48 protein-coding genes and 6 tRNA genes (1 of these 54 cut by a window edge) are annotated in these 57,671 nt (G+C 49.0%); 13 read left to right on the top strand and 41 right to left on the bottom strand.

Features of this window, described 5'->3' with window-relative positions; genetic code table 11:
- Nucleotides 1-1,193, bottom strand: partial view of a thioredoxin family protein gene (locus tag H8K26_RS13190; protein ID WP_190480103.1) — the 5' portion only. The gene continues 382 nt to the left of window position 1, outside the view; the window shows 1,193 of its 1,575 coding nt (coding positions 1-1,193); it begins with the start codon at nucleotides 1,191-1,193; its stop codon lies off the left edge, out of view.
- 226 nt (nucleotides 1,194-1,419) lie between these two features.
- Here H8K26_RS13190 and H8K26_RS13185 point away from each other — a divergent pair, with 226 nt between their 5' ends.
- Nucleotides 1,420-2,454, top strand: coding sequence for a sulfate ABC transporter substrate-binding protein (locus H8K26_RS13185; protein WP_190480101.1), 1,035 nt, complete (start codon nucleotides 1,420-1,422; stop codon nucleotides 2,452-2,454).
- A gap of 77 nt (nucleotides 2,455-2,531) precedes the next feature.
- Here H8K26_RS13185 and H8K26_RS13180 read toward each other — a convergent pair whose 3' ends face one another.
- The 18 genes from H8K26_RS13180 to H8K26_RS13095 form a co-directional block, all read right to left on the bottom strand.
- Entirely contained in the window at nucleotides 2,532-2,930 is a 399-nt protein-coding gene (locus tag H8K26_RS13180; RefSeq protein ID WP_190480098.1) for a bacteriohemerythrin, read from the bottom strand.
- A 13-nt stretch (nucleotides 2,931-2,943) separates the two neighbouring features.
- Entirely contained in the window at nucleotides 2,944-4,545 is a 1,602-nt protein-coding gene (locus H8K26_RS17970) for a methyl-accepting chemotaxis protein (protein ID WP_190480096.1), read from the bottom strand.
- 409 nt (nucleotides 4,546-4,954) lie between these two features.
- Nucleotides 4,955-5,030 (bottom strand) — tRNA-Glu (locus tag H8K26_RS13170).
- 58 nt (nucleotides 5,031-5,088) lie between these two features.
- Nucleotides 5,089-5,164, bottom strand: a tRNA-Glu gene (locus tag H8K26_RS13165).
- 68 nt (nucleotides 5,165-5,232) lie between these two features.
- A tRNA-Glu gene (locus tag H8K26_RS13160) sits at nucleotides 5,233-5,308 on the bottom strand.
- A gap of 48 nt (nucleotides 5,309-5,356) precedes the next feature.
- Nucleotides 5,357-5,432: transfer RNA gene (locus H8K26_RS13155), tRNA-Ala, on the bottom strand.
- A gap of 72 nt (nucleotides 5,433-5,504) precedes the next feature.
- Entirely contained in the window at nucleotides 5,505-6,905 is a 1,401-nt protein-coding gene (gene gltX, locus H8K26_RS13150; RefSeq protein ID WP_190480095.1) for a glutamate--tRNA ligase, read from the bottom strand.
- A 147-nt stretch (nucleotides 6,906-7,052) separates the two neighbouring features.
- Nucleotides 7,053-7,916, bottom strand: a complete 864-nt coding sequence (locus H8K26_RS13145; protein WP_223827015.1) for a formate dehydrogenase accessory sulfurtransferase FdhD — start codon at nucleotides 7,914-7,916, stop codon at nucleotides 7,053-7,055.
- 139 nt (nucleotides 7,917-8,055) lie between these two features.
- Complete coding sequence (locus H8K26_RS13140) at nucleotides 8,056-8,424, bottom strand: hypothetical protein (protein ID WP_190480093.1); 369 nt, start codon at nucleotides 8,422-8,424, stop codon at nucleotides 8,056-8,058.
- Between the two features lie 17 nt (nucleotides 8,425-8,441).
- Complete coding sequence (locus tag H8K26_RS13135; protein ID WP_190480091.1) at nucleotides 8,442-9,581, bottom strand: formate dehydrogenase subunit gamma; 1,140 nt, start codon at nucleotides 9,579-9,581, stop codon at nucleotides 8,442-8,444.
- Between the two features lie 14 nt (nucleotides 9,582-9,595).
- Nucleotides 9,596-9,829 (bottom strand): hypothetical protein, encoded by a 234-nt coding sequence (locus H8K26_RS13130; RefSeq protein WP_190480089.1) that lies wholly within the window; start codon nucleotides 9,827-9,829, stop codon nucleotides 9,596-9,598.
- 3 nt (nucleotides 9,830-9,832) lie between these two features.
- Nucleotides 9,833-10,468 (bottom strand): formate dehydrogenase FDH3 subunit beta, encoded by a 636-nt coding sequence (fdh3B, locus tag H8K26_RS13125; RefSeq protein ID WP_190480087.1) that lies wholly within the window; start codon nucleotides 10,466-10,468, stop codon nucleotides 9,833-9,835.
- 17 nt (nucleotides 10,469-10,485) lie between these two features.
- Complete coding sequence (locus H8K26_RS13120; RefSeq protein WP_190480085.1) at nucleotides 10,486-13,446, bottom strand: formate dehydrogenase subunit alpha; 2,961 nt, start codon at nucleotides 13,444-13,446, stop codon at nucleotides 10,486-10,488.
- A 15-nt stretch (nucleotides 13,447-13,461) separates the two neighbouring features.
- Complete coding sequence (locus tag H8K26_RS13115; protein ID WP_186898038.1) at nucleotides 13,462-13,653, bottom strand: hypothetical protein; 192 nt, start codon at nucleotides 13,651-13,653, stop codon at nucleotides 13,462-13,464.
- A 280-nt stretch (nucleotides 13,654-13,933) separates the two neighbouring features.
- Entirely contained in the window at nucleotides 13,934-14,542 is a 609-nt protein-coding gene (locus H8K26_RS13110; protein ID WP_190480083.1) for a TorD/DmsD family molecular chaperone, read from the bottom strand.
- Between the two features lie 24 nt (nucleotides 14,543-14,566).
- Nucleotides 14,567-16,639 (bottom strand): 4Fe-4S binding protein, encoded by a 2,073-nt coding sequence (locus tag H8K26_RS13105; RefSeq protein ID WP_190480081.1) that lies wholly within the window; start codon nucleotides 16,637-16,639, stop codon nucleotides 14,567-14,569.
- On the bottom strand, nucleotides 16,614-17,270 hold the full coding sequence (locus tag H8K26_RS13100) for a DUF3306 domain-containing protein (protein WP_190480079.1): 657 nt from the start codon (nucleotides 17,268-17,270) through the stop codon (nucleotides 16,614-16,616). Before H8K26_RS13100 ends, H8K26_RS13105 begins: the two co-directional genes overlap by 26 nt.
- 1 nt (nucleotide 17,271) lies before the next feature.
- On the bottom strand, nucleotides 17,272-17,799 hold the full coding sequence (locus H8K26_RS13095; RefSeq protein ID WP_190480077.1) for a DUF3305 domain-containing protein: 528 nt from the start codon (nucleotides 17,797-17,799) through the stop codon (nucleotides 17,272-17,274).
- Between the two features lie 59 nt (nucleotides 17,800-17,858).
- On the opposite strand from H8K26_RS13095, the gene H8K26_RS13090 reads away from it, so the two are divergent.
- From H8K26_RS13090 to H8K26_RS13080, 3 genes are all read left to right on the top strand, one after another.
- Nucleotides 17,859-18,743, top strand: coding sequence for an RluA family pseudouridine synthase (locus H8K26_RS13090; protein ID WP_190480074.1), 885 nt, complete (start codon nucleotides 17,859-17,861; stop codon nucleotides 18,741-18,743).
- 72 nt (nucleotides 18,744-18,815) lie between these two features.
- Nucleotides 18,816-18,892, top strand: a tRNA-Pro gene (locus H8K26_RS13085).
- Nucleotides 18,893-18,978: 86 nt separating this feature from the next.
- Nucleotides 18,979-19,055 (top strand) — tRNA-Pro (locus tag H8K26_RS13080).
- A gap of 126 nt (nucleotides 19,056-19,181) precedes the next feature.
- Here H8K26_RS13080 and ribD read toward each other — a convergent pair.
- On the bottom strand, nucleotides 19,182-20,294 hold the full coding sequence (gene ribD / locus H8K26_RS13075) for a bifunctional diaminohydroxyphosphoribosylaminopyrimidine deaminase/5-amino-6-(5-phosphoribosylamino)uracil reductase RibD (RefSeq protein WP_190480072.1): 1,113 nt from the start codon (nucleotides 20,292-20,294) through the stop codon (nucleotides 19,182-19,184).
- A gap of 18 nt (nucleotides 20,295-20,312) precedes the next feature.
- Nucleotides 20,313-21,401, bottom strand: coding sequence for an iron-sulfur cluster carrier protein ApbC (apbC, locus tag H8K26_RS13070; protein ID WP_190480070.1), 1,089 nt, complete (start codon nucleotides 21,399-21,401; stop codon nucleotides 20,313-20,315).
- 247 nt (nucleotides 21,402-21,648) lie between these two features.
- Between apbC and H8K26_RS13065 the strand changes: the two genes are divergently transcribed.
- Nucleotides 21,649-22,086 (top strand): thiol-disulfide oxidoreductase DCC family protein, encoded by a 438-nt coding sequence (locus H8K26_RS13065; RefSeq protein WP_190480067.1) that lies wholly within the window; start codon nucleotides 21,649-21,651, stop codon nucleotides 22,084-22,086.
- A gap of 53 nt (nucleotides 22,087-22,139) precedes the next feature.
- On the opposite strand, the gene H8K26_RS13060 is transcribed toward H8K26_RS13065, so the two are convergent.
- On the bottom strand, nucleotides 22,140-23,114 hold the full coding sequence (locus H8K26_RS13060) for a glycosyltransferase family 2 protein (protein ID WP_190480066.1): 975 nt from the start codon (nucleotides 23,112-23,114) through the stop codon (nucleotides 22,140-22,142).
- Between the two features lie 70 nt (nucleotides 23,115-23,184).
- Entirely contained in the window at nucleotides 23,185-24,426 is a 1,242-nt protein-coding gene (locus tag H8K26_RS13055; RefSeq protein ID WP_190480064.1) for a flippase, read from the bottom strand.
- A 257-nt stretch (nucleotides 24,427-24,683) separates the two neighbouring features.
- Between H8K26_RS13055 and H8K26_RS13050 the strand changes: the two genes are divergently transcribed.
- The 4 genes from H8K26_RS13050 to H8K26_RS13035 all read left to right on the top strand — a co-directional run bounded on the left by H8K26_RS13050 (nucleotide 24,684) and on the right by H8K26_RS13035 (nucleotide 30,424).
- Complete coding sequence (locus tag H8K26_RS13050; protein WP_190480062.1) at nucleotides 24,684-25,724, top strand: M29 family metallopeptidase; 1,041 nt, start codon at nucleotides 24,684-24,686, stop codon at nucleotides 25,722-25,724.
- Nucleotides 25,725-25,937: 213 nt separating this feature from the next.
- Entirely contained in the window at nucleotides 25,938-27,989 is a 2,052-nt protein-coding gene (gene metG / locus H8K26_RS13045) for a methionine--tRNA ligase (RefSeq protein WP_190480060.1), read from the top strand.
- Between the two features lie 13 nt (nucleotides 27,990-28,002).
- The gene (locus tag H8K26_RS13040; RefSeq protein WP_190480058.1) at nucleotides 28,003-28,482 is read left to right on the top strand and encodes a GNAT family N-acetyltransferase; all 480 of its coding nucleotides are present in this window, start codon (nucleotides 28,003-28,005) and stop codon (nucleotides 28,480-28,482) included.
- A 100-nt stretch (nucleotides 28,483-28,582) separates the two neighbouring features.
- Nucleotides 28,583-30,424, top strand: coding sequence for an aminopeptidase P family protein (locus H8K26_RS13035; protein ID WP_223827014.1), 1,842 nt, complete (start codon nucleotides 28,583-28,585; stop codon nucleotides 30,422-30,424).
- Between the two features lie 62 nt (nucleotides 30,425-30,486).
- On the opposite strand, the gene H8K26_RS13030 is transcribed toward H8K26_RS13035, so the two are convergent.
- Nucleotides 30,487-31,410: a LysR family transcriptional regulator gene (locus tag H8K26_RS13030; protein ID WP_190480056.1), complete on the bottom strand. Its 924-nt coding sequence runs from the start codon at nucleotides 31,408-31,410 to the stop codon at nucleotides 30,487-30,489.
- Nucleotides 31,411-31,509: 99 nt separating this feature from the next.
- Here H8K26_RS13030 and H8K26_RS13025 point away from each other — a divergent pair, with 99 nt between their 5' ends.
- Nucleotides 31,510-32,586 carry a YeiH family protein gene (locus H8K26_RS13025; protein ID WP_190480054.1) on the top strand — a complete coding sequence of 359 codons (1,077 nt, stop codon included), beginning with the start codon at nucleotides 31,510-31,512 and terminating at the stop codon, nucleotides 32,584-32,586.
- Between the two features lie 15 nt (nucleotides 32,587-32,601).
- Here the strand turns inward: H8K26_RS13025 and H8K26_RS13020 are convergent, their stop codons facing one another.
- From H8K26_RS13020 to pstS, 9 genes are all read right to left on the bottom strand, one after another.
- The gene (locus tag H8K26_RS13020) at nucleotides 32,602-36,129 is read right to left on the bottom strand and encodes a PAS domain-containing hybrid sensor histidine kinase/response regulator (RefSeq protein WP_190480052.1); all 3,528 of its coding nucleotides are present in this window, start codon (nucleotides 36,127-36,129) and stop codon (nucleotides 32,602-32,604) included.
- 160 nt (nucleotides 36,130-36,289) lie between these two features.
- Nucleotides 36,290-37,330 (bottom strand): two-component system response regulator, encoded by a 1,041-nt coding sequence (locus H8K26_RS13015; protein WP_317889276.1) that lies wholly within the window; start codon nucleotides 37,328-37,330, stop codon nucleotides 36,290-36,292.
- Between the two features lie 163 nt (nucleotides 37,331-37,493).
- Nucleotides 37,494-38,789, bottom strand: coding sequence for a phosphate regulon sensor histidine kinase PhoR (gene phoR, locus H8K26_RS13010; protein WP_190480050.1), 1,296 nt, complete (start codon nucleotides 38,787-38,789; stop codon nucleotides 37,494-37,496).
- A 202-nt stretch (nucleotides 38,790-38,991) separates the two neighbouring features.
- A complete protein-coding gene (gene phoB / locus H8K26_RS13005) occupies nucleotides 38,992-39,678 on the bottom strand; it encodes a phosphate regulon transcriptional regulator PhoB (protein WP_186885228.1) in 687 nt (228 codons plus the stop codon).
- Nucleotides 39,679-39,695: 17 nt separating this feature from the next.
- The gene (gene phoU / locus H8K26_RS13000) at nucleotides 39,696-40,406 is read right to left on the bottom strand and encodes a phosphate signaling complex protein PhoU (protein ID WP_186885227.1); all 711 of its coding nucleotides are present in this window, start codon (nucleotides 40,404-40,406) and stop codon (nucleotides 39,696-39,698) included.
- Between the two features lie 38 nt (nucleotides 40,407-40,444).
- Entirely contained in the window at nucleotides 40,445-41,224 is a 780-nt protein-coding gene (pstB, locus tag H8K26_RS12995; RefSeq protein WP_186885226.1) for a phosphate ABC transporter ATP-binding protein PstB, read from the bottom strand.
- Between the two features lie 13 nt (nucleotides 41,225-41,237).
- The gene (gene pstA / locus H8K26_RS12990) at nucleotides 41,238-42,110 is read right to left on the bottom strand and encodes a phosphate ABC transporter permease PstA (RefSeq protein WP_186885225.1); all 873 of its coding nucleotides are present in this window, start codon (nucleotides 42,108-42,110) and stop codon (nucleotides 41,238-41,240) included.
- A complete protein-coding gene (gene pstC, locus H8K26_RS12985; RefSeq protein WP_190480165.1) occupies nucleotides 42,110-43,129 on the bottom strand; it encodes a phosphate ABC transporter permease subunit PstC in 1,020 nt (339 codons plus the stop codon). The genes pstA and pstC overlap by 1 nt, the downstream gene beginning before the upstream one ends.
- Nucleotides 43,130-43,283: 154 nt before the next feature.
- Complete coding sequence (gene pstS, locus H8K26_RS12980) at nucleotides 43,284-44,327, bottom strand: phosphate ABC transporter substrate-binding protein PstS (protein ID WP_190480049.1); 1,044 nt, start codon at nucleotides 44,325-44,327, stop codon at nucleotides 43,284-43,286.
- Between the two features lie 217 nt (nucleotides 44,328-44,544).
- Between pstS and ppk1 the strand changes: the two genes are divergently transcribed.
- Both ppk1 and H8K26_RS12970 read left to right on the top strand, forming a co-directional pair.
- A complete protein-coding gene (gene ppk1 / locus H8K26_RS12975) occupies nucleotides 44,545-46,737 on the top strand; it encodes a polyphosphate kinase 1 (RefSeq protein WP_190480047.1) in 2,193 nt (730 codons plus the stop codon).
- The gene (locus H8K26_RS12970; protein ID WP_186885222.1) at nucleotides 46,737-47,216 is read left to right on the top strand and encodes a SixA phosphatase family protein; all 480 of its coding nucleotides are present in this window, start codon (nucleotides 46,737-46,739) and stop codon (nucleotides 47,214-47,216) included. The genes ppk1 and H8K26_RS12970 overlap by 1 nt, the downstream gene beginning before the upstream one ends.
- A 91-nt stretch (nucleotides 47,217-47,307) precedes the next feature.
- Here H8K26_RS12970 and H8K26_RS12965 read toward each other — a convergent pair whose 3' ends face one another.
- From H8K26_RS12965 to H8K26_RS12940, 6 genes are all read right to left on the bottom strand, one after another.
- Nucleotides 47,308-48,156 carry a UDP-2,3-diacylglucosamine diphosphatase gene (locus tag H8K26_RS12965; protein WP_223827029.1) on the bottom strand — a complete coding sequence of 283 codons (849 nt, stop codon included), beginning with the start codon at nucleotides 48,154-48,156 and terminating at the stop codon, nucleotides 47,308-47,310.
- A 26-nt stretch (nucleotides 48,157-48,182) separates the two neighbouring features.
- The gene (locus H8K26_RS12960) at nucleotides 48,183-48,944 is read right to left on the bottom strand and encodes a GNAT family N-acetyltransferase (protein WP_186885220.1); all 762 of its coding nucleotides are present in this window, start codon (nucleotides 48,942-48,944) and stop codon (nucleotides 48,183-48,185) included.
- A gap of 191 nt (nucleotides 48,945-49,135) precedes the next feature.
- Complete coding sequence (locus H8K26_RS12955) at nucleotides 49,136-49,621, bottom strand: hypothetical protein (RefSeq protein WP_223827013.1); 486 nt, start codon at nucleotides 49,619-49,621, stop codon at nucleotides 49,136-49,138.
- A gap of 190 nt (nucleotides 49,622-49,811) precedes the next feature.
- Nucleotides 49,812-50,717 (bottom strand): hypothetical protein, encoded by a 906-nt coding sequence (locus H8K26_RS12950; protein ID WP_190480043.1) that lies wholly within the window; start codon nucleotides 50,715-50,717, stop codon nucleotides 49,812-49,814.
- 91 nt (nucleotides 50,718-50,808) lie between these two features.
- Nucleotides 50,809-52,128 carry a c-type cytochrome gene (locus H8K26_RS12945; protein WP_190480042.1) on the bottom strand — a complete coding sequence of 440 codons (1,320 nt, stop codon included), beginning with the start codon at nucleotides 52,126-52,128 and terminating at the stop codon, nucleotides 50,809-50,811.
- A 173-nt stretch (nucleotides 52,129-52,301) separates the two neighbouring features.
- Nucleotides 52,302-53,027, bottom strand: a complete 726-nt coding sequence (locus H8K26_RS12940) for a c-type cytochrome (RefSeq protein ID WP_190480040.1) — start codon at nucleotides 53,025-53,027, stop codon at nucleotides 52,302-52,304.
- A 479-nt stretch (nucleotides 53,028-53,506) separates the two neighbouring features.
- Here H8K26_RS12940 and rpoD point away from each other — a divergent pair, with 479 nt between their 5' ends.
- The gene (rpoD, locus tag H8K26_RS12935; RefSeq protein ID WP_449662566.1) at nucleotides 53,507-56,389 is read left to right on the top strand and encodes an RNA polymerase sigma factor RpoD; all 2,883 of its coding nucleotides are present in this window, start codon (nucleotides 53,507-53,509) and stop codon (nucleotides 56,387-56,389) included.
- 69 nt (nucleotides 56,390-56,458) lie between these two features.
- Here the strand turns inward: rpoD and H8K26_RS12930 are convergent, their stop codons facing one another.
- Complete coding sequence (locus H8K26_RS12930; protein WP_190480038.1) at nucleotides 56,459-56,995, bottom strand: AAA family ATPase; 537 nt, start codon at nucleotides 56,993-56,995, stop codon at nucleotides 56,459-56,461.
- Nucleotides 56,983-57,573: a nicotinamide riboside transporter PnuC gene (pnuC, locus tag H8K26_RS12925; RefSeq protein ID WP_190480036.1), complete on the bottom strand. Its 591-nt coding sequence runs from the start codon at nucleotides 57,571-57,573 to the stop codon at nucleotides 56,983-56,985. The genes H8K26_RS12930 and pnuC overlap by 13 nt, the downstream gene beginning before the upstream one ends.
- Nucleotides 57,574-57,671 lie beyond the last annotated feature (98 nt).

Below are 57,671 nucleotides of genomic sequence, written 5' to 3'. Positions count from 1 at the left end.
TTCGAGCCCAAGGTTGACATGAAATAATACGGCGAATGCGAGCGTTTTAATTCTGCTTTCAGCAAGGCATCTGACGCATCCAGCAAATCCGCATTTCCTAACGCATAGGCAGCGGAACTGACCACCGATTGCCGCTCATACGCGTCGCCAGTAGCCTGCTCGATTTGCGACACACGCTTCTGCACGTCTTTTTGCAAGGCTACCGACGGTTTAACATTATCAAGCTTAGCCAGCGCGATCTGCGCAATGATGGCGCTCAGTCTGTCTGTTTTCGATATGCTGTTATCGTCAGCGAGCTTAATCAGGGCGACATTCCATGCTGCAGTGAGTTTGCCACGCTGCTCTGATTTTGCGGAAGTTAAAAATTCCGTCAGCTCCGCCGCCGAACCAGCGACAAGATCAAGGTTGTCACGCGCAACTTTCGCATCTGCAAGTGACTTGATTAAGCGCTCAGTGGCCTGCTGTTTGTCAATGGCAGGAACTGTCTGCCCGGGTCTGGCATTGGCAGCCGCAAATAAGGCTTTCAAATACAGACGCGTTGCATTTAATCCAGCTGGACTTAACTCGGACAAACGCAATAACGTCGCTGGCAAGTCTTTGTTGTTCACCAGCTTTTGCTGAGGATCATCCCATGAATAATCCGCCAACAGGCTCCAGTCATCCTGCTTCAGCGACTTATTCCCCGTTAAAGCCAGCTTTAAGGAATCCGCCACCGATGCCGAGGTATTCAATGCCAGCGTCAGCACCTGCAGATAGCGCTCAGAATCGACCTCGCCTGGCAAGCGGGTAATTTCAGTTCCATCCGGCTTGAACAATATCATCGTCGGGTAACCACGCACTTTGAATTGCGCCGCAAATTTCTGCGCCCCCGGGCTATCGCCATCCAGATACACAGGAATAAAATGCCGTGACTTATCAATGAATTCCTGACGATTGAATATCGTTGCCTTGACTTGATTGCAGGGCGGACACCAGACCGCTCCCCAGTAAAGAAATAACGGCTTATTGGCAGACTTTGCTAAGGCGAAAGCCGCATCCACATTATTATCTTTGCGCCATTCGATACCACCCGCTTGCGTAGCATGTGCAGAAGCGCTCGCAGTTTTATCCAGCGCGACGGCCAACGGTGCGGCCAACGTACCCACTAGCAGCGTTACCAGCAGGCTCGCAGAGAAAGAAGCATTTGTTTTCATAGAGTAAGTAAAAATACAAACAAGGGATTGAGTGTAGCAAAATTATGTCTGCGAATACGCCTTCGGGAGCACATCACTTAGATTGTTTTCACGCAACGATATACAGAAAAATTATTGTTTCATATTCGACAAATGCATTTTTCATCTAAGTAAAGAAGAATACTATCGTTTCCTTCTGCGCTTAATTTATGGAAGATAACGGTAACTTATCTTTGGGAGATCGCACATGAAAACAAACTCTGGTTTGCAAGCGCAACGTCGCTTAAGCATTGCCGGTATCGTTGCACTGATTGGTGCCAGTCTGCTTGCCCCCTCGCTCACTGCTCAGGCTGCCGAGCCGCTGCTGAACGCGTCTTATGATGTCACGCGTGAATTATTCAAAGAAGTCAATCCGGCTTTCGTCGCGGAATGGAAAAAGAAATCCGGAGAATCCATTACGATTAATCAGTCACATGGCGGCTCCAGCAAGCAGGCACGCTCTGTCATCGACGGTCTGGCGGCATCGGTAGTCACGATGAATCAGGCAAACGATATCGATATCCTTGCAGAGAAAGGTCTGGTTCCGCAAGACTGGGCGAAATCATTCCCAAATAACTCTGCGCCATTTTATTCGACCATGGTATTCCTGACGCGCAAAGGGAATCCAAAACGCATCGCCAGTTGGGATGATCTTGGCAAACCTGGCGTCAAAGTGATCATTCCTAATCCCAAGACTTCCGGCAACGGACGCTATTCCTACCTCGCTGCGTGGGGCTCGGTTATTAAGAGCGGTGGCAACGAAGCACAAGCGCGACAATTGGTTGATCGTCTGTTTAAAAATGTTCCGGTACTCGATGCCGGCGGACGCGGCGCGACCACTACTTTTACGCAAAGGGAAATCGGTGACGTCTTAGTTACTTTTGAAAATGAAGTGCAACTGGTCAAGCAGGAATTTGGCGATCACTACGATGTCGTTTATCCGAAAACATCGATACTCGCAGAATCACCGGTCGCCGTTGTCGATAAAGTTGTTGATAAACTCGGCACACGCAAAGTAGCAACAGCGTATCTGCAATTTTTGTACAGCGAACAAGGTCAGGAAATTGCCGCCAAACACTTCTTCCGCCCGCGCTCGGAAGCAGCATCTAAAAAATATGCAGCCAACTTCAAAGCGATCAATCTCTTCACTGTCGATGAAGTTTTCGGTGGCTGGAAACAAGCACAGAAAAAGCATTTTGACGATGGCGGTGAATTCGACAAACTATATCAAGCCAAAAAATAAATAACACTCGCCATGTAAAAAAGCCCTGTTAATACAAACAGGGCTTTTTTTTATTGATGAAATGCGGGTGAAAAGTGTCACTTCTTTTGCAGGAAAACTTTAATTTCCTTATCGGAGCGGCGGATATGCAAAGACAACCAATCCCGTAAAACAGACGAAAGCTGCGATGCCACAGTAATGCTTCCCGCTTCGTACTGGCTCTGTAATTTATTCAGTCGTTCCGTAAATTGATGATGCCCCTCTTTGTGCCGCTCCAGATTTGGAAATTTCAGTGCCGCCATCGCTTGCTCTTCACGAAGAAGATGATCTTTTGTGTAGGTGATCAGTTCACTCATGATTGCCTCAATTACTTCCTGACCGCGCCCGACACTGGTCGCTGTATGCAACTCATTGACCAGATTGACTAATTTTTTGTGATCTTCATCAATCGGCCCGTTATCGATCACCATATCGTCGGCCCACTCAAAATATGCCATGTCCGTATCCAGATTAAACGTTGAGTAACGCAGGCGAGGCGCGTGAGAAACCAATTGATGAATGTGTCGTACCTAACTTAAAAATACTGACAGCCTGCACCAGAGAGTTTGCCTGATGATCCAGAGACTGGGTTGCGGCCGCGGCCTCTTCTACTAATGCGGCATTTTGCTGCGTTACCGTATCCATTTGAGCGACCGCTTGATTCACCTGTTCAATGCCAGTCGTCTGCTCTTTACTTGCGGTCGTAATTTCTCCCATCAGATCCGCCACACGACGCACGTGTACCACGATCTCATCCATGGTGCTACCTGCCTGCTCCACCAGTCGGCAACCATCACTCACATTACCTACCGAATCAGAAATCAGCGTTTTGATTTCCTTCGCGGCATTCGCAGATCGCCCGGCAAGCGAACGAACCTCGGATGCCACAACCGCAAAGCCTCGCCCCTGCTCGCCCGCGCGGGCGGCCTCAACTGCCGCGTTGAGCGCCAGTATATTAGTCTGGAACGCAATGCCATCAATGACGCCGATAATGTCCGCAATCTTGCGCGAGGAAACATTGATTGCTTCCATCGTCTGCACAACTTCACCGACGACAGCACCACCTTTAGCAGCGACCTGAGCCGCTGATTCGGCAAGCCGGTTGGCATGCATGCCCGACTCAAAGTTATCCCTCACCGCCGATGCCAGTTGCTCCATCGAGGCCGCAGTTTGCTCAAGCGCGCTGGCTTGCTCTTCGGTACGAGAAGAAAGTTCCATATTGCCGTCTGCGATTTCATGTGTGGCGGCAGCCATCAGGTCTGTACCACCGCGCACCTGATTTACGATGTGCACAAGGCTGTCGTTCATTTCCTGCATGGACTGCAATAACTGACCGCACTCATCTTTCGTGGTGATCTGCGCTTTCGTCGTCAAATCACCCGAAGCAACGGTACGGGCAATATGCACGGCCTCACTGAGTGGTCGCGTAATTGAGCGCGAAATAAACCACGTCAGCCCGACACCAACGAATAAACCTGCGATCGTCAGCACAATCAGCAATGCAGTGGCCGAGGCAATACGATCCCGCACTTCCCCACTACTGTTAACAACAATTTTTTTCTGTAAATTTGTCAGGGCAACGATAGGTTCTTGCAGCGCATCCAACGCCGGTAATGTCTCGCTGTTCATCGTCTGAATTGCGCCGGTTTTGTCTCCGGCATCAATCTGTTTCAGCACTTTTGAAAACGAAGCGACATACGCTGTCCGTCGTTCGGTCAATGTCGCCAGCAAGGCCTGACCTTCAGGTAAATAAATCAGCTGTTTCAGAGTGTCTAAGGCCGCACTGATGACTTGCTTATTCGCCTCAATCGATTGCTTGACTCTGCCCGCCTGAGTGGCGTCATCCGCAATCAGAAGCTCCATCGTATTCCGCGCATTGGCGCGGGTAGTGGCGTTAATGACATTCGCTGCCTCGGCTTTTACCCAATCCTTTTCAATGATTCTGCTGTTCACGGCATTCACTTCCGCAAAACGTTGCAGCCCTGTGCCACCCATGCCCAGTGTCATTAAAATCAAAATACCAAAACCGATCGACAAACGAACGCCTATCTTTAAATTTGCAAATGCGTGCATCGCTCATCTCCTTTTTTCCAGATAGCTTCACGGCAAAACTCTCAATACTACACAGGCGATTTTAATGGGGCGAGATTGCGCATGATATACATCAATAGAACTACTCCAGACAATTCATCGAACTACGCAGAGATTGTTTTATCAAGATGGAGATTTTCACCCACAGTAAACATGGCTATGCGCAGGTGAGCAAGCGGCAACATCATGCAGCTTAAATCAGATGAAGAGGATCTCGCTGTATTGCTTACCAATATGCGAACTGGGGCGCGCTGCCTTACCGATAATTTTTCATTGAGTGATAAGGCAGAACACAAGAATAATGCAGATTATGAATGTATCCGGACTTCAACGAGCAAAACCGACATCACAATAAAAAAAGCCAGCTTAATCAATTAAGCTGGCTTTTACCTGGCGTCCCCAAGGGGATTCGAACCCCTGTACTCACCGTGAAAGGGTGATGTCCTAGGCCTCTAGACGATGGGGACATATTCTGTCCTTGTTACTGACCTGCACTTACCCGACAAGAGGAAGTGGATGCAAAGCTGGCGTCCCCAAGGGGATTCGAACCCCTGTACTCACCGTGAAAGGGTGATGTCCTAGGCCTCTAGACGATGGGGACATATTCTGTCCTTGTTACTGACCTGGTACTGCTTTACTTGCTGCCCACAATAAATATACTAAATTCATTGGCGTCCCCAAGGGGATTCGAACCCCTGTACTCACCGTGAAAGGGTGATGTCCTAGGCCTCTAGACGATGGGGACAGCAAGTATTTTCTGTTTTGCATACTGCCTAATGACAGTGCGCTTTTTTGGTGGAGGTAAGCGGGATCGAACCGCTGACCTCTTGCATGCCATGCAAGCGCTCTCCCAGCTGAGCTATACCCCCGACACAGAATAGAAGCGAGATTATAGGGGATGAACGCTTTATTGTAAAGCCCTCACCCACTCTCGCTATCGATTAATCAGCTGCGATTACCGCCAGACGCTGCAAAACAACTTCGCGACCAAACAATTCGACAACCGCATCAATGGATGGCGTCTGCAACTGCCCGGTTAACAGCAGACGTAATGGCATCGCGAGTTGCGGCATCTTCAGCGCATGATCTGCCAGCACCTGCTTCAGCGCAGCAGACAAAGCGGCTTTATTCCATTCGACTGTTTTGCAAGCTTCTGCGTATTGGCGCAATGCTGGCATCACTGTCGGAGTCACATGCTGCGTCAGCAAAGCAGCATCCGCCGCTGGCTGACGATAAAACAGCATGGCCGCCTGCCCCAGTTCTACCGTCGTATTCGCGCGCTCTTTCAGCAAGGCGATCACTGCAGGCAAGGCTGGCGCGTTGGTGAATACAGCGCCATCTTTTTCCATCTGCGCACGGATCAAATCGGCAAGACGCTGATTATCAGCAGCTTTGATGTAGTGGTTATTAATCCAGGCCAGTTTTTCAGGATTAAATTGCGCCGCAGAACCGGATAAATGGGTCAGATCAAACCAGCTGCACATTTGCTCCATAGAGAACAATTCATCGTCGCCGTGACTCCAGCCAAGACGCGCCAGATAGTTCAGCATCGCCTCGGGCAGATAACCTTTGTCGAAATAATCCATCACGCTGACCGCATCGCGGCGTTTGGACAGCTTTTGACCATCCGTGCCCAAGATCATAGGCACATGCCCGTATTGCGGCAGCGTCGCGCCAAGCGCATTCAGAATATTGATCTGACGCGGCGTGTTATTCACGTGGTCATCACCACGAATGACGTGGGTAATCTGCATATCCCAGTCATCCACCGCGACGCAGAAATTGTAAGTTGGCGTGCCGTCAGGACGTGCGATGACCAGATCATCGAGTTCTTTATTGCTGATCGTGATCGTCCCTTTGACGACATCATTCCAGCTAACGTCACCATCCAGAGGATTCTTAAAACGGATCACTGGCTTACGGTCTGCCGGTATCGCTGGCAGCGTTTTGCCAGCTTCCGGGCGCCATGTACCGTCGTAACGCGGCTTATCGCCTGCAGCACGTTGACGCTCGCGCATGGCCTCAACTTCTTCCGGTGAGGAATAGCAATAATAGGCACTGCCATTGGTCAGCATTTCCGCCAGTACGGAACGATAACGTTCCATACGCTGCATCTGATAAAACGGGCCTTCATCATGCTGCAAACCCAGCCAGTTCATACCATCCAGAATCGCCTGCACCGCTTCCGGGGTGGAGCGTTCAAGATCGGTATCCTCAATACGTAAAACAAATGTGCCGCCTTGATGGCGCGCAAACGCCCAGCTGAACAAAGCGGTACGGGCACCGCCAACATGAAGATAGCCAGTCGGGCTGGGAGCAAAACGGGTACGGACAACAGTCATGAGATGAATTGCACCGCGTGCTGCGTCAGCCTGTAGCAGAAGCAACACCAGTATGCGGGTAAAGTTAAAACCAGCATTTTACCGTTTTCAGCGCGACGAGGATACCGACTACGCCTACACTGTAAAAAGCTGAATAGAAAGTGAGAGTCAGACAGAAACAGAAGCTGGCGTTGATTCAGCAAACAATTCTGGTTCGAACTCAAGACGCTGCGGATGCGTCAGTAGCAGAAAATGTCGCCCAGAGCAGCGGGAAAACAAGCTCATACCGATCTGCGATGCGACCTGATGCCCCATCTCGGTAGTACCAGAGCGCGACAATAAAATGGGAATACCCATCTGCGCCCCTTTAATCACCATTTCAGATGTCAGGCGGCCAGTACTGTAAAAAATTTTGTCGCCACCATCAACGCGATCCAGCCACATTTTTCCGGCGATCGCATCAACGGCGTTATGACGACCGACATCTTCAACAAAATATAAAAGTTCGCCCTGATTCGAGAATAAAGCGCAACCGTGAACCGAGCCGGCTTTTTTATACACCGACTGCTGAGTGCGGATGGTGTCGATGATTTTATACAGAGAAGACTGGCGGATGCGCGCGCTGTCTGGCAACACAATCTGATCGACTTCATCCATCAGCCCGCCAAACACCGTGCCCTGACCACAACCCGTCGTCACAACACGTTTTGAGGTGCGCTCTTCAATGTCAGTCACACCGGTATGCGTGACGACCGCGGCCGCAGACACTTCCCAATCCACCTGTACCGAAGCGATATCGGTGATCTGGCGCAGCAGACGTTGATTGCGCAGGTAGCCGAGCACCAATGCTTCCGGGTTGCCACCCATGGTCATCAGCGTCACCAATTCACGCTTATCAAGATAAACGGTTAATGGGCGCTCAGCAGGAATGGAGATCAGATTAACGCGACCACGCTCGTCGGTGACCTGCACTTCTTTCGTCAGCGCGACGGTGGATCTGGACAGCTCTGGCATATACGGAGAGTCAGGCATTATTTTTTCCGGCCAGGAGGGCATAAATCGGTGAAAATATACTCCCCCGGAGTATATCTGGCAGCCCAATATCTACAAGGAGATCAAGGGTGAAATGCCATTTTAAGGGGGGAGTATGTGTATTTTACGAGGGCAGAACTTACTTTTTCGGTACGACAGGTGCGTTGCTTGCAGGCGTTGTCGCAGCAACAGAGGACGTCGCCGAAGCACTAGCCGGAGCCGCAGCGACTTCCGGCACATACGGACCAGGGTCGGTGCATGCCGGTGTTGCCACCACCGCTTTGGCATCTTTTCCCTTCAGATAAGCCGCCGCCACTTTGTCTTGCGACTTGCATAGCTGATAGGCTGCCACTTTATCCGACCAGGCTGTCTTTGCCTTGGCTTCAGCCGCTTTTGCTTTTGCTTCTGGTGTCGGTTCCGGCAATTTAGCGAAGCTGGCCGTTGCAAACAAGCCCGACAGCAACGCTACGCACACCGATGTCACCGACCATAAATTTTTAGATTTCATTTTTTTCTCCAACTCAACTAGGCGTTGACCACGGCTACCTTGGACTCCGCTGTCGCCGTTGCACTGCGCACACGCGGGATTTTCCCTTGCTCGATATCGGCATACCAGAGATCGTGATGCTCTTTCGCCCAGACGTCATCAACATAGCCGGTACGCATGGATTCATAAGCACCTTCCATCCCCAGCGTACCGAGATAAATATGGCCGATCACCATACCAGCAGCCAGCATTGCGGCAGCGATATGCACAATACTGGCAATCTGCATGTAAGCGCGGCTGTATTCAAACCCCGGCACCAGTTTATCGAGCACAAAGCCGGATGCACTGACAATCAAGCCCAGGCCGACCACGCCACCCCAGAAAATGATTTTTTCACCGGCATTGAAACGATGCGAACTCACATGCGCACCATTAAACAATCCACCGAATTTCGCCATCCATTTAATATCCGATGCCGACGGTAAATTATCGCGGGCAAATTTGATAAAGAACAGAATGATAGACACCGTGAATATCGGGCCGACAAAGTTATGAATGTTCTTGCATAAAAATGCCAGCCAACCAAACAGCGTCAGGCCGAAGAATGGCAACAGTATGTGCTTACCGAACAGCATCACAATACCGGAGCTTGCCAGAGCGACGAAGCTCAACGCCATACTCCAGTGCAGCGTACGTTCAGTCGGCGTGAAACGCTCAATCAGACGGCCGGTGCGCGGACCATCGAGACGAATCTGACCGCGAGTCAGATACATCGCCGCCACTGCGGCTAACGCCGCCAGCAAAATGCCGCCACCGATCATCGTCAGCGGGCCATTCCTATATTGGCGCCATGCCTCACCTGCTGTCGTCGCCCGTGCCTGACCGGGAAATTGCGTTTTCCCCTGTATCAGCACACCCGCTTCCAGCGCTGGCAAGCTCGAATAATGCTTGGTGCCATCCGCCACCAGACGATATGTCGGCGCCAGATTGCCGGGTTGTGTTTGCGTGCGCTCGGCCTGATTTTGTTTCAGGATATCGACCGACTCAACGCCTGGCAATTTTTCTGCCGGCGCCGTAGTTGCCGCCGCATTTGCCGGTGCTGCAGCCTGCCCGGCAGTCTGGGCAGATGCTACTGCTGCTGTCAGTGCCAAGGTCAGCGAAAGAATCAAAGATCTCATGTCAACTCCTTGGTTTAATTGGTTTTGACATACTCGTTCTGGTATTGATTACGGGCGCGGATCTGATTTTCCCATGCCGTTTTATCGCCGGGAGTCCACTCTTTCACAACGAACTCGTTGTGCGCACCCTTCCATGCTTTTTCATCGACCAGACCACGTTTGGTCGTGCTTGCCTGATCACGTTCGCCACAGGCGGACAAACTCATCAGCGCAAGCAAACCTGAAATAATCAACATTGTCTTTTTCATGATTTATTTCTCCGTGGCTGGCTGTAACTCAGGCTTCGCCTCTGGATTGTTTCCCTTGCCGTAGGCCGTGCCCCAACCCCAGACTTCACTGCCCTTACCACGCTTGACCACGCGGTTACGGAAAATATCGGCAATCACATCACCATCGCCACCGAGCAGCGCTTTGGTCGAGCACATCTCAGCGCACAAAGGCAACTTACCTTCGGCAAGGCGATTGCGTCCATATTTTTCAAACTCTTTTTCAGAGCCATCTTCTTCTGGCCCACCGGAACAGAAAGTACATTTGTCCATTTTGCCGCGCAAACCAAAAGTTCCGTTCGAAGGGAACTGCGGCGCACCAAATGGGCAGGCATAAGAACAGTAACCGCAACCGATGCAGATATCCTTATTGTGCAAAACCACGCCTTCGTCGGTACGGTAAAAACAATCGACCGGACAGACCGCCATACAAGGCGCATCAGAGCAATGCATACACGCGACGGAAATCGATTTTTCCTGACCGATGACGCCATCATTGACGGTCACCACGCGGCGGCGGTTGACGCCCCACGGCACTTCATGTTCGTTCTTACATGCTGTTACGCAGCTGTTGCATTCGATACAGCGCTCTGCATCACAGATAAATTTCATTCTTGCCATTTTCTTCTCCTGTGAAATTACGCTGAGAACCGTTCGATATTACAAATCGTGGTCTTGGTTTCCTGCATCATCGTGACCGAATCGTAGCCGTAAGTGGTTGCTGTATTCACTGCCTCACCGCGCACGATAGGCATCGCACCTTCCGGATAAAATTCTTTCATATCCTTGCCCTGCCACCAGCCTGAGAAGTGGAAAGGAATAAACGCGGTATCTTCCGCTACACGTGGTGTCACCAATGCTCTGACTTTGATGCGCGCACCCGTCGGCGTAGAAACAATCACATATTCACCATTACGGATACCGCGGTCTGCCGCTGCTTTCGGATTGAGTTCAACAAAATTTTCTTGTTGCAATTCCGCGAGCCACGGGTTGGAACGGGTTTCCTCGCCACCACCTTCGTACTCCACCAGACGTCCGGAAGTAAGGATGATAGGGAATTTTTCGTACAGTTTTGCTTCGATGTTTTTCTGCTGTACAGACTTATACAGCGTAGGCATACGCCAGAACGCTTTTTTATCATCATGGGTCGGATATTTCGCGACCAGATCAGGACGTGTGCCAAACAAAGGTTCACGATGTTGAGGAACAGGATCAGGGAAATTCCAGACGATCGCACGTGCTTTCGCGTTACCGAATGGATGGCAACCATGCACTTTCATGACCACGCGCTGAATACCGCCTGACAAGTCAGTTTTCCAGTTTTTACCTTCTGCCGCTTTCTTTTCTGCCTCGGTCAGATCATCCCACCAGCCCAGCTTTTTCAGCAGGATGTGATCAAATTCCGGATAGCCAGTGGTGATCTCTGCACCGAGAGAATGAGAGCCATCTTCCGCCAGCAAACTGACACCCTCACGTTCGACACCGAAGTTCGCACGGAAGTTGCCACCACCATCCATGACATGCTTGGAGGTGTCATACAAATTAGGAGAACCCGGATGCTTGAGTTCTGGCGTGCCATAACAAGGCCATGGCAGACCAAAGTAATCACCCGTCATATCGTAACCACTGACAGGATCTTTGCCGCCTTTGCATTTGAGCGTTTTCACATCAAACAGATGCATGTTGCGCATATGCGCTTTTAAACGCTCAGGAGATTGACCGGTATAACCTATCGTCCAGGTACCGCGATTAATCTCTTGCAGCATGGATTCTGGTTCTGGTTCCATCATGCCGCCTTTACCCGGCACCATTTTCAGCTTCGCCACCAACTCTTTGGCAAACCCGAGTTTTTCTGCCAGTTGATACATGATCATGTGGTCAGTGCGGGATTCAAACAAGGGCTCAATGACTTTTTCACGCCATTGAATTGAACGGTTCGACGCCGTGACTGAGCCCGATGTTTCAAACTGCGTTGCTGCTGGCAACAGATACACCTGACGCTTAGGATTGAGTTGCTGATCTTCCGTTTTCATCGCTGCCATCGCAGCCGTCGCCGATGGATAAGGATCAATCACGACCAGCATATCGAGCTTATCGAATGCCTTTTTCATTTCCAGACCGCGCGTCTGCGAGTTCGGCGCATGCCCCCAGAACACCATCGCCTTGACGTTGTTTTCCTGATCGATCAGTTCATTCTTTTCCAGCACAGCATCAATCCAACGCGATACTGTTGTGCCTGATTTTTCCATCATGGTCTGGGAAGCGAATTGCTTCTTGACCCATTCGTAATCGACGCCCCAGACATTACACCAGTGCTTCCAGGCGCCCGTTGCCAGACCAAAATAGCCCGGTAATGAATCAGGGTTCGGCCCTACGTCAGTTGCGCCCTGCACGTTATCGTGACCACGGAAAATGTTCGTACCACCACCGGATTTACCGATATTACCGAGCACCAGCTGCAGCAAACACGAAGCACGCACGATCGCATTACCTATCGTGTGCTGGGTCTGCCCCATGCACCAGACCACTGTCGATGGGCGATTCAAGGCCATTGTTTCAGCCGCTTTATAAACCTGATCTTCAGGTACGCCGCAAGCCTCTTCTACTTTTTCCGGCGTCCACTTCAGCGCTTCTTCTTTAATTTTTTCCATGCCGTAAACACGGTCATGGATGTATTGCTTATCTTCCCAGCCATTTTTGAAGATGTGATACATCATGCCGTACAAAAACGGAATGTCTGAGCCAGAACGGATGCGGATATATTGATTCGACTTTGCCGCAGTACGTGTGTAACGCGGATCGACCACAATCACCTTGCAGCCGTTTTCTTTGGCGTGCAACAAATGCAGCATCGACACCGGATGCGCTTCCGCCGCGTTCGAGCCGATATACAGCGCTGCTTTCGCATTCTGCATATCGTTGTAGCTATTGGTCATCGCACCGTAGCCCCAGGTATTCGAAACACCGGCAACAGTGGTGGAGTGACAGATACGCGCCTGATGATCGGTATTATTTGTGCCGTAAAAAGACACAAACTTACGCAACAACATCGCCTGCTCATTATTGTGTTTCGATGAACCGACGAAGAACGTCGAATCAGGGCCAGACGTCTTTTTGATATCAAGCAGCTTGTCGGCAATCTCAGTCAAGGCCTGATCCCAGCTGATACGCTGATACTTGCCGTTGACCAGTTTCATCGGGTATTTCAGACGGTATTCACCATGACCATGCTCACGCAAGGCCGCACCTTTCGCGCAATGCGCACCAAGGTTGATTGGTGAATCAAAGACCGGGTTTTGTCTGACCCAGACGCCATTCTCAACGACGGCATCGACTGCACAACCAACAGAACAGTGCGTGCAAACAGTACGGCGTACTTCAATTTTTCCGCCAGTTGCAGCACCGGACACGGAAGCTTTTGCTTTTTTAATCAGCCCTAATTGCGACGCCGCGATACCAGCGCCAACACCAATACCAGAGCGCTTCAAAAAGCCACGTCTGTCCATGGTCGGCAGTGCACGTGCAAGCGATTCCGCAAGTCCGGATGAAAAACGTGTTTGTGCGCGCGACGCAGCGTCACCTTTACGAGTTAACAACATATCTTCACCTCAGAATTAAATAGTGGTGGTACGGTAGTATTTCTTCACGTGCTCAGTCAGGCGATAACCTGTGCCCTCAGGCTCCGCTGGAGCTGCCAGCGTTTCAATTTTATCCTGTACCACAGGCGCCGCTTTCAGCGCAAACAAGCCTGCAGCGGCCACACCTAAACCACCCAGCAAGCTACGGCGTTTAATTTTTTGATCCATGTTCGTCTCCGATGTCGACAACTAAACCTGGAGACTGATTGAAAAGCGATCAAGGATTGATCGCTGAAACCGGTATGGTAAGTATGGCAAAAACACTCAAACCAGTTTCGCAGCTTATTTCCTCTCTGAAAAGGAGGAAAGCAAGTGCGCGCGTCTCCGAACTTTCAGCAGTCTACTCCATTCAAAAAAAAGATTCCCGACAGGAAAATCAATATTTAATACTGTTTAACATTTGCAGAGCAAAAATTTTTTATTACAACAAAAAAATAAGTAGTAACCCTTATTCCATGTCAAAAGATTGCATTTCCACATCAAAGAAAACTTTTGCCAACTGCGCCAGGCTTGCATAAAAAGAAGCCTGCGGATGCGCGATAATCGCGTCGCACATCGTTCCCACCCAGCTTTGCATGTGTGTCGCAAAAAACTGTTTTTGTGTTGCCAGATTAGCTTGCAAAATGTCGTCCGATGCGATCAGGTAACGCATCACTTCACACAGCGAGGCAATATGATCCTCAGACTCGACAATATGTTCCGCACGTTCCAGCCCCAGATTCTGCAAATCGGTTCGCAATGCGGCCAGCGGCTTTTCCATCAGAAAACCACTGAGGTAATACGAACCGTACAGCAAAACCTCAGGCTTACCGGTACCTACAAAAAGCTGTTCATATTCATCCCGAACCGATTCTGCATCGGACTTTCTTGCTGTCTCTATGAAATGCGTCCAGGCCTCACCCAACACACCCTCGCCATTGGTTTCTGCGCTACTCAGCACTTGCAGCAAATCCTTTGATGGCGGCGCATACATCAGGGTAGCAAGCAGGCCGTATAAATCCGCGCGCGCCGTTTCTTCGCCCTGATCGGCAGTTTCAAATTTAATCTGTGTTTCCATTTTTCTGTATTTCCGGTAATCGTCTTAGTGCGGACGCTGCAAATCAGCAGCACTCATCATATCGACAACGCGACAATCAGGGCACATACGAATGCGATCGAGATGTCCTGCAAATGCGCTATGCGCCCCAAGTTTTTGCAGCATGGTTTCTATCATCTGCGCTGTCGCAAACGGCTTGCTGCAGCGTATGCAGTGAAATGGCTGCGCTTCATTTAACACACGTACCTGCTTGGCGGCCTCGGTCAGCAGCAGCCTCGGCGTCAGTGTTATTGCGTTTTCCGGGCAAGTATCCTCACACAAACCACATTGCACACAATTGCGCTCAATAAAACGTATCTGAGGAGAATTGGCATTGTCCATCAAAGCTGAACTTGGACACGCACCTACGCACGACATACACAAAGTACAGGCGTCCTTATTGATCGCCACTGATCCATACAAAGATCCGGCAGGCAAAGCAACTTCATCGACCGCGGCCGGTGCATGCCTGAGCAGATGATCGAGCGCAAAGTCCATGCTGACGCGCTTATCTTGCGCGACATTAAACAATGCTGGCGGTGGCACTTGCGCAGGCTTTAATGCATACAAAAACGACGACAATTCAGCGGATGAACCTGTTTCCAACAAATGAATATGCTGCCCCTGATAACCGAGTCCGGACAAAATCGCCTGCGAAATCTGTATCTGTTTTTGCAGAGCAAGGCGATATTCTGGCGCCTCTTCATCCGTCAATAAAATCGCGACAGAAGCAGCGCCGTAACAAATCGCTGACAACCAGATTTCTATGCCTGTCGATGCCGTATGATGCAGCGCCATCGGAATCACCCGGGCAGGCAAACCACGCCCACCCGCCTGCGCAGACTGACCTGTCTGCTGAATTAAATCAGCACCGGCTTCTTTACTATGGAAAAGAATTGCCGGCGCCTTACCACCTGCTTTAGCATACGCCGACAACATTGTTTTGATATGCAGGCCAGTGTCGGGCGCACGCATATAGGCGTAGCTCATCGCACCGGTAGGACAGACCGTGGTGCAGGCACCGCATCCGGCACATAAATTTGGATTGACCGATACCTTGTCACCCGCAGCCGATATTGCGTCCGTTGAGCAAACATCCAGACAGGCATTGCATCCCAACTTACCGCTGCGACTATGGGCGCAGAGTTTTTCTTTGTAGACAAAAAACTTAGGCTTCTCAAACTCACCGATCAACTGTGACAATTTCAACACCGCATCAAACTGTGCCGCTACATCATTGCCCGGAGCAAAATACCCTTGAGGCTTATCCGACATAGAGAACAAAGCTTGTCGTGACAAATCTAATATCAGATCACACGCGGTATCACGGACAACCGCCATACGCTCAAAATCAATCGCACCGATCACACCGCAAGCCTTGACGCAATCACGATGATTACTGCATTTATCCAGATCGATCTGGTAACTGAAGTCGATCGCATTTTCCGGACAAACATCAATACAGGCGTTACAACGGGTGCAGGTTTCCAGATCAATCGGATTGCTTTGCTGCCAGCTCACTTCAAACTGCCCGAGGAAGCCGCGCAACTTGATCGCACTACCAGACCAGACGGGGAACGTCCGGTCTGCCAGTCGCTCACCATGTGCCGCGCCCTCTGTCAGCAAAACGCTCACCGCCATTTGCGCAGACAAGCGATGCGCCCACGGCAGGGCAACATCTGCGGAACCGATAATCAACAGACTTCCCTGCGACTGATAATTCACCGTCGGTACAGGTTCGGGCGCAGGCAAACTAGCCGCCGCCAGCAAGGCGGCCATTTTTGGCAGGCTGTACTTGCTTTCCTCTGACCATCCGGCACTCTCGCGTAAATTCACAAATTTTATTGGCGCAACACTGGTTTGCGCCAACTCAGAAAACAAAGCACGCTCCTGAGTACAACCGACGATCACGTCATCAACGCCTTGCACCGCACTTAAAAAATTCCCGACTTCGCGGCGACATAACATATCGCTGACCTGCACATGTTCCGCACCAATTGCCTGCGCTAATTGCGCGGCTGCAGCAGCATTTAAAGGCAGGGTTTTATTACAACTACAAATTTTTATTTGCGGATTCATTCTGATCGCTCTCATCATTATTTTGCTGCATTATTTTGCTGGCCAATTCGGTACTCTGCGGGACTGGTGATACCAGATCTGACAACGGCAATTCGACTGGCGCAGGCTCAGCCACAATACCCGCAACCAACGCACTTGGTTCCGCTTCACTGTCAATGCTCGTCGCTTCATCCGCAACAGGATCAGGATCGAGCAAACGCTGCAAACCTTGTTCCAGATGTGCCAATGGATTCAGCAAGGTCTTGGCATGCAACAAAGACTCCAGCATTCCAGGCGGTAATGGGTCGGCTTTACCGTAATCATCAATATAAATATCCAGGCCATCCATGACATTGAAGTGAGGATTGGAAAACAGTTTTTTCATCGCAGAGCGTCGCACCGACTCATCGACATCTTTCGCCATAAAGCGTGAAAAATCAGATTCATCGCGCAACGCTGCCACATCAGCCATATCAGGCACCTTATCCTGCTCTCTTTCTGCGACTTGTTCCGGTGTTTTTCCTGGGTCGCTTGCGTCAGCAGTGGTCACGACAGCCAATTGCTCCGGGCGCGCATCAGATACGGCTTCCTGAGTCACCTCCTTCTCAGCGCCACGCTTACTCCAGCGGCTGAAAAAATCGCTGGCGGCCATATCAGTTTATCTTCCTGTTAACGGATGCTTCAGCAAGCGCCATTTTCTGAACGCCTTCGCCACCCTCGAAGGATGGACGTTTACGAGGTTTTTTACCTTCGTAGCGGAAATACTGCTGCGTGTATTCGGCAAGCCAGGCGGCAACGTCTGTTGATAAAGGCAGAATATCGACTTGTTCACCGCCGTCTATTTGCCGCGCCGCCTCATCATAGGAAAGTGAAACAGATTTAGGTACGGCCAACTCGACGCCATCAACTTCTTCCATGCGCCACATCACGAACCAGCATGGTGTTTCAGAGCTGAGATTCAGAAAATAACCAGGTGTTTCATCAACATGTAAGGTCGCTGAAAAGCCGGGAAACAGCCAGCGCTGCTCACCATCACCATTCATCAACTGATGTATTTTGGCATCCGGGGTATCAGCCAGAATTTCCAGTGGCTTCCATTGAAATGGCTGCCACCGGTTATTCATCGGCATACGCTGCATGATCACACTCAGCGTAAAGGGTAGCTCGGTATTTTTTTCCATCGTGCTGGTATTATAGAGAAACAGAGTTAAGTTTCGAGAATAAGAATCCACCATCCCCCATGCAAGCCCCCCTCCCCGTGCGCGATGGCATCGCGCCAAGTTATTTATGGTTACCTGAAGGCCAGTGGAGCAACATGATCAGCTTCCTGACCTCGCATTTCCCAGATGTAGGAGAAGCGACCTGGCTTTCTCGCATGGAAAGAAATGAAGTAGTCGATGCGCATGGTAACCCATTACAAAAGAACAGTTTAGCCAAGCGTGGAATGTGTATTTTTTACTATCGCGAAATCGATAGTGAAACCATTATTCCATTTGAAGCGCACATCCTGCATCAGGATGATCACTTACTGGTCGTCGACAAACCGCATTTTTTACCGGTCACGCCTGGTGGACGCTTTTTGCAGGAAACGCTGTTAGTCCGTCTAAAAAAGAAAACCGGCTTGCAACAGCTAACCCCGATACACCGCTTAGACCGGGAAACAGCGGGCGTGATCCTGTTCTCACACAATCCCGAAACCCGTGGCAAATATCAGGCGCTATTCCAGAAGCGCAACATAACAAAGACCTATCATGCTTTGGCGCCGGCCTTACCCGCGCAAACATTTCCTCTTATCCACCGCAGTTGCATGACCGAAGGTGAGCGTTTTTTTACGATGCGTGAAAGCGATGGCGCAATCAACTCCGAAACCCTGATTGAGATTGCAGAACAACGCGGCGATATGAATCTGTATCGGTTAACACCCGTTACAGGGAAAAAGCACCAACTGCGGGTACATATGGCGAGTCTGGGAGCACCGATAGTAAACGACAGCTTTTATCCCATCGCACAAGCTTGCAAAGGCGACGACTTCAGCGCACCTTTGCAATTACTGGCAAAGAGCATCGCTTTTGATGATCCACTGACCGGCGAACGTCGGACATTCTCAAGTCATCGCGAACTTTAAGCATGCAACGAATAGTCGCTCAGGGACAAATCTATTGACATCAAAGCGTCATAAGGCTAATATGTCGGTCTTCGGAGTGTGGCGCAGTCCGGTAGCGCACCTGGTTTGGGACCAGGGGGTCCAAGGTTCGAATCCTTGTACTCCGACCAGAATTTTAAAAATCATATAATTGATTTTTCATCTTGAAACGATACTATTTAAGTATCAGTGAAAAGATAAATGCAGTTTAGTTTTTCGGAGTGTGGCGCAGTCCGGTAGCGCACCTGGTTTGGGACCAGGGGGTCCAAGGTTCGAATCCTTGTACTCCGACCAGTTTAAAAGGATCGTTGATTTTCAACGATCCTTTTTTCTTTTTGCGTCAGCTTATATATCAATTGCCACATATCCCCGCTCAGCAATTCACTTGCAGGATAAAGCAGAAACAAAATAAGTCTGCGGTTATTTGGGGAATCTGACCAGTAGTCGTACATCGCCACCTACTTTCGCCACATCGTGAAACAGCAGTTGCGGCGCCTGGTCAACATGCGTCAACACTGGCAGCGCGAACATACCGGCCCCCTCTCCCAATAATTTAGGTGCCAGATAGATCAGTAATTCATCTACACAACCGGCAGCAATCAATGCGCCATTGAGTGTCGCACCAGCTTCCACATGCAATTCATTGATTTGTCGTCGCCCCAACTCAAGCAGCAATGATGGCAGGCTAACCCGCTCACTTGCATCAGGCAAACATAGCACTTCCATTCCCAATGCCTCTAGCGCCAGACGCTTTGGCAGGTCGTCAACCGCACAGATCACCAAAGCACCACCGCCTTGCAGTATTTTTGCAGATACGGGGATTCTTAAATGCGAATCCAGCACGATGCGTAAAGGCTGACGCGGCGTATCAATGCCGCGCACATTCAGCAAAGGATCATCTGCCAATACCGTGCCGATACCTGTCAGTATCGAATCTGCGCGGGCGCGCCAGGCGTGGCCATCGTGTCTGGCCTCTGCGCCGGTTATCCACTGACTCCGGCCATTTGGTAATGCGGTTTTTCCATCAAGACTCGCCGCGGCTTTCATGCGCACCCACGGCTTGCCAGTTTCCATGCGCGTAAAAAAACCGATATTCATCTCGCGGGCGCGATCCGCCAGATCAGCGTGAGTCGCACACTCTACTTCGATACCCGCCGCCTGCAATATCGCCAATCCACGTCCCGCAACTTGCGGATTGGCATCACCAACAGCCGCCACAACCCGCGCCAGCCCGGCATCGACCAGTGCGTTTGCACATGGCGGCGTGCGCCCATAGTGACTGCAAGGCTCCAACGTCACGTACGCAGTTGCACCCCGGACATCCATACCATTGGCAGCCGCATCGCGCAGCGCCTGAACTTCTGCATGCGCCAGCCCCACCGGTTGGGTCCAGCCGCACCCAATGACAACACCGTCGCGCACAATAACGCAGCCGACTTTAGGGTTCGGCGAAGTCTCGATGGTAGCGCGGGAGGCGAGCTCCAGCGCCACCTCCAGCCAATGACGATCTGTTTTTTTATCTACGCAAGACATCCATATCCACCAATGTGATCAGGTGTGCTGAATACTGATGCTCGGAAATTTACTGGTCATGTCTTTCGCCTTTTCAGCGACTTTTACAGCCAGTTTGCGGGCAATTTCTTTGTAGATTTGTGCAGTTTTTCCATCTGGATCAGCAACCACGGTTGGCTTTCCAGAATCGGCCTGTTCACGTATCGCCATCGTCAATGGCAAACCACCCAGAAAATCGACACCGTAATCCGCACACATTTTCTGGCCACCACCCTCACCGAAAATCGCTTCTGCATGTCCGCAATTGGAGCAGATATGCGTACTCATATTTTCGATGATACCCAGAATAGGAATGCCGACTTTTTCGAACATTTTCAAACCTTTGCGCGCATCCAGCAACGCAATGTCCTGCGGTGTTGTCACTATCACGGCACCAGTCACCGGCACTTTCTGCGACAAGGTCAATTGCACATCACCAGTACCAGGCGGCATATCGACAATCAGATAATCCAGATCGCGCCAGTTGGTCTGTTCCAGCAATTGCTGCAAGGCCTGCGTGACGATAGGGCCGCGCCAGACCATAGGCTCGTCCGGATCAATCATAAAACCGATGGAGGACACCTGCAGTCCGTGATTCTCCAGCGGCTCCATCGTTTTACCATCCACAGTCTCTGGGCGACCATTAATCCCCATCATCATTGGTTGCGACGGGCCATAAATATCCGCATCCAGAATACCGACCGCAGCACCTTCAGCGGCCAGCGCCAGCGCGAGGTTTACCGCTGTCGTCGATTTGCCGACACCGCCCTTACCTGACGCTACCGCAATAATGTTCTTCACATTCGGCATCAGTTTGATGCCGCGCTGAACTGCATGCGCGACAATTTTCGATGTCACATTAACGCTGACATTACCGACACCCGGTAATGCACGCACAGCGGCAATCACACTCTTGCGTATCAGGTCAAACTGACTTTTTGCCGGATAACCCAACTCCACATCGAGGCTCACATCATCGCCATCGAGCTTGATGTTTTTCGCGGACTTGCTCTTAATCAGGTCAAGCTGGGTATTAGGATCAATCACTTTTGATAAAGCATTTTTAATATCGTCAACGATCAGTGTCATGTCATTCTCCATTCAATGTCCGCAAGTCTAGCGCAAAACGTGAAAAGACTGCGGATAGCCCTGCGCAAAGACTGAGTTTTAGCCCCTGCGTCAAATGCAATTCTGATGATGAAAGTCTGAAAAAAATCAAAAAGGAAAGACAAGGCTGGAACTCATCTCAAGGACGAACGACCGATGCCTGCAGATATCGCCGATCACAGGTATGCTGAAAGCATTCCACGCATTGCATTGTTTTCAAAGAGAACCTATGAGCAATTACCCGCTGACCTTGCTGTACGATGAATCCTGCCCTTTGTGCAAACTCGAAATCGATAACCTGAAGGCGCGCAACGATAAAAATTTGCTGAAATTTGTTGATATCTCTGGCAAAGACTTCGACACCAGCTCCTACGGCATACCGCAGGCAGAACTGATGCGCATAATCCATGCGATCAAACCCGATAACAGTATCGTGACCGGTGTCGCCGTTTTCCGGCTGGCTTATGAAGCCATCGGACTAGGCTGGATCACAGCGCCAACCGGATGGCCGCTGCTAAAGCCCTTGTTTGACTGGCTTTACATTCGCGTCGCTGACAACCGCTACCGTCTGTCAAGCCGCGTGACCGGATACTTATTCGAGGTGGCAGCGAAACGCGCGGAAAAACGCAGCCGCAGATGCAAAGATGATCAATGCTCTGTGAAATAATGCTAGCGATGGCAACACCAATTTAAGGCGAGGAACATTGATCCACACGGACATCAACAGCCAGGCGTACGACGGAGAACCGGCGAAAAAACCGCCACCGCATACAGCAATACGCGCCCCCAGAACGTCGGGCCAATAATTTTTTGCCGCATCAGCCCTCTGACACGCTGCCAGCGTGACAGATGATCAAATTCGGCCAGATAGGTGAGCGTCGATGAAAACTTTGCAGGAATAACTGGAAATTGTGCAGTGAACAGTTTTGCCTGGCGTATCGCATCCTGTAAATTTTTACGGGCCAGCTGTAATTTTCTGCGTGGAGAAAATAGTTTCTCCCAAAAACTGCTGACACTGGCACCGACCTGATTATTATCATGCTGGCGATAAAACATGGTTGCCTGACCGACATGGCCGATATGCCCGAAAACACCGGCCACCAGCATCAGCCACCAGTCATGCATCACAGCGCCATCAGGCACCGGCGCGGCCATTTCCAGCAAACGACGATTCAACATCATGGTGCAACCGGGCGCCACGTTATACAGAAACATGGACTCTGGGCGGACGTAGCCGACCGGATCAATTTTCTGATACGCAAAAAAAGAAGGAGAAATCACATTGAGCTGATGATCCGTAACCGCCAGATCGGTGAACACCAGCAGTGGTACTTCCGCCCCGAATTGGCGTTCGAGCTCCTGCATTTTCTGAAAACTCAGGGCGATTTTATTGTTGTGCCAGACATCATCCTGATCAGCCAGCATGACGTAGGCAGCATCCGTGTGCGCCAGCGCATGATTAAAATTGTGAATGACACCGCGCTGGTGATTGATGTGCAATTGCACCTGAGTATGTGTGTTGCATATATTTCTCACGATCTCTGCGGTCGCGTCTGTCGAAACGTTGTCGGAAACAATCAGCTTACCGAGCGAGGCACCAACAGCAGACACGTCATTGGCAAAAATCGAATCGATCTGAGCGGAGATGTATTTTTCTCCGTTATATGAAGCTAAAGCAATATCTATCGTCGGCATGGGGTGGCGCGGGAAAAAGTAAGATCAACAAGTAACGGTACAGACTACGGTGAAAGAATGCGTAAAAAAATCACCATAAAACAATACCTTTTTTTCTTGCTGCGATAATCATTGCAACGGTAATCAGCATTTCCGTTAAATACAGACTAATGATCAAACCTGTCGATTGATAACGATACGTCAGATAGCAGGCATACAGCGCGTGCAGCGGCCCGGCAACCAGATAGATTTTACTCAGTATCCTGCTTTCACCAACAGCAAGAAAACGCCACTGAGAAATAATCGTCGCAAAGCCAATCACCAGCGGCAGAAAAGCAAGCGCCTTCAGATACATTGCTGCTGGTGCAAAACTTACGCCAAGGTAGCGCAATGCAATGACGTCGGCAAAACAAAACAGGACAAGCCCTCCCGCCAACTGCACACCTAACAGTATGTAGGAACCACGCCGGATCAGGGAGCGCGACTCGTCGCTTTTATCGGACTCTTTATGTAGTGCGGCGATACGGGGAAACAAGGCGGCAGCGATAGGCTGAATGAAACCTTGAGCAGCGACGCGGATTTTATCGGTCGCTGCAAAATAGGCGACCTGATCGGCACCGGCAAATAGCTTCAATAAAATGATATTGATCGTCGTATAAAAGCTGGTGGAAATATTCGACAAAAAGACTGGCCACCCCTCTTTTAACATCCCCCATATGCTGCGCAAACTGATATTGGCACGCACCAGTATCTTAGTTTGCCTCGCGTAGTAAAAGGACATCACGGCGGCGACAACGCCCGGGATGTTTTGCAGCACCGCTGCCATCACCAGATCATCTGTCGTTTTAACCAGAACAAAAACCAGCGGCAAAGGCAGCAGGCGCGATGTGGCTGTAATCAGGGCGAGCGCCCGCATTCTCTCTAAGCCCTGAAATAACCAGGTCGGAAAAAGTGCATTGCCTAAAACGCCGATAAAGCATGCGAGGAACAACACTGCGTGCTGCTGCACGTCTGCAAAAACGGCAATCAGCAGCAGACAAGCCAAGCCGCCTGCGGCAGACAAAATCAATTTCACGGCCAGCGTATTCGCAACGACGCCGGAAACAGCAAGCTTATCTCTACTATTAATCGCAATCAGTCTGGTTGCCGTAATCCCGAAACCATAATCCGTAATCAAAATAAAATACTGTATCACTGCCTGGGCAAAACCCAGAGCGGCAAAGTCCGGCACACTTAACACCCGCGTCAGATAAGGGAGAGTCACCAGTGGCGCCAGATAAATCAGGCCCTGTACAAAAACGAGGTAAAGAATATTTTTTGTTATCGATGTCATTATTAAGATTAGCGTCACCGGGCTATCACCGATCTCTCGGCACATGAGAGACGTGATCATACCTTGTCACAGAGCCTGCAATATTGCTCCTGGAAAAAAAACTGCCATTTTTTTCTTCCACTGAAAAACTTTACATCGATTTGTCCCAAAGCAAAGGAAAAAACGGCCCGGACTCAGGCAGCTTGTTAAAATACAGTCTTCCTTCGCATTTAGTCCACCAGGCGCATGAATACGTACCTGGTGGTCGCTACCAATCTATGTCTACGCCTTCCAACCTGTCGCCCTCCCTGCCTACCATCGTTGATACGGCTGCCGGTCATTTAAAAAACATACTGCTCACAGCGTTTGAGCACAGCCCGGAAAAAACTGCCGTCATCGTTTATGATCAGAATTCACCTCTGGCAACGATATTGACGGCGGCTTACCGCGCCTGCCTGCCAACGGCCACCTACATAGACTTTGATGCGGTTGTACCGGCATTCATTTTACAAACGCTGGAGCAATTGCAAGCGTCAGATCTGGTCATACTGATTCAATCGACGAATTTCCGGCTTGAAGCTTATCGTTTGCGTGTGGAGCTGTTTAAAAAAGGGCTGAAAGTAATAGAGCATCCGCATCTTGGCCGTATGGATGGCAAGGAAGTGGATTATTACATTGACTCTCTGGCATACGATGCTAGGTATTACCGGGTTGTGGGTCGAGCGCTCAAAGCAAAAATTGACAAAGCCAGCAACGGCGTTATCGACAGTGGTGGCGAACAGCTTATTTTTGGCGGCAAGTTTGAATCCGCCAAGATGAATATCGGCGACTATCGTGAAATGAAAAACGTCGGTGGCCAATTTCCTATAGGTGAAGTGTTCACCGAATCCGTTGATCTCGAAGCAGTGAACGGACGCGTACGGATTTTTGTGTTTGGCGACACCACATTTACTGTCAATCGACCGGAAAAACCGATCACACTGATTGTCAGTAAAGGCCAGGTCGTCGATGCGCTTGATTCCACGCCGGAATTTGACCGCGTGCTGGCCAATATCCGTGCGGATGATGGCGTGATCTGGGTCAGAGAGCTGGGGCTGGGAATGAACCCCGCGTTTTCCAAAGACCGTACCGTACGTGACATCGGCACCTATGAACGCATGTGCGGCATTCATCTGTCATTAGGATCAAAACATGGCAGTTATGCGAAACCGCATATCAAACGGGGCGAAGGCCGACACCATGTCGATGTATTTGCCATCACTGAATCAGTCAGACTCGATGATGAGGAAGTCTATCGTGATGACGCATGGGTCGTCTGACACAGACGATACTCGATTAACTCTCTATTAACAACAAAAATCCGGCCGACCCAGAGGCAGTTATCTGACTCAGGGCGACGTTACTGTGCAGGGTAAGGTAAAAGACCGCGAAAATACCTGTTCGCTCAGCACTCATTCCAGCAAACACACTTTCAGCCAGAGTTTCGCTGGTAGAATAATGCCCTTGTCCGTAAATAAAAAAGTGCATCAACCATGACCCGCAAGCTCTTCGTTACCACCGCCCTTCCTTACGCAAATGCTCCGTTCCACCTCGGTCACATCATGGAATACATCCAGGCTGATATCTGGGTAAGGCATCAGCGAATGTCGGGTAACGAAGTGCATTTTGTCGGTGCTGACGATGCGCACGGCGCGCCGATTATGATTGCGGCAGAAAAAGCCGGCATTTCTCCACAAGAGTTCGTGGGGAAAATAGCGGCTGGTCGCAAGCAATATCTCGATGGCTTTCATATTCAGTTTGACAACTGGCATTCGACCGATGGCCCGGAAAATCATGCCTTGTCGCAGGATATCTACCGCAAACTCAAAGCAGCGGGCTTCATCACCAGCAAGACCATCGAGCAATTCTATGATCCGGTCAAAAACATGTTTCTGCCGGATCGCTACATCAAAGGCGAATGTCCTAAGTGTGGCGCAAAAGATCAGTATGGCGATTCCTGCGAAGTCTGCAGTGCCGTCTATGCTCCAACTGAATTGAAAAACCCGTATTCAACACTCACGGGTGCTACGCCAGTGATGAAATCATCCGAGCATTTTTTCTTCCAGTTATCGAACCAGAAATGTGTGGACTTCCTGCGTGGCTGGGCACTGCAAGACAATCGCCTGCAATCGGAAGTTGCCAATAAATGTAAAGAATGGCTGGAAGGCGACGGCGGTTTAGGTGATTGGGATATCAGCCGTGATGCCCCTTATTTTGGCATTGAAATTCCTGATCAGCCGGGCAAATATTTCTATGTGTGGCTGGATGCGCCAGTCGGTTATCTGGCATCGTTAAAAAATTACTTCAATAAAACCGGTCGCGATTTCGATGCGTTCATGGCCGATCCAACCACAGAACAAATCCATTTCATCGGTAAAGACATTACTTATTTCCACACCCTGTTCTGGCCTGCGATGCTGAAATTTTCTGGCTACAAAACGCCGGATAATGTGTATGCCCACGGCTTCGTCACTGTTTCAGGCGAAAAAATGTCGAAATCACGCGGCACAGGTATTTCACCTTTGCGTTACCTCGAAATCGGCATGAACCCTGAATGGCTGCGTTACTATTTCGCGGCCAAACTGAATGCCAAAGTAGAAGATCTGGATTTGAATCCGGATGATTTTGTGGCGCGCGTGAATTCCGATCTGATCGGTAAATACATCAATATCGCCAGCCGCGCAGCGGGCTTTATCACCAAGCGCTTTGACGGCGTTGTCACCAGCGACTGGGCGACAGCAGATGATGCGTTTATTCAACATCTGCGCCATGCTGCACCAGAAATCAAGGCGCTGTTTGAGTCGCGCGAATATGGAAAGGCGCTGCGTGCTGCGATGGAACAAGCCGATCTGGTTAACGCGTATGTCGATGCAAACAAGCCTTGGGAACTGGCAAAAAAACCAGAGAACGATGCAAAATTACAGGAAGTCTGCAGCCGCTTGCTGGAAGCCTTCCGCATTCTGACGATCTTCCTGAAACCAGTACTGCCGCAACTGGCAGCGCAGGTAGAGGCGCAATTGGATATCGCGCCTTTACAATGGGCGAACGTCAATACCCCGATTCCACATCAACATAAAATTCATCCGTACGCACATCTGATGCAACGTGTGGATATCAAGATTTTTGATCAGTTATTTGATGCACCTGTTGCAGACGCAGCACCTGCAACAGAAGAAAAAACATCAGACATCGAAGCACTCGCCGAAGAAATCAAAATTGATGACTTCGCCAAAGTGGATCTGCGCATCGCTAAAATAGTCAATTGCGAGCACGTCGATGGTTCAGATAAATTGCTGCGTCTGACGCTGGATGTAGGCGAAGGCCGCACCCGCAATGTATTTTCCGGCATCAAATCAGCTTATCAGCCAGAACAGCTGATAGGAAAATTCACTGTCATGGTGGCCAATCTTGCGCCAAGAAAAATGAAATTCGGCATGTCCGAAGGCATGGTACTGGCAGCCTCAGCGGCCGACGAAAAAGCCAATCCTGGCCTGTATATTCTTGAAGCCTGGCCAGGTGCTCAACCAGGAATGCGCGTCCGTTAATTTTTCTGCCAGCATGAATATAGCCCTACGCGAAGCAGTCCCCGAAGATGCGCAACTGATTGCGCATCTGACCCGCAGTTGCTGGGCAAATAAAGTTGCCGCCAGCTCTGCCGGGCACCATGAAAATGCGGACGATGTTATTGCCGACTTATGCCAGGGCGGGGGCTTTGTGCTGTTGATCGGTGATATGCCTGCTGGCTCAGTCCGCTGGACCGCCCTCGACACCGATACGAATGTGTGGGAAATACGGCGCATGGGCATACTGCCGGCCTTTCGCAATCAATCGCTATCGCAACATCTGCTGGAAGCAGTCATCCATGCAGCACAGAATGCTGGCATCACGGAACTCAGGCTAGGGGTCAGAACCGATCAGCCGCGCTTGTTAGATTTATACACCGCATACGAATTTGAACTGGCTCCGGAACTCGACTACGCCCACGCCAATCCCCACGAACCAGCGCCTTATGTCATGCGTCGCTTTCTGAAGAACTGACCTGTCCGTTGATCCTCTTCTGATCGCATTGCACTATGCAGACAAAGAACTTTTACCAAAATCTGATGTCTTGATACTCTCCCTATCCGGAAATAACTTCATGAACAGCATAATCAGCACAAGCAACACCGACGCAGCGCCCGCAATGATTTCCCCGATTCCAGCCCGGCTACAGCAACTTCGTGCCGCCATGAAAGCGCATGGTCTGGATGCTTACATCATCCCTTCCGCTGATCCGCATTTATCCGAATATCTGCCTGAACACTGGCAAGGACGTACGTATCTGTCAGGCTTTACAGGTTCGGTCGGCACGCTGGTGGTGACGGCTGATTTCGCTGGTTTGTGGGTGGACAGCCGTTACTGGAGTCAGGCCGAAAAAGAGCTGGCACCAACGGGCATACAGATGATGAAAATCGCTTCTGCTGCCGCGACCTTACATATCGACTGGCTGGCACAACATCTGACGAGCGGGCAAACCGTCGGTGCCGATGGCTTCGTACTCGGCCTGGCAACCGCCCGCGCACTGACATCTGCGCTGCAAGCAAAGTCTGTCAGGCTCGATACCAGCAAAGATCTGCTGCAAGATATCTGGCCGGATCGCCCTGGCTTGCCACTCTCTCAGGTATACGAACACAAAGCACCATTTGCTGTCATCAGTCGCAAAGATAAGTTGACGCAGGTACGCGAACAAATGCGATCAAAGGCTGCCGATTGGCATTTTGTCTCTACGGTGGATGATATCGCCTGGATATTCAATTTGCGAGGTGCCGATGTCAGTTACAACCCGGTGTTTGTCGCACATGCGCTGATCAGCGCAGACAAAGCGACGCTGTTTGTTTCCAAAGGAAAAATTGACCAGGATCTCGCTGCGGTTCTGGCTCTGGATAAAATAGAAATTGCGGATTATTCAGAGGCGCAAAGCGCTCTGCGACATTTACCGGCAACAGACAGCATATTAATTGATCCACGCCGCATTACTTACGGCTTCCGTGACGCGATTCCTGCTTCAGTGCGCGTCGTTGAGGCGATCAATCCATCCGTGTTTGCCAAATCGCGAAAAACAGCTGAAGAAGCCCAATTCGTGCGGGAAGCCATGGAGCAGGACGGTGCCGCTTTGTGTGAATTTTTCAGTTGGCTCGAAGCCAGCCTGGGCAAACAAACGATCACAGAAATCACGATTGATGAGCAAATCTGCGCAGCACGTGCTCGTCAGCCGCATTTCATCTCGCCCAGCTTTGGCACGATTGCCGGATTTAATGGCAATGGCGCGATGCCACATTATCGCGCAACACCAGAATCCCACGCCGTTATTGAAGGCGACGGCCTGTTACTGATTGACTCTGGCGGGCAATATCTGAATGGCACCACGGATATCACCCGGGTGATGCCGATAGGAACGGTGTCGGAAGCGCAAAAACGTGATTTCACGCTGGTGCTCAAAGGTATGATCAATCTGTCGCAGATGCAGTTTCCGCGTGGTACGCCATCACCTATGCTGGATACTGTGGCGCGCGCACCGATATGGCGGGAAGGTATCAATTACGGTCACGGAACGGGCCACGGCGTTGGTTACTTCCTGAACGTCCATGAAGGCCCACAGTCGATCTCAGGAGCACTAGCGGAAGCCCATACTGCAATGGAAGCAGGAATGATTACGTCCAATGAACCTGGTATTTATCGTCCCGATCAATGGGGCGTGCGTATCGAAAATCTGTTGCTGACCGTGCCCGCAGTGACAACCGAGTTCGGTGACTATCTGAAATTTGAAACGCTGACTTTATGCCCTATCGATACACGCTGTATCCTGGTTAACTTGTTGCGTGATGACGAAATTGACTGGCTGAATACTTACCATGCAACGGTACTGGCGAGACTGACACCAAGAGTCACTGGCGCAGCGCTGAGCTGGTTGCAGGAACGCACAAAAGCAATCAGCAAATAACAAAGCCGCAATCTGTAGGAATGATTAAACGAAGCCACATCCAATCATGATGTGGCTTCGTTTTATTCGGGTCGCCATCCGCGACAAAACTGCAAAAAATCCTGTATATGCCGGGACAATAGTTTATGCGGACTATATATCAGATAAAAATGACGCTTCAGTGGCGGAAGTTTTGTTTCCAGTTCATGTAATTTCCCCAGCGCCAGCAAATCCGCAACTACCACACGTGACAGGCAAGCGATCCCAAGACCCGCAGCCGCCGCGTGCATAATCGCTTCCGATGTACCGAACTCGCCCGCCAGTTTTAAGTTTTTCAGATGTGGCAACAATACTTGCTCGACATTTTCACGCGTGCCGGAACCGCGCTCCCGTAACAACCAGGACGCGGAACGCAACTCCCTGATACCAATGCTGCCATTCTTTTGTGCCGCATACGGATGTTCCGGTGAGCAAACAATGACTATTTCATCCTCAAACCACGGTTCAACCAGTAAATCCGCGCGATGGCAAGGCCCCTCAATGAAACCAAAATCCACTTCGTAATTCGCGACAGCACTGACAATATCAGCCGTATTCGCGATGGTCATCTGCGGATGAGACATGGTGTGCAGAGCAGAAGCAGTCAGTTGTGAATCAGTTACTGGACTGGCAGCCAGCAAAGCCGGCAAGCAATAACTGCCTATCGTTGTACTGGCACCGATCCGGATACACGACCAGTTGGCACCCCCCGATGAAAACTGCAGTTCTATCGAATTTGCGGCATCGAGTATCAGGCGCGCCTGCGGCATTAATAGACGACCATTGTCGTTTAACAGCAAACGCTTACCGACACGGTCAAATAACTGCGTGTTGAGCATATGTTCCAGCTCATTCAGTGCCGCACTGGCAGCCGATTGTGAGAGTGCGACAGCATTCGCGGCAGCCATAGTGCTGCCCTGCTCTGCCACTGAAACGAATACTTGCAATTGACGCAGACTGATTTTCATAAATTAACCTATTTTTTAGTTTAATTATACAAAATTAATTCGTTTTATTAGTTTAATAAAAAACGATATTCTGCGCCCATTCACAAAAAACAAATCATTATGATTCACACCGATTCAACCAACTCACCCAAAAAGATTTCTCTGGGAAGATATGCTCCCGGCTTACTGTTATGCGCAACACTGGCGACAATCGCTATGTCGCTCAGCAAGTTAGTCTGGATGCAAAACCATGGATTAAGTAATCTGACTACCGCAATATTGTTGGGTATGATCGCGGGCAATAGCCATGCCATATTTCAGCATCGCGGGCTGGATAACGGCATGATGATTTCCAAACAAACATTGCTGCGCGCCGGGATTATTCTGTACGGATTACGCCTGAGTTTCAGGGACATTCAACAGCTCGGCGGCACAGCATTCGCTATTGACGTGCTCGTCCTTGGTACAACATTCGCCATCGCGTTATTCCTCGGAAAAAAAGTCTTTGCGCTGGACGACAAATTAACGGTCTTGATTGGGGCGGGCAGTTCTGTCTGCGGTGCGGCCGCAATCATGGCGACGAGCCCAGTCATTAAAGGAAAATCAGATGATGCCAGTATTGCAATCTCTGGCGTGATGATATTTGGCACCCTCAGCATGTTGACGTATCCACTTGTTTTTGAGTGGAACAGGCATGTCCAGGTCATTCCGCTTTCGACATCTGGCTTTGGTATTTACGTAGGTTCGACCATGCATGAAGTTGCGCAAGTAATTGTTGCCGGCAAGGCCGTGAGTGACTCGGCGGGCGATGCTGCTGTTATCACGAAAATGCTCAGGGTCATGATGCTGGCACCATTTCTGCTCCTGCTGCCATTCGTATTGCGCTTACTTAAAAAACACAATACGAAGGCAATACCACCAACTGATGCCAGCGAAAGCAGAATAGAAATTCCCTGGTTTGCCTTCATGTTTATCGGCGTCGCTGCAATCAACTCTGTATTGATGATTCCAACTGAAATCAGAACCGTGTTGACGAACACCGATAATTTTATTCTCTGTATGTCTATGGTTGCTTTGGGTTTAAGTACAAAAATCAGTACCTTGCGACAAGCAGGAATAAAACCAGTATTGCTCGCCATGAGCTTGTGGCTGTGGCTGATCTTTGGCGGGGCTGCAATCAACTATGTGTGTAAATAATGTTCAGCTTTTGCATCAGTTTGTCGCCAAAAACTTTTTCAAGGCAGTATTCATCTGATCCAGTTGAGTAAACAATTCCACTTGCTTTGCCGCGGCCATACTCAAATCATTCGTCTTACCGAAATGCTCTAATTCCCTCGCCAGCGACTCAACCGGAACCGCGCAAAAATTACCAACCAGCCCCTTCAGTGTGTGTGCAGAACGGTACAGTAACTCGCTGTCTTGTCGCGCCACGGCATCGGCAATTTCTGCCTCGTACTGATCACAGGCGTCAAGAAAAGAATGGGCGATAATGTTGACGATCTCTGTGTCGGCATTCAGTAAAGCCGCGTCATAATCAAATGATGTGTTTTCTGTCGGCATATCTGTCTTTGAAGGTGGGTTATTCATGTCAGTTTTCACACTTTGCAGTGCCTGCTCTGCGGTCACTTTGGTATTCTGCGCCAATTGTTTCAGTAATTCTCTCAACAATTCCGCCCTGATAGGCTTGGATAGATAATAATCCATACCCGCTTCATGACATATTTCCCAGTCGCCGGGCATGGCGTTGGCCGTCATTGCAATGATAGGGGTATGTCGGCCATCGCCATATGAGTGTTCTGCTTCGCGGATGCGTTGCGTTGCCTCGACACCTCCCATTTTCGGCATCTGCATATCCATCAGAATGACATCAAACGGTTGCCGTGAAAACTGCGACAGCGCGTCCAGACCATTTTCAGCCACAGTAGCAATATGACTCCATTTATTCAAGAGCGCGAGAATCAGTTTCTGATTCACCGGATTATCCTCGACAACCAGAATGCGTAATGGCGGAGAAGAATATTGCGTGCTATCCAATTGATCCTGAACACCCGCCGTCGTTTTTTTATTCTCACCTTTCACGACGGTACTGATGGCATCGTAAAGCTCGGACTGACTCACAGGTTTTAAAACGTAGTTTGTCATGCCTAATCCCTGGCAATCCAGGAAACCCTCACGCGAGCCTGCGGATGAAAGCAACACTGTTTTAGACTTTAATTCTTCATATTCTGAAGCAAGCCGGGTCAAAAATTCAAAGCCGCTCATACCGGGCATACAGACATCAAGCAGAATCACATCGATATGTTGCCCATCAGATTGCATCTGCGTTAGCAACCGTAGCGCCTCGTCTGCAGATGTAGCAGCAACGGGTTTTATCTTCCATTTTCTCAGCGTATCGGAAAAAAATAAGCGATTAACAGCATTGTCATCAACAATCAGCGCAGTCATGCCGGCAAAATCCACCACTCGTTTTGAAGCACGATCTTTTTCAGTTTTTACCAAGCTGATCGTAAAGTAAAACGTACTCCCTTTCCCCGGCTCGCTATTGAGCGCGAGTAAGCCGTTCATGCAATGAACAAGGCGGGATGAAATTGTCAGGCCAAGGCCAGTCCCCCCATATTTACGCGTCGTTGACGTGTCCGCCTGACTGAATGCATCAAAAATACTGCTTTGTTTTGCTTTCGGAATACCGATGCCGTGATCCGTGACAGCAAAATAAATGTCGAGTCGTGTCGTGTTTTCATGTGCCAGTTGGACATCAACAATCACCTCACCTTTTTCACTGAATTTAATCGCGTTACCGACGAGATTCGTCATGATCTGACGCAGGCGTCCAGGATCACCGATCACGATTTCTGGGATAGCCGCATCTATTTTATAGACCAGTTCTATGCCTTTTTCCGACGCTCTGAGCGACAGCGCCCTCAAACACGAAGCAACCAATTCCCTTAAAGAAAACTCGATTTTTTCCAGCTCTATCTTTCCGGACTCAATTTTCGAAAAATCCAGAATATCGTTGATGATACTCATTAAAGATTGGGAAGATAATTTAACCAGTTCAAGATATTCGCGTTGTTCACCACTGAGATCAGTGTCCAGTGCCAACTCCGTCATTCCGATGATGCCATTCATCGGCGTTCTGATTTCATGGCTCATTGTCGCCAGGAACTCGCTTTTTGCTTTATTCGCTGCCTCTGCATCATTTTTTGCCTGAAGCAAATCAGCCTCAAACCGGAGTCGCTCAGTGATGTCCCTGCACGATCCATAGATGCTGCCATCAGGCAAAAGCGCGGCATTTAATTCAACCGGGATGGTATCCCCATCTTTTTTCAGCAAAGTAATCTCGGCACGGAGATGCTTCTCCTCCAGGATATGACACAAAAAATTGCGCATCGCCAGCTCCCGGTCTGCTAACGGCAATAAGTTATACATACTGCTGCCAAGCAGCCCGACTCTGGAGTAACCCAGCATATTCGCGGCAAGATCATTCACATAAACCAATTGCTGACTCGTGTTCGCAACAAACACCGCGTCAGCAGCATTGTCGAGCAACATCCTTTGTCTTGCCTCACTGTCCCGAAGCGCCCGGTCTGTTGCTAAACGGTCTGAAATATCTTTAAAGACAGCGACGGAACCAACTATCTTGCCATGATCAATAATTGGCGATGCGACTATCGACACAGGAAAAAGACTGCCGGACTGATGCTGGAAGTATTCGAGATCAGAACGAAATACTTCACCGGACATGATTGTTTGATGTATCGGACAATCCTGATTCTGAACATGCGCACCATCCGGACGTATAGAGTGCACCAGATCGTGAAGTATTTTCCCTTTCAAATCAACCAGACTCCGCCCCAGAATTCGCTCTGCCTCAGGGTTAAGAAACGTACATACCCCTTGTGTATCCAGCGTGTACACACCTTGTCCGAGGTTATGCATCATGTTTTGCATCAGCGTCTGATTGGATTCTATCTTTTCACGTAAGCGCCACTGTTCCGTGATATCAGTGCGAATGGAAATATATTGATATGGTCGCTGATGACTATCCAGAAAAGGAACGATAGTCGCATTTGTCCAATAGTAGCTACCATCCTTTGCCTTATTACGAATTTCCCCGTGCCAGACATGACCGCTGGTAATCGTTCTCCACATATTCTGAAAAAAAGCCAGCGTATGTAATCCGGAATTAACGATACGATGGTTTTGTCCTATGAGTTCAGCGGAGCCGTACTTACTGATCTCGCAAAATTTTTCATTGACATAAATGATCGTACCACTGGGATCTGTCACACTGACAATGGCATGCTGATCTAATACAAACTGCTGTTTTTGTAGCGCCGTCAACGCTGACTTCAGCTTATCCGAACTGATATTTTCATCAGAACTTTCTCCCGATGAAAAAAATAATTGATCGTTCGTCGCTTTCAAGGTCGGCGGAATTTGATTGCCGCTTTCACACTCCTGCTGCAAGCTGGCATTTGTGTGCGATAACGCATCTGAATTTGGCCTGAGACGCTGCCTGTACTCAGCCAGTTCACTATCTGATCGCTGGTAGTCCAGATCGATCTGGGCAAAAAAATGCCGCATGCCACGTAGCACCTGTCTCGTACTGTCGCTCATCGCTGGCAGGTCTGGCAGTCGCGTCAATTGCTCGAGCTCTCCCAGCACAGTTTCTAGCTGCCCCTCACTGTGTATACCAAGCGAGTTACTGTTTTGAAGCAAAGATAATATATGTCGCATCAAATACTCTTTGCAGTCGCGGTATTGATCATGATCTGATTATCTATCGGCAGGGTTTTGATTGAAGGGGGACAGCAGCACGTTTCATACGAAAAATAATATCTGTTTTTTGTACGCAAACATGCCCGACCGTTATGAAAAAAATCATTTTTTATTAATTCTAATCATCCTTGTACAGATTTTTGACCGCCAATATCCTATCCAATCCGGCAAAGAAGGCATCGACGCATAAGGGGTCAAAGTGCTGACCAGATCCATCACGTAAATGGGCAAGCGCATCTTCGTTATTCCATGCTTTTTTATACGGACGTTCAGATGTCAGGGCATCAAAAACGTCAGCAACGGCGACGATTCTCGCAAACAAGGGAATTTTTTCACCAGCCAACCCATTCGGATAACCGCTACCATCGAACTTTTCATGGTGTGCCAACGCGATCTCCGCACCAGTCGTCAGCAGGTTGGACGAGCTACCCGCCAGAATTTCATAGCCAAGCAGGGTATGCTGCTTCATCACAGAAAATTCATCTGGTGTCAACTTGCCAGGCTTTAATAAAATGCTGTCTGGGATACCCACTTTACCGACATCGTGCATCGGTGCTGCCTCCAGAATTAAGCGTTGATCCTCTGACGACAAACCTAATTGCTCGGCGATAATTTTCGAATAGTTGGCCATGCGGAGAATATGGGCACCGGTTTCCGGATCTCGTGACTCGGCGGCTTTTGATAAGCGAAAAACAGTTTCTCTTTCCCGCTCTAAAATTTCAGTAGTCGCCTTTTTTACTGATTCATCAAGCCACATCGCCTTGTCCTCGAGAAAACGCTGGCTTTTACGCAAAGCCAGCATATTCCGGGTTCTTGCGAGAAACTCAATTTTATCGATAGGCTTGATCAGAAAATCATTCACCCCGGCATCAAGTGCCTGGTAACGTAATTCGAGTTCATTGTTGGCGGTGATCATCAGAACGGGAATGTCGTGACACCCTTCCAGCTCACGAAAACGCCGGATAAATTCAATGCCATTCATTGCCGGCATCATGTAGTCGACCATAATCAGGTCTGGTACATTGTTGGCGCACCATGCGAGCGCTGCCCCCGGCTCACTGAAACTTACCGACTTACATTTATCTATTTTCTTTAATAGCAAACACAGCAATGTAACGTTGATTTGTGCGTCATCCAGCACCAATACGTTCATTTCCATTAAACATCCCCCCAGAGTACATCTGGTCAGCAAAACCTCTGCACAACTTCTGTCAGCAGCAATGGTTTTGAGTTTAACTTATCTGTATTCAGGAGAAATAGGGAATAACAAAATTTATCCTTTCACCGGATAAATAATGCCATAGACAAAAGCAAGCAGAACACTACTCTTCGATAGCGATATTTGCGGGGAATTGCACGGTGAATTTGCTGCCAACGCCGGGGGTCGAGTCGATCAGCAGTTGCGCTTTATGTCGCAACAGTACATGTTTAACAATAGCCAATCCCAAGCCGGTTCCCTGTGTTTCACGCGAGCGACTTTTATCGACCCGGTAAAAACGTTCCGTCAGACGGGAGATGTGCTCAGGACTGATGCCTATGCCGTTATCCGTGACAGAAAATTTTGCCCCGTGAGGAGTGTTGATCCAGCTGATATGAATTTTTCCTTCTTCTGGTGTATAGCGGATAGCGTTTGTCACCAGATTAGTCAGTGCACTGCGTATTTCATCCTTGCTGCCACGGATGTCGGGACCATCGATTTCCAGTGTAATCTGGTGGCGTCCGGCGGAAAGCGCCTCTGCTTCTTGCAAAATTTGCTCCAGCAAGCCGCGCATATCAACGGTTTCAACACGTAACAAGTGATCCATGGATTCAAGGCGTGTCAATGTCAGCATATCCTCCACCAGGCGCTGCATACGCTCGCCCTGCTCCGTCATCAGTTTCAGATGCGAATGGCGGATTGTGATATCCAAATCCGGTTGTAAAGAAGCAATTTCCAAAAAGCCGTTGATGACCGTCAAAGGAGTGCGTAACTCATGGGATGCATTCGCGATAAAGTCGCGACGCATCATATCAATACGTTCAGATTCTGTAATGTCGTGCGTCACCAGAATCTGACGCCGGTTTTCAAACGGAATAATATGTGCGATCAGCTTACGGTCACGAAATGACAGCGTCAGTGGCGTTTCATAGCGTCCCAGAATAATGTAGTCCATAAACTCGGGCGTGCGCACCAGGTTTGTGACGCGCATTCCTTTGTCTTTTGCCAGACTCAGCCCCAGATGACTTTCAGCTGCGGGATTACACCATTCAAGAAATAAGACGTCATCCATGATGACGACGCCATCAGGTAACAATGTCATTGCCTGGCGAAAACGTGCCAGCCATTCAGTCAGCTCTGCCTGATTTTTTTCATCTCCCCTGCGCGATTTATAAAGCCGGGAAAAAATATCCGTCCATGCGCCCCAGCCATCCGGCAAGCGTGAACTGGCGGGATTATCCAGCCAGTCCGCCAGTCTTTGCAGATAAAAAAGCTGTAACAGAACCAGCCCCGACATCGCAATAAAACCAAGCAATAGTCCGGTTACAGCCCCCCACAGATACGCGGCGATACCGGTAGCAATGATAATAAGCAAGGCGCGAATAGAGCTGGAAACCCAGAAAACAAGACGTGGAGACATGAAAATCCCTGATATTTTTTTAATTTTGGGTAGAAATGATGGTACACAAAACCGGATTGACTGAGAAACAATATTCAATGCCGATCAAAACAAGTACCGATACTGATAACACTACTTTCAAATATAAAAAACAACCACATTCATACTATGTTGAATGTGGTTGTTTTTCATATTTCAGTTGGCTGCCCACAACGAGAGCCCATTACTTTTCAGACAGCATATAACCAACGCTACGCACTGTTTTAATCAGCGACTCTGCAGATTTCAAGACTTTACGCAGACGCAGAACGTGCACGTCAACGGTACGCTCCTCAATCACGACGTGATCACCCCAGACTTTATCAAGCAATTGGCTACGTGAAAAAACGCGCTCGGGGTGTGCCATGAAAAACTTCAGTAATTTATATTCTGCATGGCCAATATCGACTTTCTGATCATCAATTTTGACGGTACAGCTAATCGGATCAAGTACGACATTACCTGCCGCCAGTGCGGTCTGTGCGTGTTCAGGACTCTTGCGGCGGAGTAAAGCCTTCATCCGCGCAGTCAATTCACGAGGAGAAAATGGCTTCGTGATGTAATCATCTGCACCATGATCCAAACCAGCAATTTTATCTTCCTCCATACTTTTCGCGGTCAGCATAATGACAGGAATTTCATTGAACTGGCGGTCAGAGCGGATTTTGGAAAGCAATCGTAATCCGCTCTGGTCAGGCAGCATCCAGTCGAGCAGAATCAACTGCGGAGTGCGACGTTGAATAAAATCCCACGCCTCGGCAGTATTATTGACGGCGAAAGTATTCCAACCTGCAGCACGCAGGGTAAAACTGACTAATTCAACAATCGCTGGTTCGTCTTCGACAATTAATATTGTGGTATCAGCAGCCATTATCTGTATTTGATTTTTTAGTGTTTCTGATCTTGTTTGACAGCGACATAATCCGAATGACGGATATCTTTGCCTTCAACAATGTAAACCGTATATTCGGCAATATTTTTCGCGTGATCAGCTATTCGTTCTATCGCTTTTGCGACCCATAAGGTGTCGAGTGCTGAAGAAATCGTGCTCGGATCTTCCATCATAAAGGTAATCAGATTACGCATGATGGAGCGGAAATCATTGTCAATAATTTCGTCCTGGGCAATCAGCTGAACAGCTCTTTCACCATCGAGCCGGGCAAAAACATCCAATGCCTGGTGCAGCATATCAGCGACGCTGGCAGCCAATACACGAACGGTGTCATGGCCGTTAAACATAGGGATGCTGCGCCGATTGAGTTGACCTTCTTTCGCAATACGGGCAATTTTGGTTGATTCATCACCAATACGCTCAAGGTCGGTAATCACTTTGCCAGTCGCGACAACGGTACGCAAATCATTTGCGGCTGGCTGACGTTTCACAATCAACTGGCTGCACATGTCATCGAGTGCAACCTCTAACCGGTTCACTTCCAGATCAGACTGAATGACGATTTCAGCCTGTTCTGCATTGCCTGTACGAAAACAGGACATCGCATCATGGAAATGGCTTTCTACCAAACCGCCCATCAACAAGACCTTGGAACGTATCGTTTCCAGATCACTGTCGTATTGTTTTGAAGAGTGTTCGCCTGTCACAGGTTTCTCCTGAATTCTTGTAATCGCGATAAATATAATTAACCGAAACGACCGGTAATGTAGTCTTGTGTTTCTTTTTTGACCGGATTCATGAAAATATGATCCGTCTCGCCAAACTCGACCAACTCACCAAGATACATATAGGCGGTATAGTCGGAACAACGTGCCGCCTGTTGCATGTTATGCGTAACGATGGCGATCGTGTATTCCTCTTTCAATTCATTAATCAGCTCTTCGATTTTTACGGTTGAAATCGGGTCCAGCGCAGAAGTTGGTTCATCCAGCAAAAGCACATCCGGCTTCACTGACACACCGCGAGCGATACAGAGGCGCTGTTGCTGACCGCCAGACAAACTTAAGCCACTTTTATTTAGTTTATCTTTGACTTCAGTCCAGATCGCCGCTTTTTTCAGAGCCCATTCAACGCGCTCATCCATCTCGCCCTTAGAAAGATTTTCATACAAACGCACACCGAATGCGATGTTGTCATAAACGGACATAGGGAAAGGCGTCGGCTTCTGAAATACCATACCGACTTTGGCACGCAGTAAATTAATATCCTGATCGGCATCGAGAATATTTTTGCCGTTGTAAATAATCTTACCTTCTGCACGTTGGCCAGGATATAAATCGTACATACGATTTAAGGTGCGCAACAAGGTTGATTTACCACAACCTGAAGGACCAATAAAAGCAGTGACTTTTTTATCGAAAATATTCAATTTGATATCGCGTAGGCTACGGGTAGTACCGTAGAAAAAATTCAGCCCGTCGATCTCGATCGCTTTTTTCTGTGTATTTGCTGGAGTAGTAGTCATATCGATGCTCGAATTAATGCTGTGTTTTTTGGTTAAACAAGGTACGCGACAAAATATTCAGAAGCAGAACACTGAAGGTAATCAGTAATGCGCCGCCCCATGCCAGTTCACGCCAGTTATCGTAAGGACTCATCGCATACGAATAAATGACGACAGGAAGATTTGCCATCGGACTATTCATGTTGGCACTGAAAAACTGGTTGTTCAATGCGGTGAAAAGCAAAGGTGCCGTCTCACCGGAAATCCTGGCCACAGCAAGCAAAATACCTGTCACCACACCGGCTTTGACTGCTCGCAATCTCACCAGCAGCGCAACTTTCCAGCGAGGTGCACCCAATGCAAATGCAGCTTCGCGCAGACTTGCAGGAACCAGCCCCAACATATTATCGGTAGTACGGACAACGACAGGAATCGCAATTAATGAAATCGCCACGCTGCCTGCCCAACCGGAAAAATGTTTGACGTTAGCCACATAAATGGCATATACAAACAAGCCGATCACGATGGAAGGTGCGGACAACATAATGTCCGTCACAAACCGGGTGATACCGCCGAACCAGCTCTTATCGCCGTATTCAGCAAGATAAATGCCCGCCAGAATCCCGACCGGAGTAGAAATCAATGTTGCGGAACCAACCATCAGAAAACTACCGACGATCGCATTCATCAAACCACCGCCATCACTGCCCGGAGCCGGCGTTGATTCAACAAACATGGCAAGATTAATCGCAGAAAACCCTTTAATTAACAAGGTAAAGAGGATCCACATCAGAAAAAATACGCCAAACACCATCGCAATTGAGGATAAGGCGATACCAAGCCGGTGTACCAGCAAACGGCGGCGATACACTGGATTTTGCGCTGCCTGAGCTTTAGAAATATCCATTATTTTGTACCTTCTTTTCTGCTCAAACCGAGCAACATCAATTTAGCGGCAGATAACACTATGAAGGTGATCACAAACAAAATTAAACCTAACAGGAATAAAGATGATGTATGCAAAATTGTTTCAGCTTCCGCGAATTCGTTCGCAAGCGTGGAGGCAATACTATTACCCGCAGCAAATAAGGACCAAGACAGTTTATGTGCGTTACCAATCAGAAAGGTCACCGCCATCGTCTCACCCAATGCACGCCCCAGGCCCAACATAACACCACCAACGACGCCGATTTTTGTGTATGGCAAAACGATTTTTCTGACAACTTCCCACTTAGTACATCCCAGACCGTACGCTGACTCTTTCAGCACTGGCGGCACGACTTCAAAAACATCCCGCATCACGGAAGAAATGAAAGGAATAATCATAATCGCGAGAATCACACCCGCCGATAAAATGCCCAGCCCTATCATAGGACCGGAAAACAAAATGCCTATCACTGGCAATTTACCCAGTGTAGAGGCCAGAGCCGGTTGGATATACTCGGAAAATAACGGAGCAAAAACAAACAAACCCCACATGCCGTAAATAATGCTCGGCACCCCCGCCAAAAGCTCGATGGAAGTTCCCAGCGGACGCTTCAGCCAAGCCGGGCAAATTTCAGTAAGAAACAGGGCAATGCCAAAACTGACGGGAAAAGCAATCAGCAAAGCAATCACGGAAGTAGCGAGCGTTCCAACGATCGCGATCAGACCGCCGTATTTATCATTCACCGGATCCCACTCTATTGTGGCAATGAATGCAAAACCAAATTCTTGCATCGCAGGAATCGCGCGCAGGAATAACGAGGCAATAATACCCAGTAGTACAACTAAAACAAGCGCTGCGAAACTCAGAGTCAGCTTGTGAAAGAAAAAATCTTGCCAGCGTTGACGACGCATCACTGCCGCCATTCTTGCGGCACTCAGTTGTGCGGGCTGAGTGTTCTCAGCGTTCGATATATTCTGGCTTGATGATGGTGCTGTCATATTGACGGAAAACGTTGGTGTAGGCATAGGTGTCTTTCCACCGAAAGGCGACTCAGGACACGCCTGAATCGCCTCACTTAAAATAGCTCTGCTAATTCATCAATCGAATCAGTGAACCGTATTTACTTCGCATTTACTTCATTTATTACTTCAATTACCAGATCGCTTTTGCAGACGCGTCTTTGATTTTTGCTTTCCAGCTTTCTTCAATCAACTTAACAACCGGTGCTGGCAAAGAAACGTATTCCAATTCAGCAGCCATTGCGCCGCCATTTTTAAATGACCAGTCGAAGAATTTCAACACTTCTTTACCCTTTGCAGAGTCAGCCTGAGTTTTGTGCATCAGAATGAAGGATGCACCAGTGATAGGCCATGTGATTTTACCTGGTTGATTTGTCAATACCAGATACATGCCAGGCGCTTTATTCCAATCAGCGCCAGCAGCCGCTGCTTTGAAGTTTTCATCATCAGGTTCAGCAAACTGTCCATCCGCATTTTTCAATGTGGTGTAAGTCATTTTGTTCTTTTTAACGTAGGCATACTCAACGTAACCGATTGAGTTTTTAATACGTTGAACGTTGGCAGCAACGCCTTCATTGCCTTTACCGCCCAAGCCTACTGGCCATTTAACCGCAGTAGAAGAGCCCACTGCTGTTTTAAACTCTGCATTCACTTTACTCAGGAAATCTGTCCACAAGAATGTGGTACCAGAACCGTCAGAGCGATGAACAACAGTAATATCTTCCGCTGGCAATTTTACGCCTGGGTTAATCGCAACGATTTCCGCTGCATTCCATTTAGTAATCTTACCCATGTAGATGCCTGCGAGAAGATCCCCGGTCATCTTCAATTTACCTGGAGCGATACCTTCGATATTCACGACAGGAACAACACCACCGATGATCGCAGGAAATTGCATCAACCCTTCAGCATCCAACTCTTCAAGCTTCAAAGGCATATCAGAAGCACCGAAATCAACAGTTTTTGCCTTGATTTGCTTGATACCACCACCGGAACCGATGGACTGATAATTCAGACCGTTGCCGGTAGCTTTTTTGTAAGCTTCAGCCCATTTTGCGTAAATTGGGTAAGGAAATGTAGCGCCAGCACCAGTAATATCAGCTGCGTGAGCAACAGAGAATGTAGCAGCTACACCAACTGCTGCGACCAGGGATTTAATGACACGATTGATTTGCATGTTCACCTCTAAGGTTAAATAACAGGTATTCGTTACTACGAGACGGACTTTACAATCGAATTATGACAAGATAATGACTTACTAAAACAACCCTGAAATATTTAATTTCATAATGATTTTTTGTCATAAACTTGTCACACCACATCACTAGAATAGTGAGTTACATATATATGACAGTCTTTATGACACGCAAACACATATGCCGAATCAAGATGTAATGAACTCCGCAACTGACAGTGACGCCAAAGAGGATAGCTTAGGCGACACGCCTAAAGATGCCGCCCAGGGTGTAAAGCAGGCCAGAGGCACCAGTTCGAGTAAAGCAAGTTCCACAGAACCTTCCAGAGCCGCCATTTTTCTTGACCGGGAAATGTCGCAGATCGCATTTAACTGGCGTGTGCTGGCTCAGGCTGAAGACAAAAGCATTCCATTACTTGAGCGGCTTAAGTATTTATGTATTGTTGGCAGTAACTTAGATGAATTCTTTGAAGTCAGGGTCGCCAGTCTATTGGCACAGAATACAATTGACGGAGAGCTGGTTCAGCACCCTGCTTTTCTGTCGACACTGAAACGTATCAGCTCTGAATGTCACCAGTTAACTGAACGTCAATATGAACTGCTGAATCAGGAAATTCTGCCGCAGTTATCCAAAAAAGGGGTGCATCTGCTGCGTCACTCTGAGCGGAATGACGCACAAAGAGCCTGGGTGAAATCCTATTTTGAACGAGAGGTGCGGCCTTTACTGACGCCAATCGGTTTGGACCCTGCACATCCTTTCCCGCAAGTCGTTAATAAGAGTCTTAATTTCATCGTATCACTGGCAGGAAAAGACGCGTTTGGTCGCGGCACTGCAATCGCGATTGTTAAAGCACCCCGGGTTTTACCGCGCATCATTAAACTTCCAGATGAATTATCGGTAGACGGTCAGTCTTTTTGCTTACTTTCATCTGTGATTCACTCCCACATTGCAGATTTATTTAATGGCAGAGATGTCATCAATTATTCGCAATTCCGCGTCACCCGCGACAGCGATTTATGGGTTGACGAGGAAGAGGTAAAAAACCTGCGCCAGGCATTGCAAGGCGAATTACAAACAAGACAATTCGGAGCCGCAGTACGGCTGGAGGTGGCAAAGAACTGTCCAGAAGATTTGTCGCGCTTCTTATTGGAGCAATTTTCTCTCGATCAGGACCGACTGTATCCCGTAGATGGTCCCGTCAATATGGTGCGCCTCAGCGAAATTGTCGATCATGTTAAACAGCCGAGTCTGCGCTTCCCACCGTTCTCGGCAAAAGCGATCGGCAAATATTCACACACCGATATCTTCACCTTGTTACGCAAGCAAGATATCTTGCTGCACCATCCGTTTCAGCCGTTCCAGACCGTCATCGACTTTATCCGCTCAGCGTCGCTGGATCCAAACGTGGTTGCGATCAAGCAAACCATTTACCGCACCGGCATGAACTCTGATCTGATGGAGTCACTGATTACCGCTGCCCGCTTAGGTAAGGAAGTCACCGTCATCGTCGAGTTAATGGCGCGTTTTGACGAAGAAGCCAACATCAACTGGGCAGATAAACTGCAACGTGCCGGCGCACAAGTCGTCTATGGCGTAGTGGGATTAAAAACACACGCAAAGCTTGCATTGGTGATACGGCGTGAAGAAGCGGGCGTTCTCAGACATTATGCCCACTTAGGAACAGGCAATTACCATCCATCGACTACCCGTTTTTATACAGATTTCGGCCTGCTAACCGCTCATCCCGGTATCGCGGCGGAGGTGAATGAAGTCTTTATTCACCTGACAGGTCTGACCAAGCCCAAAAAACTGGAATACCTGTGGCTGGCACCATTTGCATTGCAACCGCAAATCATCAAAGCCATTCGTAACGAGGCTCGTATTGCACGTGAAGGCCGGCCAGGTCGCATTATTGCAAAAATGAATGCGTTATTGGATGAATCGGTGATTCGCGCTCTGTATGCAGCGTCTGCAGATGGCGTAAAAATTGATCTGATTATCCGTGGTGCATGTGCCTTGCGTCCCGGCGTACCAGGCTTATCAGAAAACATACGCGTCCGCTCGATCATTGGTCGTTTTCTCGAACATAGCCGGATTTATTATTTCCGCAACGACCTCGCACATGACGTGCATCTCGCCAGCGCCGATTGGATGAATCGCAATTTATTCCGACGGATCGAAGTTGCTTTTCCGGTATTGGAGAAATCCCTCAAGAAACGCATCATTTCTGAAGGGCTGGATCCCTATTTGAAAGACAATGTCAACGCTTGGGTACTTGGCTCTGATGGTCAATATGAACGCAAAAAAGCGCGTAGCAAACAGGCCAGCTTCTGTGCACAACAATATCTGATGCAACAACTTGGATCATTGTCAGCTTCGGAAGACGAATAATGGATTTAATACTCTGGCGCCACGCGGAAGCTGAACCGGCAACCGAAGAAATAGCAGATGAATTCAGAAAGCTGACAGGCAAAGGGGTTAAACAGGCTGGCAAAATAGCGTACTGGCTGGATAGTACGCTGCCTGAAACATGCCGTATTCTTGTCAGCCCGACGATACGCACCAGAGATACTGCCGATGCCCTTGTTGCTTGCGGCAGAAAAGTCAAAATTGTTCCTGAACTGGGACCACAGGCATCAGCGCAAGACATTCTGCGGATTGCTAACTGGCCAAATAACCGCGAGCCGGTCGTCATCGTAGGTCATCAGCCATGCCTGGGACAGGTCGCCGGACACTTACTGGGTCACGTCTCGCAGGGATACAGCATACGAAAAGGAAATGTATGGTGGCTATCGCAGAAACAACGCGAGGCGGAAGAGGTAACAACCTATCTTAAAGCGGTGATGTCACCTGATCTGGTTGTCAGATGACGGCAATTACGAAGGAAATAACATTTCCAGTAAAGCCCGGCTCGCAGCTATAAAGTCCAGGAGCGATCAGCAAAGCCGGACTTCGCAAAAATCAAACCGTGACGCTCGTTGCGCTGACATCAAGTTGAATATCAGCGATATTGTCAGCCGCATCATTTTCAGTCGGATGCATCACGTCATGCCAGGTGATCAGACGTAATTCACCTTTTGCATCTTCGACTAAAGCCGATAAGCTCTCAACCCAGTCACCGTCATTGCAATACAGGATACCGCCGATATCACGTATTTCTGGTTTGTGAATATGCCCGCAAATAATGCCATCAACCCCGTTTCTACGCGCCTCTTCGGCCAGCGCATCTTCAAACTGAGTGATATAACTGACCGCATTTTTTACCTTTAATTTCAGGTATTGCGACAGCGACCAATATGGCAATCCGGCTCTGGCGCGCCAGTTATTAAACACCTGATTGAATTTCAAAATCACGGTGTACAAACTATCCCCAACATAAGCTAGCCATTTGGCGCAGGCAATCACACCATCAAATCTGTCACCATGTAATACCAGCATACGTTTACCGTTTGCGGTTGTATGTACCAGTTCGTCGCGCACTTTGATACCGCCAAAATCCAGGTCGATGAACTGGCGGATCGATTCGTCATGATTCCCGGGAACAAAAATGACATTTGTCCCCTTGCGCGCTTTCTTCAATACTGTCTGCACTACATTATTATGCGTCTGATCCCAATACCAGCGCCGTTTAAGCTGCCAGCCGTCGATAATATCGCCAACCAGATAAAGTGTTTCCGATTCTGTCGCTTTTAAAAATTCCAACAATTTTGTCGCCTGGCAGCCGCTGGTTCCCAAATGCAGATCTGAAATCCATATCGTCCGGAAATGCGTGATATCACGCTTTTTCGTATGATGTAATTTCTTATTCAGGAACTGGTCAGCGGGCTTCAATCTGCTTACTCCTCAGTGCCGTAATGACGTGCATAGCGATTATCCAGATTGGACAATGGCAGCATCACAAACAAATCCGCACTATGGAAGTCAGGATCCCAGGCGGGGTCTCCACACACCCATGCGCCAGCTCGCAGATACCCTTTGAGCAAAGGAGGAATTCTGGCAACAACATTGCTGGTATCGATTTCGTCTAGGGGAAAAGGTACGTGCGGTGTCACACGATATTCCAGTGGACAAAAATCACTCGCCGATAAACTACGATAAATTGCCGCAGCATTCTGACCACCATCAGTCAGACTGATACTGGCACAGCCAATCAGATGCGAACAACGTTCACGACGCATGTAAGCGGCCAGGCCAGCCCACAGCAGCATAATGACGGCGCCACTGCGATAATCTGGGTGGATACAGGCACGTCCGGCTTCGGCAACACTACCGCGAATATTCTGTAACCGGGATAAATCAAATTCAGTCTCAGAGTAATAACGTCCCATCTCGCGCGCAGCATTTGGGCCAAGAATTCTGTAGGTACCGACGACTTTCAGCGTCTTGCTGTCACGAACAATCAGGTGATCACAATAGGTGTCGAACTCATCTTTATCCAGCCCCTCAGGATTGGACAGCGCCGACAGGCCCATACTTTCTATGAACACCTTATAACGCAAACGTTGAACTTCTTTGACCTCTTCTGCGGTCGTCGCCAAACTCAGATTGAGTTTAGAAAAACTGGGATTAGCATCCGCTGGTATCGTGAGTAATCGCATTCCTCGTCCTTGTGTAGTCTCAAGATGTCATTCATCCGACGAACGAAGAATAGAGGACGATTACTTCAACAAGATGACAGCTGCATGTCGGTTTTATGACAGACAAAAATACAACGGCGTTGAAGATGTGTATCATCTTCAACGCCGCAATAAGTCAGAACGAAGGGGAAATCGTCTGCCTGGAGCAGAAATTACTTCTCTTTTTTAGGACGTCCAGCCTTCAGCGGAGATAAATCGTTGATCAGTTTTCTGAGATTGGGAATATCTGTGTTATTGAGCAAAACCAGGCCTATTCTCAATAACTGACTCTTTTTGACTTCGATACCAGCCTTCAGGCAAGCTTTTTTTACCTGACCAAGCACAGCATATTCCGCTTCTGGCATGGTAAAGCTGTCACGTACCAATTTTGGTTTTTTCAACTTCTCTTCCGACTGCGGAAGCGATTTCGCGGTTGATGGTTTTCTTGCCGATGGTGTTACTACCGCTTCCACTTTGGCGACTGTTTTTACACCCACCGTTTTCTTTGCTGTCGATGCAGCAGCGACCTTTTGTACCGGGACTTTCTTAGTAACAGACGTTCGCGGAGTACTTACTACTTTTTTAGGTGTAACCGTAGCCATTTCAGCCCCAATTAAAAAACTTAGAAATAATATAAACAATATATCGTTAAACAACAAAGGTAAAGAATAACTTCAAGACATGACAAGGGCATTACCAATACGCAACAAAGCAAACATCCGCCCTATTCTCTTTAATCGATCACCACAATCAACCGTGTTAAATCAATTCTGTCGATATCAGGCCAATTCTTATTCATTGAGAATGCAGATTCAGGCTGAAAAAGAGAATTCTCCAGGGGTTGTCTGGCTATTTCTTCGTAGGGCTATCCGGCATGATCACCTCGGGCATGGCCTTCTGCCATTCTGATGGTGTACACAACTCCCATCTGACATTCGGCGCATAAAACAAAGCCGCCTGAGTTCTGGACAGATGATAAAAAGATGGTTGCTGAACCACCTTCACCACACCGTTACTGACAAAATATTCCAGAGAAAATCGTGGATAAGCCATCACTAAGCCACCACTCACAAATGACACGTCTTCTGGCTTGATAATCTCTGCAACCTCAGCTTCACTTGCGCCAGTCAGCACATTCTTTAAACGTAACAAGGTTTTTTGGAAATGATCCCGGTCAACCGAAGAATCCCAGGCAGAACTCAGTTTTCTAAAAATATTCAAAGGGTTCGTCCCCATGTCGACCAGAGAACTGACTTGCGACAGCGTAGGATCATTGACCACTTCAACAATGCTACGCAAACCAGACTTACCAGTGAAGTGCAGATCAACGTCGCTTATCGGAACACTGGCGTCCAACAAGGTTTCTGTCCAGATATCAGCATCCTTGGCCCAATGATGCTGCACCGCAGTTGCATAACCTCGGCAACTGTAAAATGCCATCGCATCTTGTTTTGACACTTGTGCAGTCAATTTATTTTCGACAAAAATCAAACCGCCGATATCACCTTCGGTGAAAGCCATATATGCAATGGTACGGCCTTTAGTATCATTGGCTTCAAAGCGTTCGCGCAGAAATTCTGCAGGAATCGCACTGACAATCTGGCGTGCATTCAGCGTTGTATCAAGTCTGATTTCCTTACCGCTCGCACTGGAACGCATTACGCCGACCTGATCAGCGCTTTCCGCGTGCAGACAGGGGCTGAAGCTGGTCGCCACGATCACCACTATTGCCGGGGTAAACAATGAACGCCGCATACTCATTTTTCTGTCAAGGTTGCAGGCGAAGATACAAGATTCATTTTTTTACATCGCCAGATATTAAGGTTGATAAGGTGCTTGGCATACGTCAATCCATCGGCACAGTTCTGTAATGATTGACCTCTGCAGCAGTCACGAATGCAGCTTTGTTCCCCCAACTGTTTCTTATGTAGCTAAGCAAGATAGCGACCTCGCTGTCACTTAATACAGGTCCAAATGGTGGCATGCTGTAAGGTCGGGGATTTAATTGCGTTACAGGAGCAAAACCTCCCGCAAGTATTACCAGTAAAGGATTCGCAATTGAATTCATCTGCAAGCCAGGATTCCCTTTGAGAGCCGGGTATACAGAGGTAAATCCTTCGCCCTGAGCACCGTGGCAATCCATGCAATGAGTTCTATACAGTACAGCGCCTTGCTGCATCATTTGCTTTTTCGTTTTTTCATTACGATCAGGCTCGGTCAACGCCTGATCAAGCGCACTGACGCTATCCGCTTTCGTTACTGGAATGGCCTGTAAATAGGTGATCATTGCGTTGATATCAGCATCGGTCAGATATTGCAGGCTATCAAAGACTACTTCTGCCATCGGCCCGCTCATGACAGATTTGTGGTTAACGCCCGTTTTGAGTAAAGTCGCAGCCTCATTTTGCGTCCAGTTCTGTAAGTGCGCTTCATTGGTATGCAACAAGGACGGCGCATACCATTGAATCTGCGAAAGTTCCCCGCCAGAAAAATCACTTACCCCATCATTCGCACCGAAAACATTACGCTGACTATGACACGCACTGCAATGCCCCAAACCCTTTACCAGATATGCGCCTCGATTCCACTCAGGAGATTTTGTTTTGTCTTCTGCAAATACAGCAGGTTTGAAATACATGGCACGCCAGAATGCCAGCAAACGCCGCTGGTTATAAGGAAAGCGTAATTCATGATCCGGATTTTTCTGAGAGATCGCTGGTATCGTCTTCAGAAAGGCAAACATCGCCTCTGCATCCGCTCTGCTTATCTGACTGTAATTAGGATACGGGAAAGCAGGATATAAGAGCCGCCCGTCTTTTGCCTTACCAAAATGCAAGGCAAGCCAGAAGTCATTGGAAGTCCAGCTCCCAATACCGGTGACACTATCCGGGGTAATGTTTGGTGAAACAAAATTACCATATTCCGAACGCAATATCCTGCCACCGGCATAGGCAGCACCGCCCTTGACCGTATGGCACCCAAAACAGTTACCCGCCCTTGTCAGATACTCACCGCGACGGATGAGTAGCGCCCTGTCGGTCGACGTACCGAAAGACACCAAAGACGCATTCCCATCAACCCTGTAACCGACAAAGTAAGCGTACACGCTGATACCCGTCAGCAAGAACAGAACGACAACAAAAAAATGGATAAGCATTTTTTTCATACAGAGGTCGTCTCCAGAACAACTCGCATCGCATTTATCATTTTCCGATCAGCTTGTCACATCTTGTGATATTCAAAGTGGTAAAACTTTACTTGCGTCGTTTCAATGATGTATGAAACGGCCAGACCGATAGCCATCAAAATCCACAAGCCCAGATAACCAGGTTCTGTTATCTATTTAATTTGCTTATCCTCAGAAACGCTGCCGCATTGCAGAGGTAAGCGAAAGCGAGGAATATCCTTAGCGCTGACAGCAATCCCGTTGTCCGGCACCATTTGTGAGGCCAGCCAGGCGGATACGGCAGCAATATCCGCAGGTGCCAGCCTTTGCGCCACCTGCCGCATACAGTCAGGCGCATGCGCGCGCCGGCTGCCGGTCTGCCAGGCACCCAGCTGCGCAACAATATAGTCTCTTGGCAAGCCGAGTACACCCGGAATAAAGGGAGCAACTCCGGTCATTTTTTCGCCGTGACAAGAGATACATGCCGGTAATTTTTTCTGCTGATCCCCCTCCATCACCAGCTCACGCCCACGCACCATTATTGCCAGGCTAGCCTCAGTTGGCTGTGGAGACGCATAAGGGGGGTGCTGATCAGCAAAGAAAGCCGCAATTTCCTGAAGATAGGCATCACTTAAGTTACTGAGCAGAGAATTCATCAGTGGATACCGGCGTTGACCGTCCCTGAAGTTTTTCAGCTGATGTAATAAGTATCCTTCTGGTTTTCCGGCGAGGCGAGGGTAATAGCCATCGCTCGCCGCCCTGCCCTGCGCCCCATGACATGAGGTGCATGCTTTCAAACGCTGCGCCAGCGTATCAGGAATATTCTGCGCCAGCGAAGGCAAAGCAAATATTCCCCCCGCCAGCAAAATACAGTTTAAAAAATTACGATGATTGAGCATGGTGCGTCTCAGAATAAATTAGCCATCTTTTTTATAAAAGCCGAATGCCTGCGACATCTCATTTCAGCTCAAGCATTGCGCGGTTCTCTCTCCATCTATTATCGGTATTAATTAAAAAATATGCATAATTTTTCCATTCCGATTTTACTCGTCCGCCCGCAAAGCCTTTAAACACAAGGTTCTCCCATGAGGTGCGAATTAAACGCTACAATGCGCACCTCATTTTTATTTTCAGGAAACGCATACAAAACTTGTCAAGCGGTGCCAAGCCGAGGATAATCTCGCCCTCGCGTCTCTTTCCGAGAACCAGTTTGAGCAAAAAATGATTGAATCGCTTTCATCAGCGTAGCCCGCTTTTACCAGCGGGCTTTTTCATCCGTGATACCGTTGATCGCCAGTGCAGACGACCAACAGATTATCACCATTGCCATCGCCATACACTATTGACAAGACTTTGTTGTCGCACTCGACTTTGTTACATGAAAACCAGCTTAACTGACTCAACTATTCCCGCTCAAAAAACTGGCGCCACACTCACTCTGGGTAAAAAAACCTTGCAGCTGAATCGTGCTGCGGCAGCTGCGCCATCCAACGCAGAAACGCCTGCAACGCCAACAGCGGAAAAAATGGAAGAACCTCAAATTAGCACACCAGCAGCACCCGTCATGGTCGTGACGAAACGCCGTTCACGCATGCAGCCCGTCATGGCTGAAGCGATCATTGCGCCGGCAAAAGCGTTAACAGCGGAAGACATCGAAGCAATGAGCAGTATGCCTTTTGATGAAACCGAACTGGTAGTCGTCGATAGCTCCGGCATCGCTGCAGAAACACTGCCGCCCACTGACAATGCAGAAGCACACGCCGAGCAAACAGCTGAAGTGCCTGCAAAGCCAGAAGTAAAAACAGAAATTCGCGCTGATCTGAAAGCCGGATTGCAAACTTTATCCGGCGCAGACATTGCAAAGCCGCGTGCCGCCGTTATCCGCAAAACAGAACCCAAAGTCGCAAAAAAATTGCTTCTGTCAGATCAACCTGGCGCGAAACCGGCACCGACGACGGTAAAACGCGAAGCACGCATAGGCTCAGGTAAATTTGCACCGGCAGCACCCGTCACAACACTAAAACCAGTAGCTCCAGTTGCTGCGCCAGCCAGTATTTCGTTGCGCCCTGCCAGCATTGCCGACAAGCCTGTATTGGCAGACGCGCCGCGAGCAGTAGCGCTGTCAACACATGTGACGCCAGTGTCAACCACTCCGGTTCAGGCAAAAGCCACAACGACCGTTGCAACGCCGGTTAAGTCAGAGCCGGTAGCGAATACTGCAGCCGCGTTCAGCAATATCGATACGTCAAACTATGTCTTATCCGGTAGCAAGGAACCTGCAAAACGTGGTCGGAAACCATCGGAATTTCAGTTTGAAAACGACGAGATACAGGCACTGAATGCCGCTGAATCTGCAGAACTGAAACGGGCAGCCAGAGCAAAAAGTAAAAAATCAGGCGGCGCGCTCAATGAAGAGCAACTGGAACAATATCGCAAGCAATTAACAAAGTTAATCCGCCTCGGCAAAGACCGTTCGTATCTGACCCATGCTGAAATTAACGATCACTTGCCGGAAGAAGTCGCTGACCCGGAAATGATTCAGGACGTTATCAGCACGCTCAATGACATGGGCATTGCGGTGTACGATAAAGCGCCCGATGCTGAAATGATGTTGCTGACCGATAACGTCACGATTGTCGTCAGCGATGATGAAGCCGAATCCGTTGCAGCGGCGGCACTGGCAACTGTTGACTCTGATTTCGGTCGCACGACCGACCCTGTGCGCATGTATATGCGTGAAATGGGTGGCGTCGAACTGCTGACCAGAACTGGTGAAATCGAAATCGCCAAACGCATAGAAGACGGCCTGAAAGACATGGTACAAGCGATCTCCGCATGTCCTGGTACGATCAGGGAAATTCTGCTGATCGCAGAAAAAATTGAAAAAGATGAAGTACGCATTGACGACATCATTGATGGTCTGCTCAATCCTGAAGAAAATGATGTGTCGGCATTATTGCTAAGTGATGGCGACGACACGGATGAGGTTGACGACGATGACGACGCTGTCAGCGATAACGTCGGCGGCATCAGTGATGAACAATTACAACAGTTAAAGGCAGGGTCGCTGCAAAAATTTGCGGTTGTTGCCAAGCGTTTTGATGACATGCAAGCTGCACGAGCCAAGGATGGCTACGGCTCAACCGCCTATGTGGCCGCACAGCAAGCGATTTCCCGCGAATTGCAAGGTATGCGTTTCACGGTAAAGACGGCAGAAAAGCTTTGCGATACTTTGCGCAAACAAATGAAAGATTTGCGCAACACTGAAAAGCAAATGCTGGAACTATTGGTGAATAAATGCGGCATGCCACGCGCCTATTTCGTGGATATGCTGCGCACACATGCAACCAATACGGCGTGGCTGGAACATGAAATGCAATCGGTTCAGCCTTACGCTGCGGTCCTGTCTCGCCAGATTCACGCGGCACGGGAACTACAACAGAAATTCATCCAGCTGGAAGAACGTGTTGAGCTGCCGTTAAGCGCTTTGCGCGACATCAATAAGCAAATGATCGCCGGTGAAAAACGTTCCAGCGAAGCAAAGCGCGCGATGACGGAAGCGAACTTGCGTCTGGTGATTTCCATTGCAAAAAAATATGTGAACCGTGGCTTACAATTCTTGGATCTGATTCAGGAAGGTAATATCGGCCTGCTGAAAGCGGTAGATAAATTCGAATACCGTCGCGGCTATAAATTCTCTACCTACGCAACATGGTGGATACGTCAGGCGATTGCCCGCGCTATCGCGGATCAGGCGCGTACGATACGCGTGCCGGTACACATGATAGAAACCATCAACAAGATGAACCGCGTCAAGCGCCAACTCCTGCAGGCAAGTGGTCTCGAACCTGAGCCAGCCGCGATTGCCGAAAAAATGGGCTTACCGGAAGTGAAAGTACGCGAGATTCTGAAGATCGCAAAAGAGCCTGTTTCTCTGGATGTGCCTATCGGCGATGATGGTGACTCGCAGCTCGGTGATTTCATTGAAGACAGTATGACAATGTCGCCGATGGCTGCCGCGATGCAAGCCTCGGTTCAGCAAAAACTGAAAGAAGCACTCGACTCATTAAGCCCGCGCGAAGCGAAAGTATTGCGCATGCGTTTCGGCCTTGAAACCGCGAGCGAATTTACATTGGAAGAAGTTGGCAAGCAATTTGAAGTCACGCGCGAACGGATACGCCAGATCGAAGCGAAAGCAATGAAGAAATTACGCCATCCGGGTAAAGCTGATCATCTGAAAGGCCTGATGGAAAATCAGTAAGCAGAATCAATTCGATGCCTGTGCTGCTTGCATCACGCAGAAAAATGCCGCTGGTCTCAGCGGCATTTTTTATGTCATCAGAAATGTTAAGGCAAACTCTACCTGTTCTACTCGCTGTGCAAGACTTCCCTCTATCAGTAAATGAGGAATTTCACGCTCTTCAAGTTCCGCCAACACGCGCTCATGAATTGCCTGCCGCACCGCTGGTGACTCTCTTTGCAGGCCATCTGCAACCCAAGGCAGATCAGGTGCCGTCACCACCGTGAAGTCATAATGATGCTGATCTGCCAACGCCATCAGCTCATCACCAGCTGAAGAAAAATAATAGTCGCTATAAATTGCAGTCATCAATGGTGTGGTATCGCAAAATAACCATTCATTCGCCTTCGGCGCCATTGCATCCTCGCGCTCTAGCTGCGTGCGTGCAATCATCACTTGCTCACTTTCACGCGGAACACGCTGTTGCGTTTCGACAAATTCACGCAAATACTCGGGTACCCATACGGTCTGATAGCGCTGCGCAAGCGCCTCTGCAAGCGCAGACTTACCGGATGATTCTGCACCTAAAATTGCGATACGCTGTGTATTCGACTTTACTGCTGACATGTTTTACTCCAGGCGCGTAGCCCCATGATCGCCATGACGACAAACACCGCATACAAGGCCGCGGTCAGCATCAGGTTTTTATATACATACAAACCGACATACAGGACATCAACGACAATCCAGATAAGCCAGTTTTCAATTTTTTTTCTGGACAACAAAACCTGCCCAAGCAAGCTGCCAGCGGTCAGAAAGCCATCCGCCAGAGGAACATCAGTATCGGTATAACTCTTTAAAAACCATGCCAACGCCGCAAATCCCAGACCCCATGCGATGACGGCAAGCCCCCTCTCGCGAAAGCCGAGTGCAGAGACCGGCAACTGGCTACTTCCATCAATGCCTCGCCACCACAGAAACCATCCCCACACAGAAACGATAATAAAGACCCATTGCAGTCCCATATCGCCATATAACCGCGCATCAAAAAATACGCTGGCATACAGACCGGAAGACAATATCGAGAATAACCAGGCCCAATGTATCTGGCGAATGTTCAGCGCAACGGTTACCAACGACAAAATAAACGACAGTAATTCGAGCAAGGTCGTCGTAAAACCGAAAAATTGAACGGTATCATTCATAAGCAGGCGCAAAAATCAGTGCAATTAAAGAGTGCACGCATTATCAACGATAGGAAAAATTGTGTCATGCAGATCAGTTGAAAACAGGAAAAAACCGA

The organism is Cognatundibacterium aquatile, from assembly GCF_014699135.1.
Lineage (GTDB): Bacteria > Pseudomonadota > Gammaproteobacteria > Burkholderiales > Burkholderiaceae_D > Undibacterium > Undibacterium aquatile.
The sequence above is the reverse complement of the archived record's forward strand: the minus strand, read 5'-3'. Positions and strand labels throughout refer to the sequence as shown.

Bases quoted from the DNA above. Each gene is read 5' to 3' on its own strand.
- pstC (WP_190480165.1), bottom strand. From the start codon at position 43,129: ATGACAGCACCATCATCAAGCCAGAATATATCGAACGCTGAGAACACT.
- H8K26_RS13020 (WP_190480052.1), bottom strand. From the start codon at position 36,129: ATGCGACATATATTATCTTTGCTTCAAAACAGTAACTCGCTTGGTATA.
- phoB (WP_186885228.1), bottom strand. From the start codon at position 39,678: ATGGCTGCTGATACCACAATATTAATTGTCGAAGACGAACCAGCGATT.
- H8K26_RS12945 (WP_190480042.1), bottom strand. From the start codon at position 52,128: ATGAAAAAAATGCTTATCCATTTTTTTGTTGTCGTTCTGTTCTTGCTG.
- gltX (WP_190480095.1), bottom strand. From the start codon at position 6,905: ATGACTGTTGTCCGTACCCGTTTTGCTCCCAGCCCGACTGGCTATCTT.
- H8K26_RS13090 (WP_190480074.1), top strand. From the start codon at position 17,859: ATGCAAGCCCCCCTCCCCGTGCGCGATGGCATCGCGCCAAGTTATTTA.
- pstA (WP_186885225.1), bottom strand. From the start codon at position 42,110: ATGGATATTTCTAAAGCTCAGGCAGCGCAAAATCCAGTGTATCGCCGC.
- H8K26_RS13095 (WP_190480077.1), bottom strand. From the start codon at position 17,799: ATGGAAAAAAATACCGAGCTACCCTTTACGCTGAGTGTGATCATGCAG.
- pstB (WP_186885226.1), bottom strand. From the start codon at position 41,224: ATGACTACTACTCCAGCAAATACACAGAAAAAAGCGATCGAGATCGAC.
- ribD (WP_190480072.1), bottom strand. From the start codon at position 20,294: ATGTCTTGCGTAGATAAAAAAACAGATCGTCATTGGCTGGAGGTGGCG.
- apbC (WP_190480070.1), bottom strand. From the start codon at position 21,401: ATGACACTGATCGTTGACGATATTAAAAATGCTTTATCAAAAGTGATT.
- ppk1 (WP_190480047.1), top strand. From the start codon at position 44,545: ATGAACTCCGCAACTGACAGTGACGCCAAAGAGGATAGCTTAGGCGAC.
- H8K26_RS17970 (WP_190480096.1), bottom strand. From the start codon at position 4,545: ATGCACGCATTTGCAAATTTAAAGATAGGCGTTCGTTTGTCGATCGGT.
- H8K26_RS13185 (WP_190480101.1), top strand. From the start codon at position 1,420: ATGAAAACAAACTCTGGTTTGCAAGCGCAACGTCGCTTAAGCATTGCC.
- H8K26_RS12970 (WP_186885222.1), top strand. From the start codon at position 46,737: ATGGATTTAATACTCTGGCGCCACGCGGAAGCTGAACCGGCAACCGAA.
- H8K26_RS13065 (WP_190480067.1), top strand. From the start codon at position 21,649: ATGAGCAATTACCCGCTGACCTTGCTGTACGATGAATCCTGCCCTTTG.
- H8K26_RS13050 (WP_190480062.1), top strand. From the start codon at position 24,684: ATGTCTACGCCTTCCAACCTGTCGCCCTCCCTGCCTACCATCGTTGAT.
- fdh3B (WP_190480087.1), bottom strand. From the start codon at position 10,468: ATGGCAAGAATGAAATTTATCTGTGATGCAGAGCGCTGTATCGAATGC.
- H8K26_RS12940 (WP_190480040.1), bottom strand. From the start codon at position 53,027: ATGCTCAATCATCGTAATTTTTTAAACTGTATTTTGCTGGCGGGGGGA.
- H8K26_RS12930 (WP_190480038.1), bottom strand. From the start codon at position 56,995: ATGTCAGCAGTAAAGTCGAATACACAGCGTATCGCAATTTTAGGTGCA.
- H8K26_RS13115 (WP_186898038.1), bottom strand. From the start codon at position 13,653: ATGGATCAAAAAATTAAACGCCGTAGCTTGCTGGGTGGTTTAGGTGTG.
- metG (WP_190480060.1), top strand. From the start codon at position 25,938: ATGACCCGCAAGCTCTTCGTTACCACCGCCCTTCCTTACGCAAATGCT.
- pstS (WP_190480049.1), bottom strand. From the start codon at position 44,327: ATGCAAATCAATCGTGTCATTAAATCCCTGGTCGCAGCAGTTGGTGTA.
- H8K26_RS13110 (WP_190480083.1), bottom strand. From the start codon at position 14,542: ATGGAAACACAGATTAAATTTGAAACTGCCGATCAGGGCGAAGAAACG.
- H8K26_RS13180 (WP_190480098.1), bottom strand. From the start codon at position 2,930: ATGGCATATTTTGAGTGGGCCGACGATATGGTGATCGATAACGGGCCG.
- H8K26_RS12950 (WP_190480043.1), bottom strand. From the start codon at position 50,717: ATGCGGCGTTCATTGTTTACCCCGGCAATAGTGGTGATCGTGGCGACC.
- H8K26_RS12960 (WP_186885220.1), bottom strand. From the start codon at position 48,944: ATGCGATTACTCACGATACCAGCGGATGCTAATCCCAGTTTTTCTAAA.
- H8K26_RS13060 (WP_190480066.1), bottom strand. From the start codon at position 23,114: ATGCCGACGATAGATATTGCTTTAGCTTCATATAACGGAGAAAAATAC.
- H8K26_RS13015 (WP_317889276.1), bottom strand. From the start codon at position 37,330: ATGGAAATGAACGTATTGGTGCTGGATGACGCACAAATCAACGTTACA.
- H8K26_RS13025 (WP_190480054.1), top strand. From the start codon at position 31,510: ATGATTCACACCGATTCAACCAACTCACCCAAAAAGATTTCTCTGGGA.
- rpoD (WP_449662566.1), top strand. From the start codon at position 53,507: ATGAAAACCAGCTTAACTGACTCAACTATTCCCGCTCAAAAAACTGGC.
- phoR (WP_190480050.1), bottom strand. From the start codon at position 38,789: ATGTCTCCACGTCTTGTTTTCTGGGTTTCCAGCTCTATTCGCGCCTTG.
- H8K26_RS13135 (WP_190480091.1), bottom strand. From the start codon at position 9,581: ATGAGATCTTTGATTCTTTCGCTGACCTTGGCACTGACAGCAGCAGTA.
- H8K26_RS13120 (WP_190480085.1), bottom strand. From the start codon at position 13,446: ATGTTGTTAACTCGTAAAGGTGACGCTGCGTCGCGCGCACAAACACGT.
- H8K26_RS13035 (WP_223827014.1), top strand. From the start codon at position 28,583: ATGAACAGCATAATCAGCACAAGCAACACCGACGCAGCGCCCGCAATG.
- H8K26_RS13040 (WP_190480058.1), top strand. From the start codon at position 28,003: ATGAATATAGCCCTACGCGAAGCAGTCCCCGAAGATGCGCAACTGATT.
- H8K26_RS13145 (WP_223827015.1), bottom strand. From the start codon at position 7,916: ATGCCTGACTCTCCGTATATGCCAGAGCTGTCCAGATCCACCGTCGCG.
- H8K26_RS13100 (WP_190480079.1), bottom strand. From the start codon at position 17,270: ATGGCCGCCAGCGATTTTTTCAGCCGCTGGAGTAAGCGTGGCGCTGAG.
- pnuC (WP_190480036.1), bottom strand. From the start codon at position 57,573: ATGAATGATACCGTTCAATTTTTCGGTTTTACGACGACCTTGCTCGAA.
- H8K26_RS13055 (WP_190480064.1), bottom strand. From the start codon at position 24,426: ATGACATCGATAACAAAAAATATTCTTTACCTCGTTTTTGTACAGGGC.
- H8K26_RS13130 (WP_190480089.1), bottom strand. From the start codon at position 9,829: ATGAAAAAGACAATGTTGATTATTTCAGGTTTGCTTGCGCTGATGAGT.
- H8K26_RS13105 (WP_190480081.1), bottom strand. From the start codon at position 16,639: ATGAATCCGCAAATAAAAATTTGTAGTTGTAATAAAACCCTGCCTTTA.
- H8K26_RS13030 (WP_190480056.1), bottom strand. From the start codon at position 31,410: ATGAAAATCAGTCTGCGTCAATTGCAAGTATTCGTTTCAGTGGCAGAG.
- H8K26_RS13140 (WP_190480093.1), bottom strand. From the start codon at position 8,424: ATGAAATCTAAAAATTTATGGTCGGTGACATCGGTGTGCGTAGCGTTG.